The organism is Gilliamella sp. B14448G11, from assembly GCF_016101765.1.
Taxonomy (GTDB): domain Bacteria; phylum Pseudomonadota; class Gammaproteobacteria; order Enterobacterales; family Orbaceae; genus Gilliamella; species Gilliamella apicola_N.
The window spans coordinates 1-57,671 of sequence record NZ_JACFPX010000009.1 but is presented as its reverse complement, the minus strand read 5'-3'; the positions used below and the strand labels follow the sequence as shown (position 1 = coordinate 57,671).

At 33.9% G+C, this 57,671-nt stretch carries 47 protein-coding genes and 1 other RNA gene (1 of these 48 running past the window's edge); 30 read left to right on the top strand and 18 right to left on the bottom strand.

Features of this window, described 5'->3' with window-relative positions; translation table 11 throughout:
• The 7 genes from rpe to H3S88_RS07750 form a co-directional block, all read left to right on the top strand.
• A protein-coding gene (gene rpe / locus H3S88_RS07780) for a ribulose-phosphate 3-epimerase (protein ID WP_039128122.1) crosses the window boundary here: on the top strand, positions 1-174 show its final stretch. It extends 483 nt beyond the left edge of the window; 174 of the gene's 657 nt are visible here — the last part of the coding sequence; the start codon falls outside the window, past its left edge; the stop codon is at positions 172-174.
• Between the two features lie 19 nt (positions 175-193).
• Positions 194-949, top strand: a complete 756-nt coding sequence (locus H3S88_RS07775; RefSeq protein WP_039128127.1) for an SDR family NAD(P)-dependent oxidoreductase — start codon at positions 194-196, stop codon at positions 947-949.
• A 14-nt stretch (positions 950-963) separates the two neighbouring features.
• Positions 964-1,503, top strand: coding sequence for a 6-phospho-3-hexuloisomerase (gene hxlB / locus H3S88_RS07770; protein ID WP_039128130.1), 540 nt, complete (start codon positions 964-966; stop codon positions 1,501-1,503).
• Between the two features lie 221 nt (positions 1,504-1,724).
• Positions 1,725-2,069: a hypothetical protein gene (locus H3S88_RS07765; protein WP_198226775.1), complete on the top strand. Its 345-nt coding sequence runs from the start codon at positions 1,725-1,727 to the stop codon at positions 2,067-2,069.
• Positions 2,070-2,150: 81 nt separating this feature from the next.
• Entirely contained in the window at positions 2,151-4,883 is a 2,733-nt protein-coding gene (gene secA, locus H3S88_RS07760) for a preprotein translocase subunit SecA (protein ID WP_198226773.1), read from the top strand.
• 117 nt (positions 4,884-5,000) lie between these two features.
• Positions 5,001-5,405, top strand: coding sequence for an 8-oxo-dGTP diphosphatase MutT (gene mutT, locus H3S88_RS07755; protein ID WP_065738539.1), 405 nt, complete (start codon positions 5,001-5,003; stop codon positions 5,403-5,405).
• Positions 5,406-5,771: 366 nt separating this feature from the next.
• The gene (locus tag H3S88_RS07750) at positions 5,772-6,008 is read left to right on the top strand and encodes a DUF4177 domain-containing protein (protein ID WP_065738538.1); all 237 of its coding nucleotides are present in this window, start codon (positions 5,772-5,774) and stop codon (positions 6,006-6,008) included.
• 147 nt (positions 6,009-6,155) lie between these two features.
• Here H3S88_RS07750 and H3S88_RS07745 read toward each other — a convergent pair whose 3' ends face one another.
• The 5 genes from H3S88_RS07745 to H3S88_RS07725 are packed head-to-tail and all read right to left on the bottom strand — an operon-like array spanning position 6,156 to position 8,040.
• Positions 6,156-6,539, bottom strand: coding sequence for a multidrug efflux SMR transporter (locus H3S88_RS07745; RefSeq protein ID WP_039128142.1), 384 nt, complete (start codon positions 6,537-6,539; stop codon positions 6,156-6,158).
• Positions 6,539-6,895 carry an EamA family transporter gene (locus tag H3S88_RS07740; RefSeq protein WP_039128145.1) on the bottom strand — a complete coding sequence of 119 codons (357 nt, stop codon included), beginning with the start codon at positions 6,893-6,895 and terminating at the stop codon, positions 6,539-6,541. Before H3S88_RS07740 ends, H3S88_RS07745 begins: the two co-directional genes overlap by 1 nt.
• Positions 6,883-7,317, bottom strand: a complete 435-nt coding sequence (gene zur / locus H3S88_RS07735; protein ID WP_065738535.1) for a zinc uptake transcriptional repressor Zur — start codon at positions 7,315-7,317, stop codon at positions 6,883-6,885. The genes H3S88_RS07740 and zur overlap by 13 nt, the downstream gene beginning before the upstream one ends.
• A 23-nt stretch (positions 7,318-7,340) precedes the next feature.
• Positions 7,341-7,610 carry an RnfH family protein gene (locus H3S88_RS07730; protein WP_198226771.1) on the bottom strand — a complete coding sequence of 90 codons (270 nt, stop codon included), beginning with the start codon at positions 7,608-7,610 and terminating at the stop codon, positions 7,341-7,343.
• 1 nt (position 7,611) lies between these two features.
• A complete protein-coding gene (locus H3S88_RS07725; protein ID WP_198226769.1) occupies positions 7,612-8,040 on the bottom strand; it encodes a type II toxin-antitoxin system RatA family toxin in 429 nt (142 codons plus the stop codon).
• 65 nt (positions 8,041-8,105) lie between these two features.
• On the opposite strand from H3S88_RS07725, the gene smpB reads away from it, so the two are divergent.
• Positions 8,106-8,588 (top strand): SsrA-binding protein SmpB, encoded by a 483-nt coding sequence (smpB, locus tag H3S88_RS07720; RefSeq protein WP_065738534.1) that lies wholly within the window; start codon positions 8,106-8,108, stop codon positions 8,586-8,588.
• Positions 8,589-8,619: 31 nt separating this feature from the next.
• Here smpB and H3S88_RS07715 read toward each other — a convergent pair whose 3' ends face one another.
• From H3S88_RS07715 to H3S88_RS07680, 8 genes are all read right to left on the bottom strand, one after another.
• Positions 8,620-9,618, bottom strand: a complete 999-nt coding sequence (locus H3S88_RS07715; protein ID WP_198226767.1) for a substrate-binding domain-containing protein — start codon at positions 9,616-9,618, stop codon at positions 8,620-8,622.
• Positions 9,619-9,633: 15 nt separating this feature from the next.
• The gene (locus tag H3S88_RS07710; RefSeq protein WP_025316327.1) at positions 9,634-10,752 is read right to left on the bottom strand and encodes a glycoside hydrolase family 172 protein; all 1,119 of its coding nucleotides are present in this window, start codon (positions 10,750-10,752) and stop codon (positions 9,634-9,636) included.
• Positions 10,753-10,811: 59 nt separating this feature from the next.
• Entirely contained in the window at positions 10,812-12,062 is a 1,251-nt protein-coding gene (locus H3S88_RS07705) for an oligosaccharide MFS transporter (RefSeq protein WP_065738532.1), read from the bottom strand.
• Positions 12,063-12,686: 624 nt separating this feature from the next.
• Positions 12,687-14,003: a glycoside hydrolase family 28 protein gene (locus H3S88_RS07700; protein WP_370528569.1), complete on the bottom strand. Its 1,317-nt coding sequence runs from the start codon at positions 14,001-14,003 to the stop codon at positions 12,687-12,689.
• Between the two features lie 114 nt (positions 14,004-14,117).
• The gene (locus H3S88_RS07695) at positions 14,118-15,617 is read right to left on the bottom strand and encodes an altronate dehydratase family protein (protein ID WP_198227124.1); all 1,500 of its coding nucleotides are present in this window, start codon (positions 15,615-15,617) and stop codon (positions 14,118-14,120) included.
• A gap of 13 nt (positions 15,618-15,630) precedes the next feature.
• Positions 15,631-17,094 carry a tagaturonate reductase gene (locus H3S88_RS07690; protein ID WP_198226763.1) on the bottom strand — a complete coding sequence of 488 codons (1,464 nt, stop codon included), beginning with the start codon at positions 17,092-17,094 and terminating at the stop codon, positions 15,631-15,633.
• A gap of 18 nt (positions 17,095-17,112) precedes the next feature.
• Entirely contained in the window at positions 17,113-18,525 is a 1,413-nt protein-coding gene (gene uxaC / locus H3S88_RS07685) for a glucuronate isomerase (RefSeq protein ID WP_086309332.1), read from the bottom strand.
• 68 nt (positions 18,526-18,593) lie between these two features.
• Positions 18,594-19,862 (bottom strand): MFS transporter, encoded by a 1,269-nt coding sequence (locus H3S88_RS07680; RefSeq protein WP_198226761.1) that lies wholly within the window; start codon positions 19,860-19,862, stop codon positions 18,594-18,596.
• 242 nt (positions 19,863-20,104) lie between these two features.
• On the opposite strand from H3S88_RS07680, the gene exuR reads away from it, so the two are divergent.
• Positions 20,105-20,887 carry a transcriptional regulator ExuR gene (gene exuR / locus H3S88_RS07675; protein ID WP_086326216.1) on the top strand — a complete coding sequence of 261 codons (783 nt, stop codon included), beginning with the start codon at positions 20,105-20,107 and terminating at the stop codon, positions 20,885-20,887.
• 560 nt (positions 20,888-21,447) lie between these two features.
• Here the strand turns inward: exuR and lolA are convergent.
• Positions 21,448-22,041, bottom strand: coding sequence for an outer membrane lipoprotein chaperone LolA (gene lolA, locus H3S88_RS07670; RefSeq protein WP_198226759.1), 594 nt, complete (start codon positions 22,039-22,041; stop codon positions 21,448-21,450).
• Positions 22,042-22,216: 175 nt separating this feature from the next.
• Here lolA and H3S88_RS07665 point away from each other — a divergent pair, with 175 nt between their 5' ends.
• The 7 genes from H3S88_RS07665 to H3S88_RS07635 all read left to right on the top strand — a co-directional run bounded on the left by H3S88_RS07665 (position 22,217) and on the right by H3S88_RS07635 (position 35,606).
• Positions 22,217-23,557, top strand: coding sequence for a replication-associated recombination protein A (locus H3S88_RS07665; protein ID WP_198226756.1), 1,341 nt, complete (start codon positions 22,217-22,219; stop codon positions 23,555-23,557).
• A gap of 690 nt (positions 23,558-24,247) precedes the next feature.
• Positions 24,248-25,654: a hypothetical protein gene (locus tag H3S88_RS07660; protein ID WP_198226754.1), complete on the top strand. Its 1,407-nt coding sequence runs from the start codon at positions 24,248-24,250 to the stop codon at positions 25,652-25,654.
• A gap of 734 nt (positions 25,655-26,388) precedes the next feature.
• Positions 26,389-27,777, top strand: a complete 1,389-nt coding sequence (locus tag H3S88_RS07655) for a hypothetical protein (protein ID WP_198226753.1) — start codon at positions 26,389-26,391, stop codon at positions 27,775-27,777.
• A gap of 341 nt (positions 27,778-28,118) precedes the next feature.
• The gene (nrdA, locus tag H3S88_RS07650) at positions 28,119-30,404 is read left to right on the top strand and encodes a class 1a ribonucleoside-diphosphate reductase subunit alpha (protein WP_198226752.1); all 2,286 of its coding nucleotides are present in this window, start codon (positions 28,119-28,121) and stop codon (positions 30,402-30,404) included.
• Positions 30,405-30,544: 140 nt separating this feature from the next.
• The gene (gene nrdB, locus H3S88_RS07645) at positions 30,545-31,675 is read left to right on the top strand and encodes a class Ia ribonucleoside-diphosphate reductase subunit beta (protein ID WP_039128970.1); all 1,131 of its coding nucleotides are present in this window, start codon (positions 30,545-30,547) and stop codon (positions 31,673-31,675) included.
• Positions 31,676-32,003: 328 nt separating this feature from the next.
• Positions 32,004-34,658 (top strand): bifunctional uridylyltransferase/uridylyl-removing protein GlnD, encoded by a 2,655-nt coding sequence (gene glnD / locus H3S88_RS07640; RefSeq protein WP_198226751.1) that lies wholly within the window; start codon positions 32,004-32,006, stop codon positions 34,656-34,658.
• A 24-nt stretch (positions 34,659-34,682) separates the two neighbouring features.
• Positions 34,683-35,606 carry an AEC family transporter gene (locus H3S88_RS07635; RefSeq protein WP_144091292.1) on the top strand — a complete coding sequence of 308 codons (924 nt, stop codon included), beginning with the start codon at positions 34,683-34,685 and terminating at the stop codon, positions 35,604-35,606.
• A gap of 163 nt (positions 35,607-35,769) precedes the next feature.
• Here H3S88_RS07635 and H3S88_RS07630 read toward each other — a convergent pair whose 3' ends face one another.
• Entirely contained in the window at positions 35,770-36,450 is a 681-nt protein-coding gene (locus H3S88_RS07630; RefSeq protein ID WP_198226750.1) for an HD domain-containing protein, read from the bottom strand.
• A gap of 373 nt (positions 36,451-36,823) precedes the next feature.
• Between H3S88_RS07630 and mprF the strand changes: the two genes are divergently transcribed.
• Both mprF and H3S88_RS07620 read left to right on the top strand, forming a co-directional pair.
• Entirely contained in the window at positions 36,824-39,424 is a 2,601-nt protein-coding gene (mprF, locus tag H3S88_RS07625) for a bifunctional lysylphosphatidylglycerol flippase/synthetase MprF (RefSeq protein ID WP_198226749.1), read from the top strand.
• Between the two features lie 4 nt (positions 39,425-39,428).
• Positions 39,429-40,709 (top strand): virulence factor family protein, encoded by a 1,281-nt coding sequence (locus H3S88_RS07620; protein ID WP_198226748.1) that lies wholly within the window; start codon positions 39,429-39,431, stop codon positions 40,707-40,709.
• A gap of 58 nt (positions 40,710-40,767) precedes the next feature.
• Here H3S88_RS07620 and H3S88_RS07615 read toward each other — a convergent pair whose 3' ends face one another.
• Together H3S88_RS07615 and H3S88_RS07610 are read right to left on the bottom strand one after the other, a co-directional pair.
• Positions 40,768-41,664, bottom strand: a complete 897-nt coding sequence (locus H3S88_RS07615) for a DMT family transporter (protein WP_198226747.1) — start codon at positions 41,662-41,664, stop codon at positions 40,768-40,770.
• A gap of 633 nt (positions 41,665-42,297) precedes the next feature.
• Positions 42,298-43,290 carry a LacI family DNA-binding transcriptional regulator gene (locus tag H3S88_RS07610; protein WP_198226746.1) on the bottom strand — a complete coding sequence of 331 codons (993 nt, stop codon included), beginning with the start codon at positions 43,288-43,290 and terminating at the stop codon, positions 42,298-42,300.
• A gap of 284 nt (positions 43,291-43,574) precedes the next feature.
• Between H3S88_RS07610 and H3S88_RS07605 the strand changes: the two genes are divergently transcribed.
• The 9 genes from H3S88_RS07605 to H3S88_RS07565 all read left to right on the top strand — a co-directional run bounded on the left by H3S88_RS07605 (position 43,575) and on the right by H3S88_RS07565 (position 55,024).
• Positions 43,575-44,978 carry a hypothetical protein gene (locus tag H3S88_RS07605; protein ID WP_198226745.1) on the top strand — a complete coding sequence of 468 codons (1,404 nt, stop codon included), beginning with the start codon at positions 43,575-43,577 and terminating at the stop codon, positions 44,976-44,978.
• Positions 44,979-45,121: 143 nt separating this feature from the next.
• Complete coding sequence (locus H3S88_RS07600) at positions 45,122-46,513, top strand: MFS transporter (protein ID WP_198226744.1); 1,392 nt, start codon at positions 45,122-45,124, stop codon at positions 46,511-46,513.
• Positions 46,514-46,805: 292 nt separating this feature from the next.
• Positions 46,806-47,170, top strand: a transfer-messenger RNA (tmRNA) gene (ssrA, locus tag H3S88_RS07595).
• Between the two features lie 187 nt (positions 47,171-47,357).
• Positions 47,358-48,608 (top strand): integrase domain-containing protein, encoded by a 1,251-nt coding sequence (locus H3S88_RS07590; protein WP_198226743.1) that lies wholly within the window; start codon positions 47,358-47,360, stop codon positions 48,606-48,608.
• A gap of 948 nt (positions 48,609-49,556) precedes the next feature.
• Complete coding sequence (locus H3S88_RS07585; RefSeq protein ID WP_198226742.1) at positions 49,557-50,801, top strand: PAAR domain-containing protein; 1,245 nt, start codon at positions 49,557-49,559, stop codon at positions 50,799-50,801.
• Positions 50,802-52,232: 1,431 nt separating this feature from the next.
• A complete protein-coding gene (locus H3S88_RS07580; RefSeq protein WP_198226741.1) occupies positions 52,233-52,532 on the top strand; it encodes a hypothetical protein in 300 nt (99 codons plus the stop codon).
• Positions 52,533-52,544: 12 nt separating this feature from the next.
• Entirely contained in the window at positions 52,545-53,840 is a 1,296-nt protein-coding gene (locus H3S88_RS07575; protein WP_198226740.1) for a hypothetical protein, read from the top strand.
• A gap of 112 nt (positions 53,841-53,952) precedes the next feature.
• A complete protein-coding gene (locus tag H3S88_RS13355; RefSeq protein WP_198226738.1) occupies positions 53,953-54,153 on the top strand; it encodes an AlpA family transcriptional regulator in 201 nt (66 codons plus the stop codon).
• A 217-nt stretch (positions 54,154-54,370) separates the two neighbouring features.
• The gene (locus tag H3S88_RS07565; protein WP_198226736.1) at positions 54,371-55,024 is read left to right on the top strand and encodes a Rha family transcriptional regulator; all 654 of its coding nucleotides are present in this window, start codon (positions 54,371-54,373) and stop codon (positions 55,022-55,024) included.
• Positions 55,025-55,431: 407 nt separating this feature from the next.
• Here H3S88_RS07565 and H3S88_RS13550 read toward each other — a convergent pair whose 3' ends face one another.
• Entirely contained in the window at positions 55,432-55,590 is a 159-nt protein-coding gene (locus tag H3S88_RS13550; protein WP_198226734.1) for a YlcI/YnfO family protein, read from the bottom strand.
• 193 nt (positions 55,591-55,783) lie between these two features.
• Here H3S88_RS13550 and H3S88_RS13545 point away from each other — a divergent pair, with 193 nt between their 5' ends.
• From H3S88_RS13545 to H3S88_RS07545, 3 genes are read left to right on the top strand one after another with little or no spacing between them, the layout of a single operon-like run.
• Complete coding sequence (locus H3S88_RS13545; RefSeq protein ID WP_198226732.1) at positions 55,784-56,134, top strand: hypothetical protein; 351 nt, start codon at positions 55,784-55,786, stop codon at positions 56,132-56,134.
• Positions 56,127-56,501: a hypothetical protein gene (locus H3S88_RS07550; protein WP_198226730.1), complete on the top strand. Its 375-nt coding sequence runs from the start codon at positions 56,127-56,129 to the stop codon at positions 56,499-56,501. Before H3S88_RS13545 ends, H3S88_RS07550 begins: the two co-directional genes overlap by 8 nt.
• A gap of 12 nt (positions 56,502-56,513) precedes the next feature.
• Positions 56,514-57,656 (top strand): primase-helicase zinc-binding domain-containing protein, encoded by a 1,143-nt coding sequence (locus H3S88_RS07545; RefSeq protein ID WP_198226728.1) that lies wholly within the window; start codon positions 56,514-56,516, stop codon positions 57,654-57,656.
• Positions 57,657-57,671 lie beyond the last annotated feature (15 nt).

The following is a 57,671-nucleotide window of genomic DNA, read 5'->3' as shown; positions in this document are numbered from 1 at the left end:
AGATCTTTGGTCAGTAATTACAATATTGATATCGAAGTCGACGGAAGTATTGATGACAAAACCATTAAGTATTGTCGCGATGCTGGAGCAAATATTTTTGTCTCTGGGGGATATTTATTCAATGGCAATATCACAGACAACATTACTAAGTTAAGAGTTTCATTAGCCGCATAATATAGATAAGGAGATAAAAATGAGTAATTTCACTGGAAAAGTTGCACTTGTAACTGGTGCAGCACATGGAATTGGTAAAGCAATTGCTGAAAAATTTGCAAAAGCTGGAGCTAATACAGTTATTGTCGATTTTAATTATGAATTAGGGACTGAAACGGCAGAACAAATAACTCGCGATTATCAGCAACAGTCAATATTTATTCAAGCTGATGTATCAAACGCGAAAGATATGGAAAAAGTACGAGAAGAAACATTCAAACAATTCGGACGTATTGATATTTTAGTATTAAATGCTGGTGTTGCATTTGCTAACAAAGTTAATGATATCTCTTATGAAGAATGGCAAAAAACATTAGATATCAATTTAAGTGGTCTATTTAATACCGTTAAACCTTTCTATAACGATTTTTTAACCAATAAAGGTTCAATTGTTTATATCAGTTCAGGTTCAGCCTTAAGTGGCACTGGTGGTGGTGTGTCTTACCCTGCATCTAAAGCAGGAGGCGAAGGATTAATGCGAGGATTAGCCAAAGAACTAGGTCCAAAGGGTGTAAATGTAAATTCAATTGCTCCAAGATTAATTGACTCAGGAAAAATGATGCGTGTGAATTACCCGACTCAAGAAAGTCTAGATGCCGTGTTGGAAAAAATACCGGTTAGACGTCTTGGTACTGTCGAAGATGTTGCTAACTTAACTTTATTCTTAGCAGATAAAGATAATTCTTATATTCAAGGACAAACTATTTTACTTGATGGCGGTAGAACTATTGCTTAATAGGAGCAAGCAAAATGCAATCACAACTAATTATTAATGAACTAAATCATTCTGTTCAAACATTAACTGACCAAAACATCACAAATTTAATCCAGAAAATAAAACAGCATAACCGTATTTTTGTCCATGGTACAGGACGTTCAGGTCTTATGTTAAAGGCTTTTGCAATGAGACTGATGCAGCTTGGATTAAACTCTTTTGTAGTTGGTGAAACAACTACACCATCAGTACAAAAAGGTGATCTTTTAATAGTCGCATCAGCCTCAGGTGAAACTGAAAGTGTTAATTTAATGGCTAAATCAGCACTCAAACAAGGTATTGATCTTGCTATTATCTGTGCATCGCCTGATTCAACTCTTGCCAAAATCCAATCACCAGACATTATGTTACAATCGGGTACTAAATATTCACAATCACAAGTAAGTCAACAACCACTTGGTAGCCTTTTCGAACAGATGTTACTTATTATCTTTGATACTGTTATTCTTACTATGAGTAATAACCAAAAAGATAGTAATGATGATATGGCTCATCGCCATGCAAGTTTAGAATAACGTAAGTTTCGATCAATTTAAATCCACTTATCGTAAGTTTTTTGATGGGTGGATTTTATACTATTCCTCGTTAAATATTACTTTATTTATATAAATTACCTCTTATTTATAATCGGGCTTATTAACTTTATTTGCTTATCATTTCATTGCCTACAATAATCGCTTAACTTGTTGTAATAATTGTTTTTGATTTTGACAAAAAATGCTAATATACTGCCGAAATGATCATAATTAATTATTGGCAAAAAATCAGCAAACGCTTGATTATTAACACGGCTTTATCGCACTTATTATTAGGTGTGATTGCTGCTGGGTTTGGATTGTATCAAGAAAACGCTTTACCTGCGCAATCTTCAGCGTCCCAAGTTGGTATTATTACCATTACCCGAATTGTACAAGATCATCAAGCTCCGATAACAATAACATCACAAACATTAGTCTTAGCGCAAAAAAGGCAATATTATAGGTTAATTACACCATTAAATTACCGTGATGTTAGTCCAAATCCAATTATTCGATTATCACCTAATAATGGCATAAGGGCTGGACCTAACACTACTGCTTAATGAGCTTACCACTTAATTAAATTAAATTTTTATAAAGGCATAAGCCTTACTATTTCTATTAAAAAGAACAAGAGAAAAATCATGTTATTAAAACTATTAACCAAAGTATTTGGTAGTCGAAATGAACGCGTATTAAAAATGATGCGTAAACGCGTTGAAAGAATTAATGCACTTGAACCGCAAATTGAAGCCTTAAGCGATGAACAGTTAAAAGCTAAAACTACAGAATTTAAACAAAAAATCGCTGAAGGCGCTAAGTTAGATGATATTTTAGAAGAAGCCTTTGCTGTTGTACGTGAGGCAAGTAAACGTGTGTTTGGTATGCGCCATTTTGACGTACAACTTATTGGTGGTATGGTATTAAATGAACGTTGCATTGCTGAAATGCGTACAGGTGAAGGTAAAACTTTAACCGCAACCTTACCTGCTTATTTAAATGCGTTAACAGGTAAAGGCGTACATGTTGTGACAGTAAATGATTACTTAGCACAGCGCGATGCTGAAAATAATCGTCCATTATTCGAATTTTTAGGATTATCTGTTGGTATCAATCTACCTAATATGCCACCGCATATGAAACGTGAAGCTTACAATGCCGATATTACATATGGAACCAATAATGAATATGGCTTTGACTACTTACGCGATAATATGGTATTTACTAAAGATTCTCGTGTACAACGCCCTCTGCATTATGCTTTAGTCGATGAAGTTGACTCAATTCTAATTGATGAGGCAAGAACACCTCTTATCATTTCGGGACAAGCTGAAGATAGTTCTGACCGATATGTTAGTGTTAATAAAATCATTCCATATCTAATTCAACAAGAAAAAGAAGACTCCGATCAATTTCAGGGTGATGGTGACTTTTCTATCGATGAAAAAACACGTCAAGCCAATTTGACTGAACGTGGATTAGTGAAAGTTGAAGAATTACTTATTAAAAATGGAATTATGAAAGGTGATGAATCACTTTATGCGCCAAGTAATATTGTGTTAATGCATCATGTCAATGCAGCATTACGTGCTCATCACCTATTCCATAAAGATGTGGATTACATTGTCAGAGATAACGAAATTGTTATTGTTGATGAGCATACTGGCCGTACAATGGATGGACGACGTTGGTCTGATGGTTTGCATCAAGCCGTTGAAGCTAAAGAGCATGTTAAAATCCAAAATGAAAACCAAACATTAGCATCAATTACTTTCCAAAACTATTTCCGTTTGTACGAAAAATTAGCAGGCATGACAGGGACTGCTGACACTGAAGCATTTGAATTCAATCAGATTTATGGTTTAGATACTATTGTTATCCCAACCAATCGTCCAATGATACGTAAAGATCAACCTGATCTTGTTTATATGACAGAAAAAGAGAAGATCAATGCGATTGTGACTGATGTACAAGCTTGTGTTGAACGTGGACAACCCGTTTTAGTTGGTACAGCCTCAATTGAAAAATCTGAATTAGTGTCATCCGCATTTAAGAAAGCCGGTATCAAGCATAACGTACTTAATGCGAAATTCCATGCTCAAGAAGCGGAAATAATCGCTCAAGCAGGTAGTAAAGGTGCAGTAACCATTGCTACAAACATGGCTGGTCGTGGTACCGATATTATGCTTGGTGGTAACTGGCAAAGCGATATAGCAAAACTTGAAGCTCCTACTGCTGAAGATATCGAAAAAGCCAAACAAGCATGGCAAGCAAAACACGAAGAAGTGATTGCACTTGGAGGACTTTATATTTTAGGTACCGAACGTCATGAATCACGTCGAATAGATAACCAACTTCGTGGACGTGCCGGTCGTCAAGGTGATCCAGGGGCATCACGCTTTTACCTATCGTTGGAAGATCCATTAATGCGAATTTTTGCTTCCGATCGTGTGGGTAACATGATGCGTAAATTAGGTATGAAAGAAGGTGAAGCCATTGAGCATCCTTGGGTAACTAAAGCCATTGCTAATGCTCAAAAGAAAGTTGAAAGTCGAAACTTTGATATTCGTAAGCAGTTACTTGAATACGATGATGTTGCAAACGATCAACGTAAAGCAATTTATCGTCAACGTAATGAATTACTTGATAACTCCGATATCAAAGAAACGATTGATTCAATCCGTAGTGATGTCTTTAATGCATTAATTGATCAATATATTCCACCACAATCTATTGAAGAAATGTGGGATGTTGCAGGCCTTGAAACAGCACTTAAAAGCGATTTTGATTTAGATTTACCTATTGCTAAATGGTTAGATGAAGAACAAAATCTTCATGAAGAAACATTACGTGAACGTATTTTACAAATAGCTCAAGATACCTATATCGCAAAAGAAAATACTGCTGGTTCTGAAGCATTTAGACAGTTTGAAAAAAGCGTTATGTTACAAACACTTGATACTTTATGGAAAGAGCATCTAGCAGCGATGGATTATTTGCGTCAAGGTATTCATTTACGTGGCTATGCACAAAAAGATCCAAAACAGGAATATAAACGTGAATCATTTAATATGTTTGCTAGCATGCTAGAAGCATTAAAATATGATGTAATAGGGATATTAAGTCGCGTTCAGATTCGTTCTCAAGAAGAAGTTGATGAAGCCGAACGTCAACGTCTAGCCGAAATGGAAAAATTAATGGCAAAACAACAAGCCAACCATGAAGAGGTAACAAATATGGGCAGTGAAAGTAAAGAACAATCAGCAGGAACTTCATCACAACCAATAGTAAGAAACCAAGCAAAAGTGGGACGTAATGACCCATGTCCTTGTGGTTCAGGTAAAAAATATAAACATTGCCATGGTGCTGTTCACTAAGGCAAAAATTTAGTATCATCAAGCAATATTGATATTAAATAACCGACTAAACTCGGTACTAAACTTACTAGGGAAAGTACCAACTTTCCCTGATTTTAATAATAAATAGACAGGATTATGAAAAAACATACTGAAATTGCTGTAGGTATTATTCGTTCACAAGATTGTCAAATCTTTATAACTCAACGCGGTGAAGACTCACATCTTGCTGGTTTTTGGGAATTTCCAGGTGGAAAGATTGAAGTAGGTGAAACCCCATTTCAAACCTTGCAACGTGAAATAGCGGAAGAAGTTGATATCCAAATTCATCAGGCCCAATTTTTAAATATTTTTAAACATAGTTATGATGATCGTGACATCACCATTCATGCTTATCTTGTTGAAGAATGGGACGGTGTGCCATTTGCTAAAGAAGGCCAACCTAGCCGTTGGGTTGCGCAAGAAGATCTTAATGCTGACGAATTTCCTGATGCTAATAGACCGATTATCGAAATGCTTAAAAATTTAGATAAACAGATTTAACTCATTTGTCTGGTCGCTTTAGATAGCTTTAAAATATTTTAAAGCTAGAGTACTTTTGTTTTTTTGTCACATTAAAGTGAAACGCTAAATTATTAATTCCCTCTAATTTACTTATCAACTCTTGCCAAATGTTGTCATAAACGTTAACTATTATCTTAATATTCATTTAAATTATAATTTTTATACTGAAACGTATGCATTACCTGAAACTTTTTGACAAAACTTACGCTAAATTAGTTAGTTTTAATTATCATAAGTTTAATTGTTTGTTTGACTGGTTAAAAAAGGTATAATTTCTGCCTATTTTTTAACATTGCATTCAAAAAAAATGAATATTTTTTGTAAAAGGAATTAAGGTTTAACTATATGAAAGAATATAAAGTAATAATTTATCAAGAAAGTGCATTATCCTCATTACTTTTAGGTACCGCTAACGCTGATCCTTTAAAGTTTTCTACTTTTTTAAATAGATATGCGGCTCAAGGTTGGCGAGTGGTTACGATGGAAAAAGATATACGTCGTTTATATCTATTTTGGCGTAGAGAAGCTTACTTAGTTATACTGGAGCGAGAACACGACAATATTAAACCAAACTTTTTCTAACCCAATAATTAAAAAAGGAATCAATATTTCTATTAACTTTATTGATTCCTAATAATAAATAGATCGAGTCAAAATTAACCTAAAAAACTAAATAAGAAAAATTTTTGTCAAAAAGTTTCAGGTAATGCATACGTTTCAGTATAAAACCTATTTTTTGCATTGTAATTTTTGCTCAGCCAAAGCTAAAAATACAATACCAATAATAATACATAATCCACCCAACAAACGAGTTAATGTTATTTGTTCATTAAACACGATCACTGAAACTAGCATAACGGTCACTACTTGTAGATGTGAAGCAGCAAACGCTGGTCCTACAGGCGCTTTTTTTAATAAAACCATCCAAGTCATAAATGCGCCTGTATAGCCTAAAATGACCAAATAAGCCCAACCATGACTAAAAATACGGATTAACCAATCGAAACTAATTTCGAATGGTAAAGCTGATAATGCGGTTAATTTGAAAGTAGTTTGACCAAATGTATCAAAAAATAACAATAAGATAAAACCGATGATATAAAATTTTTTCATTAGGTAAGTCCTACTAATATCACGCCGAAAGTAATAAAAAATATACCAATAAGACGAAATGCTGTTAGATGTTCTTTGAATAAAATTCGTCCAGCAACCATAACTGTGATGATATTAAACGATCCCAATAGAATACCTTGCGATAATGGAACTTCACTTAAAAAAGCCAGCCAAAAAATAAAGCCAACAAAATAGGTACTAAACCCCAACCAAAGCCAAAAATTACCAAACAATTTTTGCCAATAGTGTAAACCTTGTTGATGTTTTGAAGTTATTGCAGCATATTTAAATGCAATTTGTCCGACAGTATCACAAAATAGATTTACTAACCAAAGAGTAATAATTAAGGCTGACATGGCTGACAAATTCCATGTATTTCAAGCACACTGTGTTTTATTAAGAAGTCACTTTGTCGCGCTAATTGCTTAAGTTGTGTTTCGATATCTTGAGAATGTTTTTCAATGATCTGTTGACACTTGTCACAAATAAACAGTATTGAAATATGCTCTGGATCATGAAAATGTGGGCAAATAATAAAACTATTCGACGATTCAACTTTATGGATAAAACCTTGTTCAAGCAAAAATTCTAACGCACGATAAATTGTTGGCGGCTTTGCTTGTGGTTCACTGATTTTAAGCAAATCTAAAAGATCATATGCACTCATTGCTTTATTTGCTTTCAGCATAATATCTAACACTGTTCGACGCTGTGTTGTCAATTTAATACCACGCTTCTTGCATAAAGTTTCAATTTTTTCAATTAGCAGATTATGCATTCTGTTTCCTTTGCCTCAATAAATTATTTTTTTGCTGCTCTTCTTCGTCTTATTTCTTTAGGATCATTAATTAATGGACGATAGATTTCAATACGATCGCCATTTTTCACTAAATCATTAAGATCACAACGTTTACCATAAATACCAATCAAGTGTTCATCTAATTTTATCTGACAGATCGATAAGATATTGGATTTTGTGATTGCTTGCAAGACATCCGTTTGCTCATCAACATCACAATTAATTATTGTTGGATTATTAGGTAGCGCATAAACAATTTGAATACTGTTCATCTTAATAAATCTGCCTTGCTCTTTGTGAAAATGCATTAACCATATTAGCCATCACCTCTTTAAATACTGGAGTGAAAGCAATATCAAGTAACTTATTTTTGAATTCAAAATTCAACTCAAAACTAATTTTACTTTTATTTTCTCCTAATGGAGTAAACTGCCATTTTCCCGATAGGTATTTAAACGGACCGTCTAACAAACTCATTTCTATTGAATGAGGCTGATTAATTTTGTTTAGTGTTGTAAAAGATTTCTTAAAACCTAATTTTTCAACTTCAATAAATGCCGCCATTAAATTATCTTGTTTTCTAATAATACCAGTTGCGATACAATCAGGTACAAATTCTGGATAGAGAGTAATATCATTGACCAAAGCAAACATTTGCTCAATTGAATAAGGCTCGATAACCTCGTGAAAAACATGTGCCATAATAATAAAATAAAAGTTAAAATTAGTGGCATATAGTATCACGTAACTTTATAATATCGCACATTATGACTAAGAAAAAATTACACAAGCCGGGTTCGGCAACTATAGCATTAAATAAACGCGCACGCCATGAGTACTTTATTGAACAGGAAATTGAGGCCGGATTATCCCTGCAAGGCTGGGAAGTAAAATCATTACGTGCAGGTAAAGCCAATATAAGTGATAGTTATGTATTACTCAAAGATGGTGAAGCATGGTTATTTGGTGCAACAATTACACCGTTGAATGTTGCGTCAACACATGTGGTGTGTGAACCTATGCGCAATCGAAAATTATTATTAAATGAACGTGAGCTTAACTCATTATTTGGTCAAATCAATCGTCAAGGTTATACCGTTGTTGCCCTTTCTTTATATTGGAAAAATGCTTGGGCAAAAGTAAAAATTGGTGTTGCTAAAGGTAAAAAAGAGTACGATAAACGCACCGATATCAAAGAGCGTCAATGGCAAGTTGATAAAGCCCGTATTATGAAAAACGCTAATCGTTAATCATTGTGTAATTCATCACTCAATGATCAATTTAATGATGGCGTATTATTTGTGGTTTGATAAAAATTTCATTGTTTTTTAACTCTTTAAAGTTAAGTAAATCATCGATCACATCAACACAAACATGCGCCATACTTTGAAAATCCTGCGCAATGGCATCAATTGGATAATAAGAGTAATCTAGATAGATGTTGTAGTCATAAGAACATATGCAAATTTCTTTCGGATCTAACTTTATTTCCACTAAATAACTAAGCACTTCTTGTAACAGATTCCCTGACGGTGTAAAAATCGCTTTTGGTAAACGCCCTAGTTCGTTATGCAGATTTTTAAGCAAATCGTATCCTTTATTTGGACAGTAGTCATCACTCACTAACCATTCTGGATTAACGGCTAAACCAGCATTCTTAAGTCCTTGTTTAAATCCTTTAAGCCTTGCATCAATCGATGTCAGTTGCGTGTCACAACCAATAAAATAAAATTCATCTAATTGTTTGGCATAAGGTTGTATTAATTCAGCAACCGAATCCAATGATTCACTTGTGATAAAAGGTAAGGAGGTATCTTTAAGATAGCGGTCAAAAAATAGTACCGGGGTATGTTGGTTAATACTTACATAAAAATCATCACAGTCTAAAGATGTCACCACAATCATCGCATCTACTTTACGCTCAACTAAATTTTGAGCGACGTTAACTTCGACGTCTTTATTATAATGACTACAAGTAATTAATAATTGAATGTTTTTTTGCCTAAATGATGCCTCTAAATGATGCAAAAACATTGAAAAAAAAGAATTCGACATATCAGGAACAATAACACCTACCGTATTGGTACTATTGGCTTTTATCAAATATTGGCGAATATGCGATTGATCACTGTATTGTTGAGCAATGGCTAATACCCGTTGCCGTGTCTGTGGTGAAATACGATATTTTTTATCTCGTTTATTAAAGATATGACTGACGGTCGTTGCCGACACGCCAGCCAAACGAGCAATATCATTGATTTTTAATTTATTACTCGCCATTTACTGCTCTCTTAATTATCGTGGTGTACGTTGTTGTTTATTCGGGAATACCGGATTATGGTTTTCCGATGGGCTCTGATACCAATAAGCAACACTGGCAATATCATCGCAACGTTCATATAATCTTATATCATCATTACCAATTTGTTGAAAAGCAAGTTTGATATTTTTATGGAACGCAATTGGATCTGGTAAATGCCAACGATATAAGCCATGCATTGGTAAGCTATCATCACCAAAACCGTGTACTGGGTTAGAATCTCCAGTTTGGAAAAAGTCACGCGTTGCATCACGATTGGTTTGATATGGATATCCCATAAACAATGTTTGGAAACATTTCGCTTTTGGCCGACCTTGACTATCGCGGTTATGAAATGCCCATGCGCCACCAAAATAGTCTTCTGAGCCAGTTGAATGCTGAGTTGGATAATCGCTATCGCCATCTAGATAGAATTTAAACTCACCTTCACCCCACCAATAACGCTCAAGGGCGGTCAATGCTAAGTAAGTACCAACATAATAGCCATGACCTTCAACATTGTCTAATATCACATAGTCTTGTGCATAATTAGTGACGCGCTGTCTACGCCATTGTGCATGGAAATAAAGCGGTGCTTCAAACGGTTTTGGCATGATTGCATAATTAATAGTAAAGAAGAAATGCTGTAAATCAGCTTCATGCTCATTTTGAATTTCAATGCGCGCTTTTTTATTAAATGGCATTCTAAAATAGCTATTAAAGCCACCTGTTGGATTAACAACAATTGGCACTGAATTAATATCACACCTTGCTCCAAAACCATTACAGAAAAAATCACCAATTGGGCTTTCAACAGAAGGAACTTTTTCATCATCCCAATAAATACGAATCACTACATCACGAAGTACAAAACTACCGCGATGCGTTCTGTCGGTTAAGGTAAACCACATATGACGAATTTCAGCTGGACCTGTGATCTCAGCAATTGTTACCGTTTCACCTGCTGGAATCGAAATACAACCTTGTCCTTTACGGCTTGGACCTAATGCACTGCCTTTCATACAAGATTTACCTTTTTCACCAGTCATATTTTCTGGCGAAATGGTTCGAGTTTGTTCAAAGTGAAATTGTGTTACAGAATTATATATGTTCATTGTGAATCCTTACTAACGTTATTAAATTCTATTAATGAAAAATTGAAAACAGTTTTAATTTATTTAACTTCTGGCTTATCTTCGATATTGACACTTTTTCTATCACGACTTAAGAAGAAGATGGCAAAAATCATAAAGCCTAATACAACTAAACCAAGATTATTAAATGTTGTTGCTGCACCTGCTTTATCATAAAAATCACCAACTAAAGTTGAAAATAAAATGACCCCTACTGAACCTGCAACCTGATAGCCAATTAAAAAAACAGTCGCAGATAATCGAGCATTAAAGTTATTATCAATATATTTGAACACTGAAACCAAAATGGTTGAAATTTCTAAGCAGTGCATAAGTTTAATCACTGAGATAATTGCAATGCTGCTTACATGACCCGTTAAGAAGATACGAGAAGCCGAAACAAATGCGGCAAAAATCAATGCATTTTTTGCACCGACACGATTCACCACAAATGGTACACAAAACATAACTGCGGCTTCTAAAAAGACTTGAAATGAATTTAAAACACCATACAAACGATATCCATCATTGACATCTTCAAACTGTTGTGTGAAATAAACAGGAAATAACTGTTGATCATAAATATTATAAAGGCTGTAAGTTCCGAGTACATAGATAACAAATATCCAGAATTTTTTAAGGGTAAAAACAGAGAGGATCTCATTAAAACTGAGTTTATCCTTTTTCTGGAACACTGCTTCGGTTGATTTACTTAAATCAGGCTTGAAGTTGAGGTTAAGAATCATGAAACAAACACCAACACCCGATGCTGCCCAAAAATTTAGGTGAGGATTAATACTAATCAAAATACCCGCAATAAAGGTACCGACAGCATAAGCAATACATCCCCATGTTCGACACTGACCAAACTCAAAACCAAACGCCCGGCTGATTTTTTCGCAGTAGGAATCAATTAGCCCCATGCCAGCAATCCAACCAAATCCTAAAAAGAAACTACCGAAAATCACACCAAGATAAAAATTATGGCGCAATAATGGTTCATACACATAAATTAATGCTGGAGCAGCGCAAGTAATAATAATACTTTGAAACCAAACAAGGTGTTTTTTTAGCACTAATTTATCTTGATAAATACCATACAGAATCATAATGATTAACGAAATAAAGTAGTTAAACGAATAAATAATGCCGGTCTGTTTTGCGCTTAAGCCTATCTCCTTACTTAGCCATATAGCATAAAAGGAAAAAACGAAACTTCCCGCTGCGTAATACATAATGCTATAAAACGAGGCAAACCAATAAGTTGGTTTTTTATAAAATGCACTAGTCATAATTTATCCTATAAAGAGTTAAGTACGCATTTGAGTATGAATAGCTAAAAATTTAGCTTTAACGGCTTTATTAGATAAATGTGATCAACTTCAAAGTTATTTTACTAAAGTAATGTAAATAAGAATTATAAGTGGCCTTGTTATTGAAGCTCTGCTGAGTTTATTGTTGACCAATTAGGCAATATGAAAACACTTACAGACTCTGTAGTTTGGTGATCATTAGCAGCAAAATTAGCCATACTGTTATCTATTGGTTCCCATTTGCCATTTCAATAAAGAAGATTTGTTGCATACCTATGCGCAACAGGATTTATCAACACTTAAGTCAATTTCAATCATTCAAATGACAATGCGGTATAAATTTGTAATGAATATTGGATGGATTTTAATGTGCTTATCATTGGATGGAATAAAACAGCTAAATTGCCATAATAGATTATGGATGTAATTATTACCACTGATAAATGGTAAATAATTATTTTATTGCATTATGCGCTATCTATTTTACAAGGAGTATTATTGATTAACGTTTTTTAATTATAAAAAATAACCGCTACAAAAGCGGTTATTTACCAAGAATCAACTTTCTTTCAAATAGAATTTGAAAGATCATCTATAATGTGCTCAAACTTTCAATTTAATTAATTTGCCATCCTGCTTCACAAATGACTGATTGACGTAAACATCACTACTATTTTTAACACAAAGCGGCTCACTTACAACATTATCGATAATAACGTTATTAAATAAAATACTCTGTGCATTTTCGATAAAAAATCCTTTACCAGCCTCAGGTTTAACATCCTTAAACATATCAACTTCACCTGCTTCAGCATTGATTTGCATTGATACTCGAATATTATCAAACGAAATATTGGCAATTGGCGATTCAGGAATGCCATATAAAAAACCAGCATAGGCACGCACATTTTTGGCGATAATGTTTGAAAAACTAATATTATGGCAAGCTGGGGTTGCTTCATTTATTGGCAGAGGATCTTTATTCCAAACAATTGGATCGTTACCTTTTGGTCCGCAGTAATAGTAATAATTCATTACAAAGGCTGATAGTACTTCATCCATAACAATATTACTAAAAGTAATATCTGAAATGGTACCACCACGACCTCGACGTGTTTTGAATCTCACACCACGATCCGTTTTTTGAAATACACAGTTAGTAATAGTGACATTACGAATACTACCACTCATCTCACTACCCAATACTACCGCACCATGACCATGAATCATGTTACAGTTAGTAATTAAAATATTTTCGCAAGGGCTTTTATCTGCTGTTTCCTCAATACCCGCTTTAATTGCGATGCAATCATCACCCACATCAATATAACAATTTGAAATTCTGACATTACGGCAAGATTCAGGATTAATACCATCGGTATTAGGTGAATCTGCTGGATTTAAAATCGATATATTATCAATCACCACATTATTTGACTCCATTGGATGGACCGTCCAACTTGGAGACTGGGTTAAAAAGACTTTTTCAATAGTTATACGTTGGCAAAAATCAAAACCAATCAAGTAAGGTCTTGGATACTTTAGGGTATCACGATTATGACGGAAAGTATGCCACCATTTAGCACCATTGCCATCAATTTTACCGCCACCGGTGATAATGACATTTTCAAGATCTTGACCGTAAATACAAGGCATATAGACATCTTGTTTTACCCCCTCCCAACGTGAATGCACGATTGGGTAATCTTGTTCATTATCTGAAAATAATAAAGTCGCATTCTGTTCAATAACTAAAATTAAATTACTGCAAAGCTTGATTGCGCCTGTTAAATAAGTTCCCACTGGAACGATAAGCGTTCCACCACCTTGTTGTTCAATATGTTGTATTGCATTGGCAAAAGCAACTGTATTAAGTGTTTTGCCATTACCTATTGCACCAAAATCTTTAACAGATACCATTGTCATTGTTGCTTCCTTTTGCATTTTAACGCGAACTGTCGCCCATTATAGATTACAGTTCGCATTGTTATTTGGATAAGTAGGCTGGTTAATTTTAGCCTTGAGTGGATAGTTTTAAAGAGTTACACCACTTTTTAATATCGCTAGATTTCTGAAATTATTTATCTCATTGCGTGTTTGCTGACCATTAGCAACCAGTACGATATAGTCAATAAATTCAATTAATAACTGTTGCATAGAGGTTCCCTCAATGAGTTTGCCCGCATTAAAGTCAATCCAATTTCCTTTTTTGTCTGCTAATTGTGTATTAGTAGCAATTTTTACCGTTGGTACGATTCCACCATAAGGAGTTCCGCGACCTGTAGTAAATAGCACCATATGACATCCTGCTGCTGATAAAGCCCCTGTAGCCACGGCATCATTACCAGGCGCACTGAGTAAATTGAGTCCATGCTTTGTTAGTCTTTCACCATATTTCAAGACATCAATCACTTCACTTCCGCCTGCTTTTTGCGTACAACCAAGGGATTTTTCTTCTAAGGTTGTTATTCCACCCGCTTTGTTACCTGGAGACGGATTTTCATAAATAGGCTGATTGTTTGAGATGAAATACTGTTTAAAATCGTTGATCATAAGCACGGTTTTATCGAAAGTAGGCTCGTCAACGCAGTGAGACATCAAAATATTTTCTGCACCGAACATTTCAGGTACTTCGGTAAGAACACTGGTTCCTCCATGGGCAATGACATAATCCGAAAACAACCCTAGCATCGGATTAGCAGTGATTCCTGAAAAACCATCTGATCCACCACACTCTAAACCAAATTTTAATTCGCTTAACCGCCCTACTTCGCGTTTGTCTTGCTTCATAATGGCATAAAGTTCTCTTAGCAGCGTCAATGCACAAGCAACTTCATCGGCTTCTTGTTGAGCAACAAGGAATCTAACACGCGACTCATCATAATCACCAAGATCGGCTTTAAATTCTGAGATTTGATTATTTTCACATCCAAGTCCAATAACTAATACAGCCCCCGCATTAGGGTGTTTAACAAGATCTTGTAATATTATTTTGGTGTTTTTATGATCTTGTCCAAGTTGTGAACAACCATAAGGATGTTCAAGTACGGTAATGCCATCAATTTCTAATTGATTATTGAGTTCATCACAAAACTGTTTAACAATTTGCTGCGCAATACCATTAATACACGTTACCGTTGGTATAATCCAAAGTTCATTACGTATACCAACTTCACCGTTTTTTCGTCGATAAATGTTGACTGGTTTATCAGCTATTTCATGTAACGACTGATTTTTGGATAAATTAGGTTGATACTTATAATTATTAATATCATTTAGATTGGTTTTTAAATTGTGTGAATGAATATGCTCACCTGTTTTAATTAAACAAGTGGCATGTCCTATTGGTAAGCCATATTTAATAATATTTTCATTAGGCTCAATATCTTTAAGGGCAAATTTATGCCCTTGTTTGATCGCTTGTGGTAAATCAATGGCGTTTCCATCGATTATAATATTATCTTCATGTGCTTCTATATCAGATAATGCCACCGCAACATTATCTTCATTGTTAATTTTTATAAATTTTACCATTGCACCACTCATTTTATTTGCTGCCAGTAACACATTTTTCAATTGCACTGCGCATACCTTCTTGAGTAATGACAGTTAAATATTGTGTTAATGTTTGTGCTAATTGCGGAATATTTAGCAAATCGCAATCCCAATGAGCACTATCACTAAGTACTGTTTCCACTAACTGTGCAAGTGTTTGATTACCACTACTGACATTGGCCCAGCCAGTACTAAAGCGCTCTAACCAAATTGCATCGTCTTGTAATGGATAATTTTGGTTATTTCTTACACCTCGATAAAAAGCAATTAAAGCAGCAAAAGAGAACACTAAATGCTTAGGTAACACACTTTTTGCTTTTTGATAAGCGAGCAGTTGCGAAAGTATACGTGTTTTAAATTTGGTCATACTATTTAGAGCAATTGACATTAATTGGTGCTCAATAAATGGATTTTTAAAACGATTGATAACTGACTGCGCAAAATCAACTAATTCTTGATGTGGCAAATCTAAAACTGGAATAATTTCATCAAAAATTGTCTCTTTAATATATTCTAAAATTTGCGAATCATTCATTGATTCACCAACCGTATCAATTCCTGCTAGATAAGCCACTGGAACCAGTGCTGTATGCGCACCATTTAAAATTGCAACTTTACGCTCTTTATAGGGTTTAATATCATCGACAATTTTGATATTAATGTTGCATTTATCCAAATTCAATTTTTGCGCTAGCCATTGTGGACCTTGGATAACAAAAAGGTAGAAATATTCTGCAGAATCAATAAAGTTATCTTTATAACCTAATTCCGATTCTAATTCAGAAATTTGAGCTTTAGGATAACCTGGGACAATCCTATCAACCAATGTTGAGCAAAATACATTATCGTTTTCTAACCAAGCAATAAATTTGTCTGACAAATTCCACTGGTTAGCATATTTTAAGACCAATTTTTTTAGTGCATCGCCATTATAATCAATTAACTCACATGGAATAATGATTAAACCACTCTCTTTGCTTCCAGAAAAATGGTTAAATCTTTCATACAAGAAAGCCGTTAATTTAGCTGGATAGCTTGTAGCAGGTTGGTCTGTAAGTTTATCGCTTTCAACATAGCTGATACCGGCTTCAGTGGTGTTAGAAAAAATAAATTGAATATTAGGATCTTTGGCTAATGCAAGGTACTGGTCATACTGTGTATAGACATTTATCTCACTATTAACGGAACGAATCATCCTAAATTCTTTTACTGTTTCATTGCGTTCATTTAATCCACGAATTAATGTAGTATATAAACCATCTTGAGTATTTAATGATGGTGGAAAGTCTGTATTAAGTGGGCGAATAATTGCTACACCCGCATCAAGATCGGTTTTTTCATTTAAAATATCCAATTGCCAATCTAAAAATGCACGTAAAAAATTACCTTCGCCAAATTGTACAACACGGGTAGTATATTTAGCGCCAGGAAAATCAATTCTGTTCAATGTTTTCATTACTATTACTCTAATATATTAATTTAATTCGATACCAAAATAGTTTTTCGCATTATCAAAACTAATATTTTTGACCATTTGACCTAGTAACTCGATATCACGAGGTGCTTCACCATCTTCTACCCAGCGACCAATCATACGACATAAAATGCGTCTAAAATATTCATGACGAGTATAAGAAAGGAAACTGCGGCTATCGGTTAACATTCCAACAAAACGACTTAATAAACCAAGCTGAGCCAGTTGGGTCATTTGGCGAATCATGCCGTCTTTTTGATCGTTAAACCACCAACCTGAACCAAATTGCATTTTGCCTTGTATTCCTTCCCCTTGGAAATTACCTATCATCGTACCCAAAATCTCATTATCAGATGGATTTAAGCAATAGAGAATTGTTTTAGGTAGAGCATTTTGTTTAGCTTGTGCATCTAATAGTCGGGATAATGGTTGAGCAATAGGTGAGTCATTAATAGAATCAAAACCAACATCAGGCCCCATTAGATTAAACATTCTTGAATTGTTATTACGTAAAGCGCCAATATGATATTGCTGTACCCATCCACGTTTGTTGTATTCGCTGCCTAAATAAATGATAACCGCAGTCTTGAATTGAGCGACTTCTTTCGAAGTTAGATTTGCTCCAGTTAGTCGTTTAGTTAAAATTGCATCTAATTCTTTTTCTGTCGCTTCTTCATAAACGACCGTATCTAAGGCGTGATCAGAAACTTTACAACCATGTGCAGCAAAATGATCCATACGTTTTGCTAACGCCTGACAAAGTTGGTGGAAACTTGAGATATTAATATCCGAAACAGTTGATAATTTTTCGATATAGGCTACAAAAAATTCAGAATCTATATTAAACGCTTTATCTGGTCGCCAACTTGGTAAAACTTTAATATCAAATGAACTATCTTGAGCAATGGTTTTATGGTGAACTAAATCATCAATTGGATCATCAGTTGTGCCGACCATTTTTACATTCATTTTTTTCATAATGCTACGTGCAGTAAATTCTTTAGTTTCAAGCATTGCATTACATTTGTTCCAAATGGTTTCAGCGGTGGCTGGTGATAGTAAAATATCATCGATACCAAATGGTCTACGTAATTCTAAATGCGTCCAATGATAAAGTGGATTACCGATTGTATGAGGCACCGTTTCGGCCCAAGCTTTGAATTTTTCAAAATCATTTACCTCGCTGCCAGTACAAAACTTCTCCGGCACACCATTAGTACGCATGGCTCGCCATTTGTAGTGATCGCCTTTTAACCAGATGTCGTACAAATTTTTAAATTGATAATCTTGTGCAATTTGTTCTGGTGGTAAGTGGCAGTGATAATCAAAAATCGGTTGTTGTGCCGCATAATTGTGATAAAGTTGACGAGAAAATTCAGTATCAAGTAAAAAGTCTTCAGTTAAAAAACGCATATTATTCTCCATAAACCGTGTTTATCTATTTAATTGCACATGCCAATAACATGCGCAACTCGATTAATTTATTGTTGCTCAGTTGTTGATGGTGCTTTTAAAATTGTCCATACCGCTAACGCAGCTAAAAGGTCAAGACAACTTAAAATTACAAATAATGGGCTAAAACCAACAGATTCCGCAAGCGCTCCCACAATTAAAGCAAAGATAGTACTAGCAAGCCATGCTGCCATACCTGTAAAACCATTAGCAGTTGCAACTTCATTTCGACCAAATACATCGGATGATAATGTAATTAATGCACCAGATAATGCTTGGTGAGCAAATCCACCAATACAAAATAAGAAGATAGCAACATAAGGATTTGCAAATAGTCCAATTAACCCAGGTGCAATCATTAATACGCCACCAACAGTAACAACTAATTTGCGCGAGTTAATCAAACTGACGTTAAAATATTTTTGGAAAAATGGCGCCATATAGCCACCGAGTATACAACCAAAATCAGCAAACAACATTGGCATCCAAGCAAAAATCGCAATCTGTTTTAAGTCAAAACCATAAGCCGTAGACATAAATAATGGGATCCATGCGTTAAAGGTTCCCCATGCAGGTTCAGCTAAAAACCTTGGGATGGCAATACCCCAAAAGCGACGAGTACTTATGATTTTATACGCAGGTAATTTAGTAGTGTTTGATGTTTGGTGACTAACTTCTTGCCCTGATAAAATGTATTTTCTTTCTTCTTCTGATAATCGTTTTTGGTTAGTTGGATGACGATAAAGAGCAAACCAAAATAACCCCCAAATAAAGCTAAGTAAACCACAAATAACAAACGCTAATTGCCAACTGTGTAACCATATTGCTCCGGCAACTAATGGCGGTGCGATCATTGCTCCAACGGATGATCCTAAATTAAACCAACCAACAGCGATTGATCTTTCTTTTGCTGGAAACCATTCACTTGTTGCTTTTAAACCAGCAGGTATCATAGCCGCTTCGGCAGCTCCAACAGCGCCACGTGTAAACGCAAGCCCCACCCAACTGCCAGAAAATGCGGTACTGATACAGAAAACTGACCATAATAAAGCAAATACCGCATAACCTACGCGTGTGCCAAGTAAGTCAAGAACATACCCCGCTACAGGTTGCATTACGGTATAACAGGCTGAATAAGCTGCAACAACATATGAATATTGTTGAGTTGTCATACCCATGGCTTCATTAAGCACTGGGGCAGCAACTGCAATTGAATTTCGAGTTAAATAACCAAGAATTGTGCCAATAGTCACTAACGCTATCATATACCAGCGAAGATTTTTTATTGTTTTGTACATTTTATGCTCCATACACATTATGAATTTTGGCGCATATTAACATGTCAGTCAACTTAAAAAGTTGACATACATCACAGAACATAGCAAATAACCACAATAAAAATCTGGTTGTTCATTTGTCCGTCTTATTGAAAAATTATCGGACAAGATTACAAAATTTTAATTCAAGCTTGTTTAACTCTAAGCAATTAGATGTTATTTTAAGTACTAAACTTGAATTATGGAACTACTCAAAAATTATTATGACCCAAGAACAGAATGAACATCAGCGTCTTTATCAAGTTATCGCTACAGAATTAAAAAACCGAATTATCAATGGCGTTTATCCTGTAGGCAGCAAATTACCGTCAGAAAGACTCATTTGTGAAGAATTAAAAGTCAGTCGTTCAGTGGTAAGAGAAGCGATTATAATGTTAGAAGTTGAAGGTTTTGTTGATGCTAGAAAAGGGTCTGGTATACATGTTATTGCCAATAAACAGCAAACTATAAATATGATTGCTGACTCACACGGACTCAATTTTGCTACAACTGGACCATTTGAGTTATTACAAGCTCGTCAATTAATCGAAAGTAATATTGCTGAGTTTGCTGCAACTCAGATCACAAAAGATGATATTGTTAACCTATTAGAAATTCAGCACAATGCAAAAAAAGAAGATCACTATCGGGACTCTGATTGGGATCTAAAATTTCACACACAAATTGCCATGATTACGCGTAATACGGCTTTAATAACCATTGTTGAAGAAACATGGCGACAGCGAACCCTAAATCCTTTATGGAAAAAACTCCATGAACATGTACAGCAACAAGATATCGAAAGCTGGTGGGAAGAACATGATAAAATTCTTGAAGCATTAATCAATCGCGATCCTAAAGCAGCCAAATTAGCGATGTGGCAACATTTAGAAAATACGAAAAAAATGTTATTTGATGCGGCAAGTGAAGATTTTGAAACTAAACGCGATCACTATCTGTTTTCAGATAATCCAGTTGTCAGTATTAATGAAAATGAATTTGAATAACTATTGTACTTATTTATGCCTTGTTAACTTATAGGTTTTATCAACTGACCGTATATTTTATATGGCAAGCGAATAATGGGATCAGGTACTCTGGTTAATTTAAGCATTACAAATAAATACCAAAAAACCTTTTTTTATATTTGATAATCGAAATTGGTCAAACCAATACGACATTAAGATACTTCAAAAATGTTCCGATAAAATAATGAAGAAAGTTATTTTATCGGCCGTTTTGGCGACTGCAAATCAATACTATTTTTTAACCCTAAATTATTCAATATTGATGCTAAATAAGCTGATAGTGTTTTGAAAATTAATAATATTTTTCAGAAAGATATATAAAGATTCTATTGAAAAATTGAATAGGCATAACTGAGTTCAGATAAAAGACATTCACTAACATTTTACATAGTAATAATCTTTTATCTGATATCATTATTAAAGATCTATAACATTTATGATATTTATGACTAACTTTATTAATAACGGTTAAACATAATAAAATTAACTAGAAGTATGGATGATAAATATCCATACACTCTAATTATCTCTATATAGAACTAACGTTGATCATCAATCGCTATACCTGCTGGTGGTGTAAATTTAAATTTGCCTAAGTCAACTTTGCCAAGTTTTTGGTTAGATAATTCATAGTAGCTACGTTGTCCATCTTCTTCAATAATGGAAAAGTTAGAAATCATGCCAGTTGGTAATACCGAAATAACAAAATCTTGATTGGATCCATCTGAGGGTTTTAATGTAAATGAATCTTGTTTACGAGTCACATTATAAACATTCCAAATGGCATTGTGACTATCAGTTATCAGTAGCATCAATCGATTATCCACTGCTTTTTTTAAATCCATGACACTTACTTGATCAACCGCCGGCGTATAAACCCACATATCTGTTCCATCAGAGATAATTGAAGTTTCATCAGGTTCATTCATTGTCCAATTAAAATAATAAGGTCTTGTAACCCAAAGTTCTCCTCTCCCCTCTTGTACCAATTGATTATCAGCTGTTTTCACTTCTTGAGAAAAATGTGCATAAAATCCATCAATTTTATTAAGACGTTGTTGTAATAACTCTTTATCGCCGGCCCATACTGATACGCTAATCAACAATCCCATTAATAATAAAAACTTTTTCATAACTCATCCTTATGTACTTTATTTGGCAATATTCAAATCAACTTTGATAATTGAATTTGCTTAAAATATTACCGTTTTTTAGTTAGAGGGAAAAGATATTTTCTTTTCTTTTTCACTAATTTCATCTAACAAGTATATAATACCTATAATTATCTAAAATTGGACTCAATGTGTTATGCCTAGTATGTCTTTTGAATTTACGACAGAAGAATTTAAGCCTTTAGCGGCAAGAATGCGTCCTCGTACGTTATCAGAATATATTGGTCAAACACAGCTTTTAGGTGCAAACAAACCACTACCCAAAGCAATTGCAGCGGGTAATTTACATTCGATGATTTTATGGGGACCGCCTGGTACAGGTAAAACGACTCTCGCTGAAATCATTGCCCATCATGCTAACGCAAAAGTCGAAAGAGTTTCAGCAGTAACGTCAGGGATCAAAGATATTCGCGAAGCTATTGAAAGAGCAAAAATCAATCAGCAAGCGGGGGTTCGTACTATTTTATTTGTTGATGAAGTTCACCGTTTTAACAAAAGTCAACAAGATGCATTTTTACCTTATGTTGAAAATGGTACTGTAACATTTATAGGTGCTACCACTGAAAATCCTTCATTTGAATTAAATTCTGCATTATTATCGCGTGCTCGTGTGTACCTGCTCAAATCATTAACCACAAATGACATTGAGTTAATTTTACAACAAGCAATGGACGATCCACAGCGCGGATATGGTAAGTATAACATTGAGCTACCCAATGAAACCAAAAAACAGATCGCTGAATTTGTGGGTGGAGATGCTAGACGCGCCCTAAATACCCTTGAACTTTTAGTAGATATGTCTGACGGACAACCTCTTACACCTACATTACTTAAAGAAGTGATAGGCGAACGTAGTGCCCGATTTGATAATCAAGGTGATCGTTATTATGATTTAATTTCTGCTGTTCACAAATCTATTCGAGGTTCAGCTCCTGATGCGGCACTTTACTGGTATGCGAGAATCATTTCAGCAGGTGGTGATCCACTTTATGTTGCCCGTCGATTATTAGCCATAGCGTCCGAAGACGTGGGTAATGCCGATCCAAGGGCAATGCAAGTTGCACTCGCTGCATGGGATTGCTTTACACGGGTTGGTCCGGCTGAAGGTGAACGTGCTATCGCCCAAGCAATTGTCTATCTTGCTTGCGCACCAAAAAGTAATGCCGTGTATTTAGCTTTTAAACAAGCTATGCTCGATGCACAATCGAAGCCTGATTATGATGTTCCAGAACATTTACGTAATGCACCAACAAATTTAATGAAAAAGTTAGGGTACGGGGCTCAGTATCGTTATGCTCATGATGAACCTAACGCCTTTGCAGCAGGAGAAAATTATTTTCCACCTGAACTAGCCGATAGCAAATATTATTATCCAACCACGCGGGGAGCCGAAAAAAATTATAGTGACAAACTTGCTTGGTTAGAATCGCAAAATCAATCCAGCCCAATTCAACGTTATAAATCCTCAAAAGATTAAAATATTTGAAAAGTGGTCATCTCATAACAAAGTGATTACTTTCTATTTAATGAAATTAAAAATGTATTTCTTTTAGTGGATGGGTAATTCTCAATAGTTACACAAAGCTTAGTAACGCTTAATTTAATATATTGACAATTTCTTCATAAATATCAATCGCCAAAAACTATTGTTATGTTCCGATATTATCACAATCAATTTAGAAAAAGGTTACAAAGATCATTAATTCATGGCTTAAGATACGTTAATTTTTCTAGTCCATATTTAAAATTGTATGCGACTCAATATATTTAATAATGCGTATCATTTACATTAAGAGATATTATTATTGTATATACAATAAATTATAATATTTTAAATAAACAAAAATTGACAAAAATATTGTTTATTTAAAAATTTTTATGAGATACGATCCCCTTAACTATACATATGATGCTCATTTCTATATGTTAGAATCAGCTATATCGTTAATTTTTACATTTTAAACAAACAAATTTTGATAAAAATTAAAAAAAACGGTAGTTTTAAATATAATTGATCGACTAGCTATATTATTTTTATTATAATCAGCTTATTAATCATTCGATATATCAAATGATTAATTAAAACAAACCAATTATAATATATATAAAACAAATAATTACATAATAAAAGTAACAATTAACAATTTTAAACATGAAAGTGAATACAATGATCAGATCCTTTAAAAAAACTCGGTATGCTTTGCTGCTAATACCTTTTTTTCAGTTAAGTTATGCTAACCTAACTATTGAAACAGCTCAAACAATTCAAGGAACAAAACCAAGATTATCAGATGCATTAGAAACTAGTTTAATAAATACTGGTGAATTAAAACCATTATTTGGTTTGCATATTGATAATAAAAGTTATTATAGTGATGAAGAAATAGCTCAAATGCCAGTTCCAACTAGTTACCCATTCATGAATCGATTTACCCCAGCATTGATTAAGCAACCAAATGAAAATGAGTATTTTGATAGAGATGGTGATAAATTATCTTTTTTATCAGCTATAGATGGTATTAACATGGAATGGTACTATACAGATGCTCAAGGGAGAGAATTATCATTTACACCAAGAGATAGTGATACATTTTGTTCATTGGCCAGTGATGGAAAATTTGCACCCTTTAAAGTGAAATTATCGGCTGATTTAGTCTTGGTTTCTGAATATGGTGATCCTGATTTTACTACTTATCCTAATGATGTCATCAAGAATCAACCGTCGGCGACCTTTACTATTATAGAGGATGTTGGAATTTGTTATGCAAGACCAGAATTATCACCGAATAATGTTCCTTCTAGTAATAAAAGTCAGTGGAATCAAAGAAATGGTTTCTTAGCTCAATCCAATGTTGACCCAACAAAAAACTTTCCAACTACTGGTTTTGTTGGTGCTAAATTTGATTTAATCTTATCTCAAAATAATCTTTATGCCGACTATGACTGGTATGTAAAACAAGGCAGTGATCTTGTAACGGTTACCAAATCGGCTAGGACCAATATACCAACGGTAACGTTCAATGGACCAGATGCAAACGATACAGGAAAAGCTTGGGAACATGTTATGGGTGGCTCTGGCAACGGATACTTAGTTGTTATTGAGGGAAAAAATACTAAAACAGATAGAACAATCCAATATGCTTTTACCATTACTAAATGGTTTGACGTTTGGAAACAAGAGCTTGTCAATAATAGATTAAGGGCTGTAAGAGGTAGCGTTGCGGAAGTGGTTGAAGGATGCGAAAGTAAAAGTGGTCATTATCGTGTAAGTCAAATTAACGATATAAGCGATGCTATTGAGACTGCTACAAGTCAGAATGTTTATATTACACGTGAAATAGGTTCATTAATTAGCGAATGGGGTGACGTTGACCAAGATAATTATCCTGGTTCTTTTGGTCCTCAGAGAGGCAATGCCAACAAACGTTTTTATGTATATAACCCAGGATTTAATGATGATGATGGTGATGCCGATGGTGCGTATTGTGATATACATCTTAACGACGGTAGATTTCATTGCCGTGAAAAAGAAAGGGAACATAAAAATGCTGTCTGTGCTTCATTTAAGCCCTAATATCTAAATGCTAGCCAATTTTCTTAAATATATGACCATCTATAAACAGATGGTCATTGTCATTTAAATGATTGTTCTTTTCTTCAATACCTTTCATATTATTTATTTCTCTCAAAAATTACTAAAATAACCTTTCATATTATTTATTTCTCTCAAAAATTACTAAAATAACCTTTAATAACAGTTTATTTAGTATTAAGAATAAAAAATGTTTATTTCAATGCATTATTTAAGAGTTCTACTGATTTTAATCATCTATTTTTCATTTTAATATTTTTGTTTTTCTAATAAACTTAACAATATATCTAATGATAAACATTTCTGGAATGCTAATTATTATTGCTAATATGAAGTTAGTAAAGATAAAAATAGTGTTTATGAATCGATACATAAACATAAAAATTAGTAATTTTCAGTGCATAACAATGACTATCCATTCATAGATGATCATTATCATTTAAATCGTTGGTTTTTTAGTTTTTTCTTTTACTCATTTCTAACTAATAATTATCAATATAACAATTAATAATAATTAACTTCATTATCAGTTTTAAAAAGCTTTTAATCCTATTGCTAAAACCTTACATCTGTTAATCACATGAATTAACTATTATTTAACTGTTTTTTCTTTCCGACTGAAACTTAATAATTAAGTTATATTCTTTTATAAATATAGAAAAGTCTACGTAAATAAACTTTTTATCCAATAAACATTTAATGAAAGATATAAAATAGTGAAATTAATAACCGTTAGCCGTCATATAAAAATAATTACTTATACTTTACTTTTGTTGCAATTTTCGAACAGCAGTTATGGATATTTTACATCCCAAACAGCACAAGCAATTCAAGGATCACGTCCATCTTTATCACAAGAATTGGAGATAGATATTGAGAATTTGGAGTTATTTGGCTTAAATGTTGATGATCAAGATTATTATGGTAGTGAAATAACTAATATGCCTGTTCCAACCAGCTATCCATTTCAAAATAAAATAAAAGTAGCAAAAATCAAACAACCAGATGATAAACAATTTTTTGATAGGGATGGTGATAAATTAGATTATCTGGGTGTTGACGGTGATATTAGTATGATATGGTACTATACAGATGCTAACAATAATGATATTGAATTTACACCGAAAGATAGTGATACATTTTGTTCATTGGCTGCTGAAGAAAAATATGCACCTTTTAAAGTGAAACTATCTGCTGATTTAGTCCTATTTTCTCAATATGGTGAGCCAGATAATAATACCTATCCCAACAGTGTTATCAATACTCAGCCATCAGTAACATATACAGTTGTTGATGATGTTGGCGTTTGCTTTGCCAGACCTGAATTAAACCCTAATACTGTTGCTGGTAGTGATAAAGATCAGTGGGATCCAAAATATGGTTTTTTAACTCAATCCAATATTGATCCAACAAAAAACTTTCCAACTACCGGTTTTTACGGGGCTAAATTTGATCTAATTTTATCTAGAGATGGTATTGTCAATAATTATAATTGGCATGTAAAGCAAGGTAGCGAACTTGTTAATATTGATGACAGTGATGCGAATGTAGTTACGGTATTGTTTAATGGACCAGATGCTCAAGATACAGGAAAAGCTTGGGAGTATGTTATCGGTTCAGGCAAAGGATATAAAGTTATTATTGAAGGAGTAAATACAACAAACAATAAAAAAATTCAATATACATTCACTTTAACTATGTGGTTCGATGCTTGGAAACAAAAAATTGATGGAGACGTATATAAAGCATTAACAGGTGAAGTCGCAGATGTTGTTGCTGAATGTGAAGCTAAAAAAGGTCATTATGAATTGAGTAATGCTGAGGAAATAAGTAATGCTGTTTTAGGATCAAAAGGTTCAGGACAATTTACACGTGAAATCGGCAGATTAATCAGTGAATGGGGTGATGCAAATCAACAATCTTATCCAGGTTCTTTTGCACCTCATAAAAATGGCAGTTACAAACGCTTTTATGTATGGGAACCAACAGCAGGAGATGACGGTGAAGGGCAAGTTTGTGACTTACATATAGATTCAGGCGTATATCACTGTCGTTCTAACGAAAAAGAAAATAAAAATGCTGTATGTGCCTCAATACCTAAATAAAGCATTAGTAGCTTTTTAAGCTCTATTTGTAAATAGAGCTTATTTTTATTGAATGTTAACTCTTAAATAATAACTTCAAAAAACGATTCATTAGTAAATTCTTAACCACTCATTTTTTTGTGTTTATTTTAACCGTCGCCTCACATTATCATCATTATATAATCTAAAATTATCAATTATTTAAAACTTTGTTAACCAGTTTTAGTTCTTAAAATCAATAATATAAATTAATAAATATACTATATATAGTAATTAATTTATTAATAGGCACTATATATTGTATATTTTGACAAATATCAATTATTATATCTTTCACAAGACAACAGGACATTGGATGAAAAATGAATAAATTAATGCTCGTCACTAAACGAGATGGTAAAAAAGAACCGATTAATCTTGATAAGATCCATAAAGTAATTACTTGGGCAGCAGAGGGATTAGAGAATGTTTCAGTTTCCCAAGTTGAGTTGCGCTCACATATCCAATTTTATGATGGCATTCGTACATCTGATATTCATGAAACAATTATTCGAGCCGCAGCCGATCTAATTTCACAAGAAACACCTGATTATCAATATTTAGCTGCTCGTTTAGCCATTTTTCATTTACGTAAAAAAGCTTTTAATCAATTTACCCCACCGCCTCTTTTTGAACACGTTAAAAAATTAGTAGAGAGTAAACATTATGACAAACATTTACTTGAAGATTATACTCAAGAAGAGTTTGAAAAAATGGATAAGATGATTGATCACTGGCGAGATATGTCTTTTTCCTACGCAGCAGTAAAACAGCTAGAAGGTAAATATTTAGTACAAAACCGTGTATCAGGTGAAATTTATGAAAGTGCACAATTTTTATATATTTTAGTTGCAGCTTGTCTTTTTGCTAATTACCCAAAAGAGACTCGACTTGATTATATCAAACGTTTTTACGATGCTGTGTCAACATTTAAAATTTCATTGCCAACACCCATTATGGCAGGCGTTAGAACCCCAACACGTCAATTTAGCTCATGTGTCCTTATTGAATGTGATGATAGCCTAGATTCAATTAATGCAACGGCGAGTGCAATTGTCAAATATGTATCACAACGTGCAGGTATTGGTGTCAATGCTGGACGTATTCGTGCTTTAGGGAGTTCAATTCGAGGCGGAGAAGCTTTTCATACTGGATGTATTCCATTTTATAAATATTTTCAAACTGCGGTTAAATCATGTTCACAAGGTGGTGTACGTGGTGGTGCAGCTACTGTATTTTATCCAATATGGCATTTAGAAGTTGAAAGTTTACTTGTTTTACGAAATAATCGTGGTGTTGAAGAAAACCGAGTTCGTCATTTGGACTATGGTGTACAAATTAATAAGTTGATGTATCAACGGCTGATTAAAAACGAAAATATAACACTATTTAGTCCATCAGATGTGCCCGGACTTTATGATGCATTTTTTGCTGATCAAAATAAATTTGAAACACTTTATCATCAATATGAACAAGACGTAACTATCCGCAAACGTGTAGTAAAAGCAATTGAACTCTTTTCATTGTTAATGCAAGAACGTGCATCAACGGGTCGAATCTATATACAAAATGTTGATCATTGTAATACTCATAGTCCATTCGATGCACAATTAGCGCCTGTCCATCAATCCAATTTATGTATGGAAATTGCGTTACCAACTAAACCTCTTAATAATGTTAATGATGAAAAAGGGGAAATTGCACTTTGTACCCTATCTGCTTTCAACTTAGGAAAAATTGATTCTCTTGATGATTTTGAAGAATTAGCGGATTTAACCGTACGTGCCCTTGACTCTCTGCTTGACTATCAAGATTACCCCGTACCGGCTGCCCGTAACTCATCGATCAATCGTCGAACACTAGGCGTTGGCGTGATCAATTATGCCTACTATTTAGCTAAACATGGCGTTAAATATTCTGACGGCAGTGCCAATAATTTAACACACCGCACTTTTGAAGCTATGCAATATTATTTGTTAAAAGCTTCTAACAATTTAGCAAAAGAAAAAGGTGCTTGCTCACTATTTAATGAGACAACTTATTCACAAGGTATTTTACCGATTGATACGTATAAAAAAGATTTAGACACCATTAGTAATGAACCATTACATTATGATTGGGAATCATTACGTGAATCAATAAAAACTTATGGTTTACGTAACTCGACTTTATCAGCATTAATGCCGTCAGAAACTTCATCACAAATTTCTAATGCAACTAATGGTATTGAACCTCCTCGCGGTTATATTAGTGTTAAAGCATCAAAAGATGGTATTTTAAGACAAGTCGTACCGGATTATGAAAATCTAAAAAATGCTTATGAATTGTTATGGCAAATTCCAAATAATACGGGTTATTTGCATTTAGTTGGAATTATGCAGAAATTTATAGATCAATCCATTTCAGCCAATACTAATTATGATCCAACTAAATTCCCAAATGATAAAGTACCAATGAAACAACTATTAGCTGATTTACTGACAGCTTATAAATTTGGTGTAAAAACACTTTATTATCATAATACTCGTGATGGCGCTGAAGATATTCAAGGTGATATCACATTAACTGGAAGTGACGATGGCTGTGAAGGTGGAGCTTGTAAAATTTAATTAATTTAGATTATAGAAACATTGATACATAGTATCGTATTTAGGGGAATTGATAACCCCCTAATGATTCCCCCCTCTTTTCTAATGACGAAAGGTGGCGGTAAAAGCAACCAAACTCAATTAGGAGTTATTTTATGAGTATGAATTACAGTACCTTTTCGCATGTACATAATGATCAACTTAAAGAGCCAATGTTTCTTGGCCAACCGGTAAATGTTGCACGTTATGATCAACAAAAATATGAAATGTTCGAAAAATTAATTGAAAAACAACTTTCCTTTTTCTGGCGACCAGAAGAAGTGGATATCTCACAAGACCGTATTGATTATGCTGCCTTACCAGAACATGAAAAACACATATTTATCAGTAATTTAAAATACCAAACCTTGCTTGATTCAATTCAAGGTCGTAGTCCAAATGTAGCACTACTCCCACTCATTTCTATTCCTGAACTAGAAACATGGGTAGAAACTTGGTCATTTTCAGAAACCATTCACTCTCGTTCATATACACATATCATTCGTAACATTGTTAATGATCCTTCCGTTGTTTTTGACGATATTGTCACAAATAAAGAAATTCAAAAACGCGCCGGCGACATCGCCGGTTATTACGATGATCTTATTAGTTATGCAAGTTACTACAATTTATTAGGTGAAGGTAAACACACGGTTAACAACCGCACCATAACCATAGATCTGCGTGAGCTTAAAAGAAAGCTTTATCTTTGCCTAATGAGTGTTAATGCACTTGAAGCTATTCGTTTTTATGTCAGTTTTGCTTGTTCTTTTGCTTTCGCTGAACGTGAACTAATGGAAGGTAATGCTAAAATTATCAAACTTATTGCTCGTGACGAAGCTCTGCACTTAACTGGTACACAATTTATGATCAACACTTTGCGCAGTGGTGAAGATGATCCTGAAATGGCTGAAATTGCCAAAGAATGTGAACAAGATTGCTATGAGCTATTTTTGCAAGCGGCCAATCAAGAAAAAGAGTGGGCTGGATACTTATTTGAAAGCGGCTCAATGATTGGTCTAAACAAAGATATCTTATGCCAATATGTCGAATATATCACAAATATCCGCATGCAAGCAGTTGGACTAAAATTACCATTCCAAGTCAAATCCAACCCAATCCCATGGATTAACAACTGGCTTGTTTCTGACAATGTTCAAGTTGCTCCACAAGAAGCTGAAATGAGTTCTTATTTAGTTGGGCAAATTGACGCTGAGATTAATGAAGACGATTTGAGTGATTTTAAATTGTAGTTTTTACTTAAACGTATAGTTAACCTCAAACTTTTTTACAAGAGAAACCTTTAAAGTTCCTTTTTATTCAAAAATTGTATAAAAATACTAATAATCGTTTTTATAATTTATAACATGATTATTAGTATTTATTATTTAATAATTAATTGATTATCACATACAAATCTAGTATCCATTCACTGACCAATTTACATAACATTGTTTTATCAACTAAATAGGAAGAATTATTTTTAAAACTTATAAACAATTCAAATAACTGTAACTTGACAGTACTTTAAAATCAGGTAACGATATGACAAATGAATCATCCTAATTTGATATGATGACTATGACTCAAATGCATACGTTTTACCCTAATTCGCCGCTTAATTTTAGCAATGAGCAGATAAATATTGACTACCTCAAACAACAACTTAATGACTTTCAACAATGGTCTGTCGCACAATTTAAACAAAATGTCGATATTGATATTTTAGTGCATTTACGCAGCCATTTTATTGATGAGTTATTACAACGTTTATGGTGTTATTTTCAAATTCCTGAACAAGTCTCCTCTGTTTTTAAACAAAACCGTATAGCTTTAATTGCCGTTGGCGGATATGGACGGACTGAACTTCATCCATTATCGGATATTGATATATTAATATTAAGTGATTATCCATGTGCTAAAGAGATTGAACAAAGAATCAGTGATTTAATTCGTTTGCTTTGGGATCTTCATTTAGATATAGGTCATAGTGTTAGAACGTTAAAGACTTGTCTACAAGAAGCAAAAAATGATATTACCATCATGACAAACTTGATTGAATCAAGAATAGTCGCTGGTAATCAATCATTATTAGATGAACTGCGTAAACATATCTTTAGTGATAAAATCTGGCCTTCAGCTACTTTTTTCCGAGCTAAAGTTAAAGAACAACAAGATCGTCATAAGCAATATCATAGTACCAGTTATAATCTCGAACCTGATTTAAAAAATAGCCCCGGTGGACTTCGCGATATGCAAATCGTACAGTGGATTGCGATTCGTCATTTTGGTGAAGAGTTCTTACAAAAAATAGCTCACTTTGATTATTTGACTCCTGAAGATATTGAAGACTTTAAGACATGTCGAAAATTCTTATGGCGTATGCGCTTTGCACTACATAGTGTCATAACGCGTTATGATAATCGCTTACTGTTTGATCGCCAGTTAAGCATTGCTAATATGCTTGGTTATCAAGGTCAAGGCAATACTCCAGTCGAAAAAATGATGCACGATTATTATTGTGTTGCCCGCAATATTACTGAGCTCAATCAGATGTTATTACAGCTTTTTGATGAGACGATACTGGAGCTTAATCCAAAAAATAAAATATATGATATAGATGAACATTTTCAGATTAGGGAAAAGCTCATTGATGTAAAAGATGACAATCTATTTAAAAAAGATCCGGTTATGATTATGCAACTTTTTTATACGATATTGCTTAATCCACAAATTATTGGACTTTATTCAAACACGATTAGACAACTACGTTCAGCGCGAAGACAATTAACCACTCTGCTCAGTGAAGATGCAAAAGCAAGATCACTGTTTATGAAAATTATTAAACACCCAGATGCGATAAAAAAAGCAATCTTACCAATGCATCAATATGGCATCCTTACTGCCTATATACCAGGTTGGAAACATATTGCGGGGATGATGCAGTTTGATCTATTCCATGTTTATACCGTTGATGAACACACTATTCGCTTACTGCTTGAGCTTGATAGCCTTAAAACAGAATCGGGCAAACAAAGACACCCTAATAGTTCTAAAGTTTTTGCTAAATTATCTAAACCTGAACTACTGGTTATTACTGGTTTATTTCATGATATTGGTAAAGGCCATCATGGAGACCACTCTGAAATAGGTGCTAAATTAGTAGAAAAATTCTGCAAATTACATGAATTAGAGTCTAGAGATACAGATTTAATCATTTGGTTAGTACGTTATCACTTACTTATGTCAGTAACAGCTCAAAGTCGCGATCTGCAAGATCCGGCAGTTATCCGCGAATTTATTCAAATTGTAAAAAGTGAGCAACGTTTACAATATTTACTGTGTTTGACTGTTGCCGATGTCTGCGCAACAAATGAAACCCTCTGGAATAGTTGGAAGCAAAGCTTAATGCGCCAACTGTATGAAACAGCAAAACGATCGTTTGATTCTGGTATCCATCAAATACCAGAGCAACGAAGCATTGCTCGTCAACATAAACAGGAAGCATTGACTATCTTACTTAAGCAAAATTATGATGAACAGAAAATAAAAAATCTTTGGTTAGATTATCGCATTGACTACTTTCTGCGGTACACCACAGAACAAATTGTCTGGCATGTACAAAATTTATTAACGCATGATTTAAACCAAATACTGGTATTGATTAATCCAAATCCTTATCATGGTGGTACTGAAATAATTATTTATTCGCCTGATAGACCTTATCTGTTTGCTACAGTATGTAATACTCTTAACAATCATAACTTAAGCATCCATGATGCCCTAATTATTACAAATAAAAAAGGATTTGCACTTGATACTTTTATTGTATTAGAGCCGAATGGTCAAACATTACAAAAGGATAGGCATCCAAGCATTATACAAGCGCTAACTAAAGCCCTTCAACAACCAGTTTACAAAGGTGTGACAGTTAAACCACCCAAACAAAGATTACGATCGTTTTTGGTTCCAACACAAGTTAATTTTTTATCTGCTTTCAATGAAAAGCAAACGTACATGGAACTCATTGCATTAGATAGACCAGGATTACTTGCATGTGTCGGTGAAGTATTTGCCAATTTAGATTTATCATTGAGTAGTGCTAAAATTGCAACTATCGGCGAACACATTGAGGATTTATTTATCTTAACAGATAAAAATAATAATGCACTTGATGATAATACCTGTTATCAATTACGAGAATCAATTGTTAATGCTATTGAATTATTAAATTAATTATTCAAATCCAGGATATGGTTTATGCAATTTTTTATTATTTTGTTTCCTATTTTTTGTATTTTTATCGTCGGGTTTATTTCCCAGAAAATATTAAAATTTGATGTAGCTAATCTATCAAAAATGTCACTGTATGTGCTTTCGCCTTTTTTAGCATTTAAAACTTTTTATATCCATACACTAACCATTGATTACCTATATTACATTTTTTATATTTTAGGACTTTGCTTATCATTAGTATGCATCATCTCAATTTGGTCAATAATCATGAAATATTCGACTAAAGAACGTTGTGCCATGATTTTAAGCTCTTGTTTTATGAATAACGGTAATTACGGAACCCCTGTACTATTAGTATTTTTTGGTAGCATAGGGTTTGATCTTGGTGTAATTATGATGGTATTACAACAATTTGTGATGAGTACGGTTGGTATTTATTATGCGGTAAAAGGGAGTTCTCATAGTGATATTGTCAGTCAAAAAGATGTTATTAAGAAAGTAATCCGTATGCCTGTTGCTTATGGTGCATTTTTAGGTATTATTTTTCAGTTATGCCACGTCCCTTTATCTAAATCAATTATGACATCCATTGGCATGATTGGGGATTCATCTATTGTAGTTATTATGATTATTTTAGGAATGCAACTGGCTAAAATAAAGATCACACAGCTTGATTACCCTAAACTTTCATTTTCATTATTAACCCGCATGATAATTTCACCATTGGTGGCTACTTGTTTGGTCTACTTTATGCCAATTTTACCTGTTTATAAACAAGTATTAATTGTATTAGCTGCAATGCCAAGCGCTGCTAATACTACTCTAATGTCAGTCCAATTTGATACCAATCCTGAACTGGTTTCAAGTGCAACGTTAATGAGTACCTTGTTAAGTTTGATAACATTACCAACTGTGCTATGGTTAGTTGACGCCCCTATTCCTTTTTGATACAAAGTAGCGTTCTCCTTATCGGAGATCGCTAAATCAAACGATAAAAAACCTTATTTTTATTAATAAACAAGGTCATCATCACTCCCAGACATACCATTTAAAAAGGGTAATCAATTATAACGTTAAAGCCATTGCTACCAATCAATTGACCATAGTAAGATTAATCTTTACCTTGCCACTCGTTTTCAAATTGTTTAACAAATTCAACTAACAAATTATGTCTCGATATAGCCAGTTTTTTGGCCTTTTCTGTGTTCATCATATCTTTAAGTAGAAACAGTTTTTCATAGAAATGATTAATTACAGTATTGGGTAGTTTATAATTTTCTTCATTGATAACCGTTCTTGGTAAAATAGTTGGATCGTGCATAATATTATGTTTATTACCTCCATAATAAAACGTTCGTCCAATCCCTATTGCTCCAATAGCATCTAAGCGATCAGCATCTTGTACAATTTGCCCTTCTAGTGATAATGTTTTTTTACCAGTTAGATTTTTTCGATAAGACATATTTTCAATAATATCAAATATCATTTTTATATCATCACTTAAAATGTTAAGTGAATTGAGATAATGATATAGTTCATTTGTCGCTTGATTGACATCATTAATAACTTTTTCATCAATGACATCATGCAAATAAGCACTTAAAATTACGATAAAGGCATTAGCTTTTGGTTCGTAAGGTAAAATTTTTTTTGCTAATCCAACTACGCGCTCAATATGTGCCATGTCATGGCCTGAAAAATCATTAGCAAGCTTTTGCTTAACATAAATTCTTATTTTTTCAATAATCTGATATTGTTCTTGTGTTAATTCAATTGGTTGATCTGTGCTCATTTAATTTATAATTATCCATTTAATTAATGTGAAAATAGCAATTTAAAAATTTTGGTAAAGATTTTGCTAAACCTAAATTAAATAGATTACCACAATTAGATGGCTATTAATTTAATTAAGCTTGAAAATATTAAGTTACTAGATAATTCATTATTCTTTGATTTGTGTTTAACAATAATCATTAATTCGATTTCATTAATCTGAGCCTTTAGCCTATTCAACATTCAATAAATAGACAATTATTGTAAAAAAATTCTAATGATTAATATTTTTTTTAAATTTCCTTTAGTTTCTCACGATTGTTTTCATTAGTTTGCAACGGTAGAATGCGCCAATCTAAAATCCTATTGAAGCACGTATTGGAGTTGCTCACGTGAAAATATTAGCGCGTAAAGTTCTACCTAGGCAATTGATAGAATACTTCACTCGCTATCGTCAATTTATAACGTTATTGTTTGGCTTATCCATCTTCTTTGTTGCACTTATTTTATGCTGGCATCTACTTAAAGATATTAATCTATGCGATTTAAAAAATGCGGCTGACACACTTTCAATTAAAGCTATTTTATTTGCTTGCTTATCTACTATAGGCAGTTATTTGATGCTTATTGGCTGCGAATGGTCTGCAACACGATACGCAGGTGTAAAATTAAAGCCATCGGTTATAACGCTTGGTGGTATTTGTGCTTCAGCCATTGGCAATGCGATCGGTTTATCAGCATTATCTGGTGGTGCAATTCGCTGCCGATTATATTTCAAACAAGGATTAACAACTATTGACGTAGCCAGAATGTCGATATTTGTTACGTTATCATTAGGGTTTACCCTACCCCTGCTGGCCACGCTAGCGGCCTTAATGAATACTAAAAATACTATGCTGGCATTGCATTTATCAAAAAACTGGATATGGTTAATTTCGAGTGGCATAATTTGCCTTTATGTCGCCATGCTAATCTTTTTATATTGCAATCGATTAGATACAAAACCGAATAAAGACACTCAATTATTCCAACTATTTCACTGGTCGATACGTTTACCTAATTTACGCCTTGCATCTTACCAATTTGTAATTACTTTAATTGATACTGTTTTAGCAGGAGCCATTCTCTACTTTTTATTACCAGTACAACCCCATTTTACTACCTTTATTATGATCTATATTTTGGCTTTAGTTGCTGGAGTGCTAAGCCATATTCCTGGCGGTGTAGGGGTATTTGAAGCAGTAATGTTGGCTGCATTTTCATCTGAAATTGGAGTTGCGTCGTTAACTGTTGCGTTAATTATTTATCGTATTATTTATATTTTAATACCACTTTTTATAGCGAGCTTTCTACTTTTAATAAATGAAAGCAAGCACCTTTTTACTATGCCTGAAGTTAAAGAAACAGAAACCGGTATTGCAGCTATTATTATGGCTGCTGCTGTATTTTTTGCGGGTGTAGTAATGATGTTTTCAAGTGTTCTTCCCTGTTTTAATCACTACTTAGTCAATACATTTATTCCCAATAAAATAATTAATACTGCTCATCTAGTCGCGAGTTTAATCGGCGTTTTATGTTTACTCTTGGCAGTGGGTCTACGCCGAAGACTTTATTCGGCTTGGGGTGCTTCGGTCATTTTATTGTTTTTAGGTAGCATCTGCTCACTTTTACGGGGCTTACATTGGATAGAAGCAGGTACTTTATTAACGATTGCGATGTTATTAATCTATTTTAGACACGCTTTTTATCGTAAAAGTCGATTAAATGTATTACCTTTTCCGATAAAATCCTTTGCCGTCTGTTTTTGCTTAATTGCGGTTCTTGTATGGTTAATATTATTTATTTATCAAGATGTACCTTACAACCATTCATTATGGTGGCAATTTGAATTAGATACCCGAGTACCGCGTGCATTAAGAGCAACCTTGGGTAGTTTTATTTTATTAATTTTTATTATGCTCTATTGGCTATTTCATCCTGCTTTGCCAATTTTAAATAGTCCAAAACGCGAAGAGTTAATCAAAGCTCATCAAATTATTTTAGATTCAGATCAGCCAGAAGGCGGACTCGCCATGACTGGCGATAAATCACTGTTATTCAATGAATCACACACTGCTTTCATTATGTATACTAAACGTGGCAGAAGCATGGTAGCACTGTATGATCCAATTGGCGATAATACTAAACGCGCTGATTTAATTTGGGCTTTTCGAGATTTATGTGATGCCCATCATCTTCGCCCAGTTTTTTATCAAATTAAAGCCGCCAATTTACCTTTTTATATGGATATTGGTTTACGAACCATAAAATTAGGCGAAGAGGCTTTAGTTGATTTAGAAGAGTTTAATCTTTCATCTAAAGGGTATAAAGATCTTCGTTATACATGGAACAGATGCCAACGCGACGGACTTAGTCTTGAATTTTATGCGCCAGGTTCTGCGCCACTAGATGAATTAAAAGTCATATCCGATACGTGGCTAAAAAACAAACACTCCAAAGAAAAACAATTTTCATTGGGATCTTTTTCAAAGCCATATTTAGATAATTTCACTATTGCTACTATCAAATTTGAAGGTCGCATTATTGCTTTTGTCAATTTACTTGAAACAAATCAACATTACTCAGCTAGCATCGATCTAATGAGGTTTGCTCAAAATATTCCTAAACTAACCATGGAATTTTTAATGATTGGTTTAATACTGCATTATAAAGAAAAAGGATTTAAATACTTTAGTTTAGGTATGGTACCTCTATCAGGCATGCAAAGAAGACGTGGAGCCCCATTAATTCAAAGGCTAGGTGCGTTAGTATTTAGGCTCGGTGGTCGGTTTTATAATTTTCAAGGATTACGTCGTTTTAAAGACAAATTTGCAACTCATTGGGAACCGCGTTATATGGCTGTTCCTGCAGGACTTGATCCATTTGTTGCTTTAATTGATACCACTATGCTGATCTCGGGTGGATTAACTGGCTTAAAAAAGAAAAAGAACTGATCTTATGAAAAATTTCATACGCTATTTTTTGTTATTAATTTTCATATTACTGATTATCTTGTTTGTGTTTATTGGCGGGTATTATATAAAAAATAGTGGCAGTGCAACTGTAAAAACCGTCACCATAAATAATGATTTTTCAGTAATATTAGCTAACCCCAAAAATTCAGCAGAAGCAGCTGCGATTATTGTTGCTACGCAAAAAGATTTTTTTACTGAACAACAATTATTAGATTTATCTGAAAAGATGGGTGCTAAATTGGTTCAATTTGAATTAAAACCTCAGGCAAATTGTGATGAACAACAAAATCGTTTTAATCAAGCAACGGAAATATTAAATGAGCATAAATTTGTAGTTGCAGGTATGGAAGAAGGCGCAGCTTTTGCTTACCGTTGGCTCTCTAAACAACAAGATGATAACGCTAAAGCATTATCAATTGAGTTCACTTTAGATCATAAAGATTGTGAGGCACCTTTACCAGATCAAGCTACACATGGAACATGGCGAGTTATTTGGAACAATCCCCCTGATGAACAAGTTGCGATTTTTCCTCGCCAACAAAAACAGATTAAAGTAACGACTGAAATTGGTGAATATCAAGCATCACCAACCGAGCTTTCAAGTTCACATTTATCATCCGTTTTATTTGATGAGCATAAACAATTACCAGTCATTGAGTTACCCGCGAAAAACAAACAACAACATCCTAAAAGCGTAACTTTTTATTATTCGGGTGATGGTGGATGGCGAGATTTAGATAAAGTTTCAGCTGAATATATGGCTTCACATGGTTACTCAGTGGTTGGTGTCGATGCATTAAAACTGTTTTGGCAACATCGCTCGGTTGAACGTAGTGCTAAAGATTTAACTTATTTAATGCAACAGTATCGTGAAAAGTGGGGAACAACTAAGTTTATATTAGCTGGCTATTCGTTCGGTGGTGATATTTTACCTGCACTATACAATCGTTTATCTAAAGAAGATCAAAATAGTATCCAAGCTTTAATCATGATAGCTTTTTCCAAAGACGCTAATTTTGAAATAGAAGTTAGCGGGTGGCTTGGGCAATCTGATGATGAAATGAAAACCGCACCTGAGGTTGCGCAGATCCCAGAAAAGAAATTATTTTGTATCTATGGAGAAGAAGAAAAAGAGGATACTGGCTGCCTACAGTCAGAGATGAAAGGTGAGGCTTTTAAATTACCAGGTGGCCATCATTTTGATGAAAATTATGAGCACTTAGGACAAATTATTATGCAAGCAATTGATAAACGTATGCAATAAATGTAGCGCTTTTGGTAATATTTTTTAAATCAAAGCATTAATAAAACATGCTAGCATATTAATGTTTTTTAAGTTTAATTTTACCTTCGGACAATAGCACACCACCAAGTGTAAATAATGTACCAATTGCCGCAATCCACGTAAAAGGTTCATCTAAAATTAAAACCGCATTAATGATTGTCAAAATTGGTACCAAATAAAGATAGATACTAATTTTTACCGCACCGACTAATTTCACCGCATAGTTCCAAGAGGCAAAACAGATAGCTGATGCACCAACACCTAAGAATAAGGTATTGATTAAGTTTATTGGTTGCTCAAATCGATAAAAATTCCATTCAAAATCAAATAAATATAGCGCTGGCAACATAAGCATTAGGCCGTAAAAAAAGAATCTTCGCGTCAGCAAAATAATATTGTAACCATAATTACTACTTCGTTTGGTTAAAATTGAATAGCATGCCCAAAATAGACAAGCAAATACCGCCAGTAAATCGCCTAGTGGATTAACGGATAATACAAATTTTCCATTTAAGGTAATTAACACAATACCAATCATCGAAAATAGACAACCGATATAAAAGCTTTTATCTGGTTTTTCAGTTTTCAGAAAGAAGAACGCCAATATTGCGGTAAATACCGGTGATAATGTGGTAATCACCCCAACATTTGAAGCTGTGGTATACGTTAGAGCAATATTTTCACAGAGAAAATAACATGTTACTCCACAAAATCCAGCACCAAGGAACATTAACTCTTGTTTAATCCCCTGCCAAGCAAAAAAACGAGGAGCTAAGATCCATAATGTTATATAACCAAGGCTAAATCGAAAAAATAGTATTTCGATAGGTTTATAGTCTATTAATAATATTTTGGTAGAAATAAATGTAGTACTCCACAAAAACACGGTCATTAATGCAATTAAATGTCCTTGTGTCCTTTTTGACAATGACATAAAAAATCTCTCTACTCACTTATTAGTATTTAAACAACATGCATTATTTTATTATTTTGTTACCAGACTAAACACGCTAAATAAATTGTGAATAGGCAAAAAGGTTTGATAATAATAAAAATGACACTATTTTATTAGAAAGTTAAAAATCACTGGATATTAACTTACTGCTGATCATTGTTCAATAAGTTTTGATATATCAATTATTTTCATGAATGATATGACGATATAAAACGATGCGAATGTAGAAAGATGAGTTAGAACTGACTAAAGTCTTAGATAAAAAAAATCCACTCGAATATTCGAGTGGAGGGCAAAAAATGAAAAAACGTAATCTGCTAATATAGACAAACTAAATCATAAAAAGTTCAATTTAAATTGAAATATTTTTGATATTTTTATAAAAAAATATTTAATGTATTGATTAATAATAATTTAATATTTTAACTTTTTTTGAATTTAAGCATTTATTATTCTATTTAGCATTTTTAAATTATTTTTAACTCATTACCAAATACTAAGAAACTCATACTATTACACAGTATTCTCAAAATCACTTTTCTGAACTTGATTATGACTAATTTAATTTTGAGTCTTTAATGACAAAATAGCATTTTTCTTTTAATAAAACTTTTATAACAGGTTATTTTCATTCTGGCCTTGATACAAAGTTATTGGTAAGTTAGTTATACTGTGATATGGTTCGCCGTTAATCATGGCGAGCAATACAGAAACCGCATTTTGTGCAATTTGCGCAATCGGTTGACGAATCGTAGTCAAAAATGGCATATGCTGCAAAGTTAATTCAGCACCATCAAATCCAACAACTTTTAATTGATTAGATAAAGACAATTTGCAGTCTCTGGCAGCATTAATAGTGGCAATTGCTGATGAATCGTCGGCTAAAACTCCATCAATATGTTGGGACTGTAAACGGTCCTTAATCAATTGATACTTTTCCCGATAACTAATTGAAAAATCCATATCAAGAGTAATTGGTTTAATTCCTGCGAGTTTAATACTATCTTTATAAGCTTGATACCGTTTATTGGCATCCATATCGACTTGTTTGTCATTTGTAATAGAACCAATATAAAGAATATCTTTACAACCTTGATTGATTAGATGTTGACTGGCCAGATAACCACCAGCATAGTTATCACATGAAATAACCGGTATTGTTTCATTAATTTTGCGATCAATGGAAACGATATTCAGATCAGGTATTAGGTAATCAGCTAAATTTTCATTCATAGAGTTTACAATTACCCCTTCAACCTGATGACGTCTTAACATAGTTAAAAAATTCTTTTCCTCCTCTTGGTTATGATGGCTATTGCAAATTAATATTTTGTAACCTTTTCGAGATAATATTCTTTCTAAGTAGCTGATTAATTCCATTTGAAAGGGGTTAGTTAAACTTGGAAAAATTAAACCAATCAAATTACTTTTATTATTCGATAATGAACGTGCTAATTCATTAGGGTAGTAACCCAACGTTTCCATCGCATCTTGAACTCGCTGTCGAGTTGTTGCACTAATGTACCCACGATTGTTTAATACTCTTGATACAGTGGTTGCGGAAACCCCTGCCAACTTAGCAACATCATCTCTGCTTAATTTCATAATCATCCTTTAATTAAAATTTATATTATATCCACATAATTATAATGCTTTTTGCTATGGCGTAAATCATTGTAATTGAATTGATTTACATCTTGGTCTTCATCTTTTTTAGTGATATTCATCACAAAACTACCCTCTAATAAGTGATGTCTCTCACAAAATTATCATTTTAACTATGGTCTCGGTTGACATATGAACGCGGTTGACATGAAATGAACTAAAAATTATTAAAGTCAATGACAACGTAATGTCATTTATCCATGTTAAAAAAGAAGGAGTAAAAAATGCAAAAATTACATTATCAACCAAAGGGGTACTGGGTTGGCGATATAATGCCATTTGGTAAAGATGGTACTTTTTATCTTTATGATCAACGTGATAATCGAAATCCATGCCCATTTGGAGAACCATTCGGTTGGTCACTTGCGACTACAACTGATTTTGTTAATTACCAAAATCTTGGTGATTCAATAAAAAAAGGTGGTGAACAAGATGTCGATCAGTTTATTTATGCTGGTTGTGTGTTTGAGGCAGAAGGTAAAGGACATGCTTTTTATACTGGTTACAACCGTAATTGGGAAAAAGAAGGAAAAACATCACAAGTCTTATTACATGCTTGGAGTGATGATTTTAAAACATGGCATAAATCCTCCGAACTCATAACATTAACACCTCAAGCAGGTTATGATATCAGTGATTGGCGCGATCCTTGGGTTATTTGGAACGATGAAAAACAAGAGTACATATTAATTTTAGGTGCAAGATTGCAAGGTCCTAAAACTGAACAATCAGGCCGAGTTGTTGCTTTCACTTCGAAAGATTTAAAAAATTGGCAATTCCAAGGTGATTTTTGGGTGGCAGGTAAATATACCATGATTGAAATGCCTGACTTATTTAAAATCGGTAATTGGTGGTATTTGGTTTATACCGAATACAGTGATCAAAGTAAAACACGCTACGTGATGAGCCAATCTTTAGAAGGTCCATGGATTACACCTGCTGACGATGCGTTTGATGGTAGAGCTTACTATGCAGCAAGAACTGCGTTTGATGGTAAACGTCGTATTCTTTTTGGCTGGGTACCAACAAAAGAAGATAACGATGATTTGAAAAATTTCCAATGGGCAGGTACTTTTGTTCCTCATGAAGTTTATCAAAAACCCGATCATACTTTAGGAGTGAAAGTCGTTGATAGTTTATGGAACTGTTTTACTCATCCTAAAAAAATTGATAATTTTTCGATTAATTCACCTTTCGCACGTCAAGAACAATTATTAATTGAAAATACAGGCAAAACATTCCGTTTTTCAACGACAGTGAAATTCAGTAAAGGTACTCGTGATTTTTCAATACGTTTAATGAAAGATAAACAAACTGGGGAATCCTATGACTTTATTTTTTCACTTGTCGATAACCGATTAACTTTTGATAAGACCCCTTGTTACCCTTGGTATCGTGTGATGAATAAAGGTTTAGAGCGCCCTATTCATCTTGAGGCTGATCGAGAATATAACGTACAGATCATTGCTGATGATACGCTATTTACTTTGTACATTGATGGTACTGCACTTAATGTCCGAGGTTATGATCAATTAGGAAGTGGATTAGCAATTGCTGTCAGTGATGGAACATTAAATTGTAAAAATAATACTTTTTCAAATGAAGGATGTTTTCCAGAAAAATGGTAATAGCGCTTATTAGACCGTTTAACTAACAAGTTAGATGATCATCATTATCAAGGCTTTCGTCATTGAATAGGCTAAAAGCCTTGGTTTAGATAGGCGACTATCACCAGTAATCTGAACTTGGAAACTTCTCTGGAGATATCATAATGAACACAACAGTAACGGATAATAATGGTCAAATATCTGACCATGACATCTCATTTAAAGAAAAACTTGCCTATGGATTAGGAGATTTTGCAACAGGATTCTCGGGAGTTACCGTTGGAACTTTCGCACTTTACTACTATACCGATATTGTGGGGGTTTCGGCGACTTTATTAGGTGCAGTGCTACTATTTTCACGCGTTTTTGATGCTGTGATTAATGTGGTTATGGGCTATATTGTTGATAGAACTAAAAGTAAACATGGTAAAGCTCGAGCATGGATTTTATGGTCAACCATTCCATTCGGTCTATCATTGATAATGGTATTTAGTGCACCAGAAAATTGGAGTGAATTTGCATTATTAATTTTTGCAGCCATTACGCTCAACATACATTGGATTATTTATACTTCGAGTAATATACCCTATGGTACGCTTGCTGCATTAATGACTCAAAATTCTTACCAACGTAGTCGCTTGAATACATATCGTATGCTTTGCTATTTCGCTAGCATGCTAATTATTCCTTATATTACCTTACCTTTGGTCAATTTTTTTGGAGGAGGTGAACGCGGTTGGCAGTTTACTATGATAATTTATGCCGCAATTTTAATTATTACTTTCTTCTATACTTTTTTTAATACTAAAGAACGTATTAAACCAATTAACCAATTTAATTACAATGTACCATCAATTGGTGTTTCATTAAAAACTCTTCTTGCGAATAAATATTGGGTAACTATGTTTTTTACCATGCTAGTGAGTTTTAGTATCCTAGGACTTATCAATGGGGTTGGTGTTTACTATGCAAAATATCTATTAGCCGATAGTCAACTTATCGGTTTAATCAATATGGCTTTTGCTTTACCGTTAGTTGTTGTATTGATGTGTTCAGCTTATATTCTAAAAATCATGAGCCGATTAACATTTATCATTGTCGGTATGGCCACAATTATCTTAGGAAGCACCATCATGGCCGTTGCCCCTCAAGATACGAATGTTGCAATAATAGGAACAATATTACGTGGTGCTGGTTTTGCGCCAATTATGGGAAATGCATATTCAATGTTAGCCAACACAATAGATTATGGTGAATGGAAATTTGGTATTAGAAATGATGGATTAGTCTATAGCGGCGGAAGTTTCAGTGCCATATTAGGAAGTGGTATCGCTTCCGGAGGCATTGGTTGGGTATTAGGTATGGCGGGTTACATTGCTACCGATGATGTTGCAAATCAACCAGAAAGCGTACTAACAACCTTACAAATATTATTTATTTATTCACCTTTAATATTAAGTGCTATCACCATTATATTATTACGCTTTTATACTTTAGAAAAAATTTATCCTGACATTATCAAAGAACTAGCGCAAAGAACGCACAACGTCTATTAATCTACCGAAACGAGGGATGGATATCGTCATTATTATTCCCTCGCTACCACTAAATAACAACTTATATGAATAACTGCTTCAGCATAAACTAAAGTTTTAATATCGCTATATGTCGGAGCCGTAGGAGTTAAATACTGATATAAAATCGCAAAAGGGTACAATTAATAATATTACTACTTTGAAAGACGAAAAAACAATAAGAACAGGATTAATCACAAGGCAGGTTAACTTGTATTACATCTTGAATTCACATATAATGCCCTGATATTGTATTAAGTTACATATCACAATTGGGGCTGATTCTGGATTCGACGGGATTTGCGAAACCCAAGGTGCATGCCGAGGTGCGGTAGGCCTCGTAAATAAACCGCAAAAAAATAGTCGCAAACGACGAAAACTACGCACTAGCAGCTTAATAACCTGCATAGAGCCTTCTCTCCCTAGCCTCCGCTCGTAGGACGGGGATCAAGAGGAGTCAAACCCAAACGAGATCGTGTGGAAGCCTTGCTTGGGGCGGAAGCATTAAATTTAATCAAGCTAGTTTATCAGTGGCGTGTTTGTCCGCAGCGGGTAAGCGAAACTCAAAGACAAACTACGCATGTAGTACCAAGGATGTAGAGATTTCGGACGCGGGTTCAACTCCCGCCAGCTCCACCAATTCACTATTCAGTAACATTCTTTTAAATCCTTTAAAACACATCAAAATCAATAAACACAAGGCTTAAAGCCTATTTTATTATTCATTAAGCACCAGTAAGATACATTTACAACCAGAATTTTTAGGACTATATTAAGGACTACATAAACATAATAAAATAATTTCATAGTCCCATAAGAGTAAAGTATGCCTAAAAAAGTAATCCCAATAACTGATACACAAATAAAGAATGCCAAGCCTCAAAGTAAAGATTATCCTATTTATGATGGAAATGGTTTGCTTTTACTTATTAAGTCAACAGGTACAAAAATATGGCAATTTAGATATTACCGACCTATAACTAATAATAGAACTACTGTAAGCTTTGGAAGTTATCCCGAAGTTTCGCTACAACAAGCACGAAAACAACGGGACGAAGCGCGCGAATTAATTAAACAAGGTATAGATCCTCAAGAACATAAAGCCGAACTAGAACAGCGCAAGCAAGACGAAATAACCAGTACATTTAAAAAAGTGGCTACTGACTGGTTTAAAGTTAAGAGTAGTAAAGGATTAACTGAAATTACATTAAAAGGTATTTGGAACTCATTAGAGTTACATATTTTTCCTCACATCGGTAATAGTTCCATCTTCAAATTAAAGGCAAAAGACTTCATCAAAGTTATGGAGCCATTAAGAGCAAATGGCAAATTAGAAACGATTAAAAGGCTTTGCCAACGCATTAATGAAATTATGTTTTATGCTGTGAATATAGGCTTAATTGAGGCTAACCCAGCAGTCAAGATTAAAGATGCATTTGAAAGCCCTACAAAAGGACAAATGCCAACAATCAAAGCACAAGAGCTACCTGAATTTATGCAGGCTCTTGCTATGGCTAGAATTGAATTACAGACGCGTTGCTTAATTGAATGGCAACTATTAACAATGACCCGACCCAATGAAGCTGTAGGGGTAAAATGGCAGGAAATTGACTTTAATAATTGTTTATGGATTATTCCTGCTGAAAAAATGAAGATGAGAAGAGAACATACTATCACTCTTAATAAGCAAGCTATGGCACTTCTATCAATCATGAAACCTATTAGCGGTCACAGGGAACACATTTTCCCAAGTCTAAAACCTCCCTTTTCTACTCCCATGAATAGCCAAACAGCGAATATGGCAATTAAGAGAATGGGATATAAAAATAAGTTAGTGGCGCATGGATTAAGAGCTTTGGCGAGCACAATATTAAACGAGCAAGGCTTTGACCCTAATGTTATTGAGGCAGCCCTTGCTCATGTTGATAGTAATAGCGTTAGACGAGCTTATAACAGAGCTACTTATTTGGAACAAAGGAGAATCATGTTAGATTGGTGGGGTGATTTTGTAGAGCAAGCCAGTAAAGGTAATGTCTCATTGTCAGGTAGCCGTAATTTAAAACTTGTTAATCATTAACTCTATTTAGATACCGTCACTCAAATTTGAGTTACTTAACAAATCAACATGTTAGCTGTAACCCTATTTGAGTTATTCACTTCAATAACTTCATATTAAGCCTCATATCTGAGGGCGCTTTTTCAAATGTTACCCTTTACCTATACATAATCTTAAACTTTTAATTTAAAATATATCATATAACTATACATACTATACATAAACATAAAAAACTTGATATATATTAATATATTATACTATGTATACTTATTTTTTAAGTGTTCATAAGTATTCATAACTATACATACATATATGTCTTTTAGATCACACATATAACAATATGATTTATATTAATATTATGGATAACCTCAATATTCAATTTGTTAATAATCAATATGTTATTATTTTGCTTGATCATTGGGTAGCTGAATGGTGATTTCCACCATACAGGTATTAAATTTGTAATCTGCTGAAAAGCTAGCAGGTTTATTACATTGGCTTGAGTTCCTCAACCATAGATATTTATGGTTACTCATTTAGTAATAACGGTCAAAAAAACTAAAAAAATCGGGTTAGCGCTGGAATGAATGGGTATGGGTGATTTTTAGGATGCTTCGTTATGAACTTTTGACCCACCCTCCCAGCTATAAGGATTGTCACTGTGTGAAAAGAAACCAATATTTATAAGCTGTGAAGATTTTCTTACTATCACTATAAGGTACAAAAAGCACCAAAAAGCCCTGTTGTAAAGATATTTTTAAAATTCTTCTTTTGGCTAGGTTATAGTTTCTTGAGTCCATAAAAACAGAGCGCAATTTTGCGCCATTTGATTTTATTGATAAAAAGGCAATTGATAACTTAGCAGTAATTGCTTACATTCATTTACACAAAAAATCAGACTAACACAGCTATATTGTATAAACTACATACATATTCACAATGGATATAAAGACAATGTGAGGATGTGTCATGAGCAAGCAAGTAGCTATTTTGGGTGATGCAACTAATTATGGTGGTAGGATTATCACCGCGTCAGGTCAGGGGTATAGTGATGGTGCTCAAATTGCTCTATTAGGTGATTTGGTTTCCTGTCCTAAATGCAGTAGTACTGGCAGAATCATAGAGGGGGCAAGCAATTTTATTATTGACGGAAAACCCGTTGCCTATGATGGCTGTATTGTTGCGTGTAAATGCTCGCCTGTTGGTGGTCATAGGATTTTAGCGTTAAAAAGCTCTATGTATGTCGGGGTTAGTGGTGGCTCTGTTCAATCGAATTCGTTTACAGGCAATCAAAAACAATTGAATATCGCAAATGATGACGAAAACAATTTAATTAGAATTGATGCACGCCGTTTATTACAATGCGCTGATGAGGTCTGCGAAAAACATCTATATCATGATGATATTAAACAGGCGTTCAAACAGGACATTGAATCGTTTGCTAATGATATAGTTGAACAAGTAGACAGTGGCGCTATGTCGTATGAGCAAGGCGCGGAAAAAATCAAGAAAGAAGAAAAAAGCCTTTTGGGGCAATCGGTAACATGGGCAAAAAATGGGTTATCTATTTTTGGTGGGGCGGGATTAACAGAGGCAGGGGTTGCTCTTTGTTATACGGGATTAGGATGCATTATCGGCGCACCAATGATAGCTCATGGATTAAACGGCATTTATGAGGGTAGTGCAGGCATTGTTAATAGTGTAATGAATGGTATTGACGGTGGTAATCGTAGTGAAGATGTAGATGGTCCACTAAGAGAATTATATAAATCTGGAGCTGAGGCACTGGGATTTGATGCATCAGTAGGTAGCATAGCCTATGATATAGCTGATTTGAGTGGATCATTGTATAGTAAATTAAAATTAGTGCCAAAAATAACAGAAATTGGAACACCAATAAAAAAATTATGGCATTATGGGCGTCAGGATTTAGTTAGATATTATACAACAATGAAAAAAAAGGCGTTGGGTGCTGAGATAGTCTCTGATGCAATTTCTTTGGGAATGATTCTGACTAATGTCAAAAATATTTTCATTTATGATAAAGACAAAGAACAGCCTGCGTTAGTGGTTCCTGAGCCAGAGAAAGTCACCAATGTGCGGGAATTAGAAGATAGCTGTCAAATAGTTATAGTCATCACGTTTGCAGATGAAGAACCGCCACACTATTATTTGTGTACGCGCCCTAACGGTGAACAATATAAAATTGAATGATATAAAGGATTAAAAATGTTCATTATTTTTATTTATTATTTTTTATCTATAGCTACCCTGTGGGCATGTTATTATTTCCGCCGTTCTCGTTTCACGGAAAAGGATTATAAATATAACAAATCGTTAAGATGGAAGCGAAGACTTCTGATAATCTGGACATATTTGTTTGCAGCAATTCACGGCAGCATTTATTTTAAAGAAAATCTTTTCAGTAATGTAGATAATGATTATATTAGAGCTTCAGGAGCATTTTTTATGTTTGCATATATAGTTGCGGTATGTTGGGTTGAAGATATCACACATCCGTTCAATAACAAGAAAAAATAGTAAATATAGCGAAGCGGAATAATGTTCATTATCTTTATTTATTATTTTTTATCTATAGCCACTTTGTGCGCTTGCTATTATTTCCGCCGTTCTCGTTTCACTGAAAAGGATTATAAATATAATAAACCGTTAAGATGGACTCGACGTATTCTGATAATTTGGATATATTTGCTTGGAACAATACACGGTTGTATTTGTTTTAAAGAGTCAATTTTTAGTGACGTAGACAATAATTTTATTAGGGTATCTGCCGCAGTTTTTTTGATTGTCTATATATTTGCTATAGGTTGGGTTGAAGATTTTATGCATCCTTTCAATAACAAGAAAAAATAGTAAATATAGCGAAGCGGAATAATGTTTATTATTTTTATTTATTATTTTTTATCGATAGCTACCCTGTGGGCATGTTATTATTTTCAACGTTCTCGTTTTACGGAAAAGGATTATAAATATAACAAACCGTTAAGATGGAAGCGACGAATTCTAATTATCTGGACATACTTGCTTGGCAGCGTACACTATAGTATTTGCGCTAAGAAAAATTATTTCCGTGACGTAGACAACGATTTTATTATTGGGTCAGCGTTATTTTTTCTATTTGCATATATAGTTGCGGTATGTTGGGTAGAAGATATCACATATCCGTTCAATAAAAAGAAAAAATAGTATAACGTTCTATACATTTAAAGGTCGAAAACAGAACTATTTAAAAATATTTAATCGGGAACTACAAAAATTATGTAGTTTCGTTAAATTAAAGCAGTTATCTTCATAATAAAGATAACTTACAAATCCCTTTCATAGGGTTGAATTTAAAAAGCCATCAAAGGGCTTACAACTATCTTGCTACTGTGCGAGCTTGATATTTTGATGTAGCGCGACGGCTCAAATATTTACTATTGGCTTTGACTATATCTCTCATTCACCTACCCTTAAAATATTCTTTTGCCCTCTAATTTTATCATGGTTATTTTCATGTATATAGATACAGTGCTATAATGTATCTAACTGTATGTTAAAGTATTATTTGCGTCTAGGCTGATCCCCGAACATTCGCAACCCTAGCGAACTGGCGCAAATATTTATTAGGGGCGTGAGGGGCGTATGAATCCAGTAGAAGAAATTAGAAAGGCTAAGCAAAATATTGTAAGTCTTCATGATGTACTTGAACATTTGACACAAAAATATAATATGACAGATAAAGAAGCCGCAGACTATTTAATAATTAAAATTTTTCCCCAACGGCAAGCTATTCTTGATAAAAATAAATATCCTGCTAATCCCAAGTATTTTGGTAAAAGAAAAGGGTTGACTACCATTCAACAAGTTTCTGGTATTAATAATAATTTGTTTAAGTTATTACAAGATGTAATTGATGAAAACTTTGATGTAATCCCATTTTAATTGAGGTGTTATGTGAATACATTTAGAGATGATTACAGATTTGATGAATTTTTCTTTTTTAAAGATCAACTTGAGAAACAATTACGAATATCTTTAAGTAACGATGATTTAAATAACATTCTTGGAAATGATAATTCAAACTTGCTTCATGCTGAATTAGAACCATACAAATCGAGAATAACAATCAATTCTTGGGAAGCCGCTTGTTTAATAGCTAATAATCACCCCGATGCTGATTGGAATGACCCAATAGTGCAAGGTTTTAAAAATTCAATATTGAACGCGGTAAAAAATAACATTCTTTCAAGTACTGATTGTGATTATGATGTTAATGGTGAGTTATGCTATGCCGAAATTTATACAAAAGAAGTTGGACAATGGGCTGAAAAGCATAATTATAATTGGCCTCTCCCTATTGATGATGATATTAAAGAATCTCTCCAGAATAACGACAAACTTCTACAGCGAATAAATGAGCTTGAACAAGAGTTAGTAGAACAGAAAAAAATTAATGATGATTTTGTGGTAGTTCCTTTCTATGAAAGTAGTGAAGAGTTTTCGAAGGCTCACCAACAACGTAAAAATCCCGCATTTAAGGATGATTACTTTATTTCAATAAAAAAATTAATTAATACTATCACTGAACAGTATCAGCTTAATATTTCGGAAACAGCAAAAATATTGTTAATCACAGTTAGAAAGTATAACATTTTAATGCATGAACATTCTCTATCGTCTGGTATTGCCCCTTATTCGGAAGAATATAATTTAAAAGCCAAAGAACTTTTGGCGTTATTGGCTGAAGGTATTTGTATAGCTACTAAGATAAATAATGAAAATTATCGTACATCCACAGATGAATGGGGTAGTATCACTCATCGTTTTCCACTATATGATAAAATTGTTATAAACACGGTTGTTATTCAAGATAGTATTAATGAAGAAATAATTAAAAAACAAAGTAATATTATTTTACCTAACGCACAATCGATAAATAATGAATTACAACAAGAGTTAGAGCAAGCCAAGAAAGAAATTGAACAGTTAAAAAATGGTGAACCACAAAATTTAAATAACCAACCTAAAAAAGAATCTCGAAAAACCATAAATGCTCAATCAAAGTTTATTAAATCATTACTTTATATTCATTATGGTGCTGATGTTGCTAATAACCCACGCCCTCATATTGAGAATACCTCAGGAGAAATTATAAAAGATTTTGATGCTCATGGATTATCCAAAGAATTACCTAGTTGTTTAACTGTAAAAAAATGGGTCGATAGTGTTGAATTGGATATTGATTCGTAATATTACGAAATCCTATATAGAATATTACGAGCTTAAATGTAATATTACGATATTAGTCTTATCAAATTGCTACAGTTACCTTGTTTTAATAACTTTTATAACGAGGTAACAAATGACAAATACAATCCTATCCAAAAAAGAAGTTAAAAATTTACTACACTTCAAATCTGACACTAGCCTCTATACGTTGGAACAGAGAGACAAAACATTTCCACAAAAGATAAGAATTGGCTTGCGTCGAGTCGGGTATCGTGCTGATGAAATTCACTCTTGGCTTGAATCTCGCAGAGTAGAGCGCCGTGAGGTGGCTTAATGGTGATAAAGCAAAGCCCTTTATATCGCGAAATGATAAAGGACTAACACTGGAATAATGACGCTTCCAATGATAGCCAATCTCGCGTTAAGTGTCTAGCTAAAAAAACTAAATTAACCAATTGATTTTAAAGCAAAGCTCAAAATTGAGCTTCGTTATCCCCTTGCCTAAATTCAGCTAAAAGGCGAATTTTCTGACACGTTAAGAGAGACAAAAAATGACAGATTTAATTATTAAAAATAACGATATTGAATTGACGCAATCCAAAGAGCCGCGAATTGATAGCCGTCTAGTGGCTGAAGAAATGGGAATTACTCATAAAAGTTTAATGAATTTGATTCGTTCGAATAAGAATGATTTAAAAGAATTTGGCTCACTGCCTTTTCAAAAGGCATCGAGAAAAAGAGGCGTTGGAGGTGTAACAATTACTTACGCGCTACTCAATGAGAATCAATTCGATTTAATTAGTCGAATTGCAAGAGGTAAAAATCATAAACAAATTATTGATTTTAAAGTGCGAGTAACTAAAGCCTTTGCTAATAGCCGAGAACGCGAAAAAGTAAAACGCGAATACTTACCTTTCTATCATCAGAGCCGTTACGCTTTATCAATGATGAAAGATGTTAAAAAGTACCATTATATTAATCTAGCCAAAGCTGAAAACAGATTTACAGGGTTATACTCAGGAGAGAGACAAACCGCTAACGAACAACAATTAGGCGCGCTAATTATCTTACAACAAATCGAATCAGCGGTATTTGATGAGATAGACTCACCCACCGAAGCAATAAGAGAAGTTAGACGAAGAATTAATGCATTGTCTGATTTAATCGCCTCTAATAAAAATATAGAGAATTTAAGGACACGTTAGAGGGGCTTAATTATGACTAATTTTATCAATCTAGCACCAGTAAAAGAAACAACGATTAAAGGTGATGATTTTTTAATCTTTGATTCATTAGAATTCAGGAATCAAAGCACAAATAATGAACAAATTACCAAGTGGACGACAACGCGAGGAGGAGACCGTAAAAGCATTGATTATATTCTCACAATAGTAATACATCTGTATACCCAACCCTTAAATAATCGCCCTGTGAAGCGTTACAAAATAATTTTCCGACACGTTAGGGAAGATTTTATTGATATCACTACGCGCGCGCGTATGCGTCGGAAAACTCATTACATGGGGTTGAATTTAAAAAGTTGGTTTTGTCAGTCCATAAAAAGAAAACCAAGAAAACAAATACCACTTTTTGGTGGTATTAAGCTAATGCATTATTTCTTGTTTGGTTTGTTTAATTTTTCGCGACAAGCACCAATAACCCAAGCAGAAAAGTTGGTATTCTCCTTTTTGGATTGCTCGTCTATTTTTTCTATTAGTTCATGTGGAAAGCGGATATCTTTACGTTTTGACTTACTGGTTTCATTTGCCATATTAGATATTCATAAGTTATTAGTACGGACAATATACACTAAAGTAAAGAATAAAAATAGTGTTGACATGTGCGGACAAAATAAAATATATTGTACGGACATATTAAATTTTAACATTTTAATAAAAACAATAGCCCAAAGAGTTCGCACCTCAATGAGCTATCTAACCACAAACATTAAACGGAGTAATGCTATGGCTAATAGTAATGATACCCTATGCCCTAAAAATGGGCAATATGACCTACCTAACCTTTTATCTGTTTTGAATTTATATCAGGCTGATATCGAACCACAAAACTTATTACACGCAAAAGTACACTTAGAGGAACTCAGACAATCAATTCTATGGGGAATCGGTGCTATTGGTAATTTGTTATTTTGGACTTCTGAATGTGAAGAATATGAGGAACAACAATTTAAAGACGATATACGCGATATTGGTTACTTGTTAGCACAATTAAAAAACGTTGCTTGCATTGCTTCCAATCAAATTAATTTACTTGACGATAAACTTAATGATAAGGAAATTAACGATAATGAATAATAACCCAAAAATAACCGCAATCCACCATATCATCGTTGATTCAGTTATGGCAATAGTAGCAAGTTTGTTTTTAATTGAGCAGATTAACAAAAATGATAGTCAAGTATTTATTCATGAGGGTACTAAAATTGATATTAATAAAGATTTAATTGTACTAGGGTTAAAAATCAACCTTAAGCAATACCTGATTGAGAATTTCGGCGAAAGCGAGGGATTAAATCGCACTTATGGCGCGTTAAAAGACATGTACACAGAAAGCGCAGATAAACCTATTTCATTAACCCCATTAGGGCAAGAATTACTTTCAACATTGTTTATTGGTTTAGTCGAAGATATCAAAGCTGAATCTAACGCGACAGTCCATTAAGGGGGGGCAGTAATGAGAATAAACGAAATTACAGCCGAAGCGGTGGGTAAATGGCAATCAATCTTTAGTTCATTAAGCATTGAGGTGGGTAATGGCAAACATTGCCCCTGTCCCGTCTGCGGTGGTAAAGATAGATTTAGATTTGATAATAAAGATGGGCGCGGTACTTATATCTGCAATCAATGTGGTAGCGGTGACGGCTTAAATCTTATCAAAAACTATTATCATTGTGATGCTAAAGAAGCGAGCAATAAAGTAGCAGAATGTTTAAATTTAAATAATCATGTAGCCACAAGCTTGGATTTCAAGTCCGACCTACAGAGTAAACCCATATTTAAAAAGGTTGAATATTTATTATCTAAAACAATATTAGGTCAATCGGATTACCTCACTGAAAAAGGGTTAACGTTCGACTTACCCTTGCTAGATGACGGGCGTATTTTTGCACCTGTTATCAATATCAACAGTGAATATACAGGCGGACAATTTATCGAGCCAGACGGAAGCAAGCACATAATGAAAGGCTCGAATAAAAAAGGTGCTTTTATATGGGTCTGCCCAAATTTGGGCAAGCCTGACGAGGTAAAAAAAGAATTGCTCACAGCTACCGAGATTATTATTTGTGAGGGATTAGCCACAGGTATATCGATAGCGGTATTCCGCCATCGGTCAATGGTGATATCTGCTATTGATGCAGGCAACCTTATTCATGTGGCTAACGCTATTCGTGAGGTTAATACTACCGTAAATATTATTATTGCGGGTGATAATGATATAGGTAGTCATAGAAACACAGGTAAAGAAAAAGCGATAGAAGCGGCTAAAGCGGTAAATGGTTATTACACAATCCCTGACACTGATTATAAATGTGATTGGGATGATTATAGACAACAATTTGGGCTTCAGAAAACTTCAGCTTTATTCGATAAAAACTTATCAAAAATTAACGTTCAAACCTTAACAAATACTAACAACCAAAACTTGAAAAAACTTGAAACCCAAAACATGAATTTATCGCAAATGGCATCCAGTCAGCGCGCCGAATTGTTAAATGAGCATTATAACCATAACCTCGCCATTAATTTAACTGGTATGTCCACACTTTTTAGTACCAAAAAGATAAGGTCATCGATTTCTTTTGTATTCAATCGGTGACTGATAATTTAATGT

What these genes read in the sequence shown, in the direction of transcription:
- H3S88_RS07545 (WP_198226728.1), top strand. Translation starts at nt 56,514, where the DNA reads ATGAGAATAAACGAAATTACAGCCGAAGCGGTGGGTAAATGGCAATCA.
- H3S88_RS07705 (WP_065738532.1), bottom strand. Translation starts at nt 12,062, where the DNA reads ATGACTAGTGCATTTTATAAAAAACCAACTTATTGGTTTGCCTCGTTT.
- H3S88_RS07765 (WP_198226775.1), top strand. Translation starts at nt 1,725, where the DNA reads ATGATCATAATTAATTATTGGCAAAAAATCAGCAAACGCTTGATTATT.
- H3S88_RS07680 (WP_198226761.1), bottom strand. Translation starts at nt 19,862, where the DNA reads ATGTACAAAACAATAAAAAATCTTCGCTGGTATATGATAGCGTTAGTG.
- H3S88_RS07690 (WP_198226763.1), bottom strand. Translation starts at nt 17,094, where the DNA reads ATGAAAACATTGAACAGAATTGATTTTCCTGGCGCTAAATATACTACC.
- hxlB (WP_039128130.1), top strand. Translation starts at nt 964, where the DNA reads ATGCAATCACAACTAATTATTAATGAACTAAATCATTCTGTTCAAACA.
- H3S88_RS07615 (WP_198226747.1), bottom strand. Translation starts at nt 41,664, where the DNA reads ATGTCATTGTCAAAAAGGACACAAGGACATTTAATTGCATTAATGACC.
- uxaC (WP_086309332.1), bottom strand. Translation starts at nt 18,525, where the DNA reads ATGCGTTTTTTAACTGAAGACTTTTTACTTGATACTGAATTTTCTCGT.
- H3S88_RS07665 (WP_198226756.1), top strand. Translation starts at nt 22,217, where the DNA reads ATGCCTAGTATGTCTTTTGAATTTACGACAGAAGAATTTAAGCCTTTA.
- mutT (WP_065738539.1), top strand. Translation starts at nt 5,001, where the DNA reads ATGAAAAAACATACTGAAATTGCTGTAGGTATTATTCGTTCACAAGAT.
- H3S88_RS07725 (WP_198226769.1), bottom strand. Translation starts at nt 8,040, where the DNA reads ATGGCACATGTTTTTCACGAGGTTATCGAGCCTTATTCAATTGAGCAA.
- lolA (WP_198226759.1), bottom strand. Translation starts at nt 22,041, where the DNA reads ATGAAAAAGTTTTTATTATTAATGGGATTGTTGATTAGCGTATCAGTA.
- H3S88_RS07775 (WP_039128127.1), top strand. Translation starts at nt 194, where the DNA reads ATGAGTAATTTCACTGGAAAAGTTGCACTTGTAACTGGTGCAGCACAT.
- H3S88_RS07715 (WP_198226767.1), bottom strand. Translation starts at nt 9,618, where the DNA reads ATGGCGAGTAATAAATTAAAAATCAATGATATTGCTCGTTTGGCTGGC.
- H3S88_RS07590 (WP_198226743.1), top strand. Translation starts at nt 47,358, where the DNA reads ATGCCTAAAAAAGTAATCCCAATAACTGATACACAAATAAAGAATGCC.
- H3S88_RS07750 (WP_065738538.1), top strand. Translation starts at nt 5,772, where the DNA reads ATGAAAGAATATAAAGTAATAATTTATCAAGAAAGTGCATTATCCTCA.
- H3S88_RS07635 (WP_144091292.1), top strand. Translation starts at nt 34,683, where the DNA reads ATGCAATTTTTTATTATTTTGTTTCCTATTTTTTGTATTTTTATCGTC.
- H3S88_RS07700 (WP_370528569.1), bottom strand. Translation starts at nt 14,003, where the DNA reads ATGGTATCTGTTAAAGATTTTGGTGCAATAGGTAATGGCAAAACACTT.
- H3S88_RS07730 (WP_198226771.1), bottom strand. Translation starts at nt 7,610, where the DNA reads ATGAACAGTATTCAAATTGTTTATGCGCTACCTAATAATCCAACAATA.
- H3S88_RS07745 (WP_039128142.1), bottom strand. Translation starts at nt 6,539, where the DNA reads ATGAAAAAATTTTATATCATCGGTTTTATCTTATTGTTATTTTTTGAT.
- H3S88_RS13550 (WP_198226734.1), bottom strand. Translation starts at nt 55,590, where the DNA reads ATGGCAAATGAAACCAGTAAGTCAAAACGTAAAGATATCCGCTTTCCA.
- secA (WP_198226773.1), top strand. Translation starts at nt 2,151, where the DNA reads ATGTTATTAAAACTATTAACCAAAGTATTTGGTAGTCGAAATGAACGC.
- H3S88_RS07695 (WP_198227124.1), bottom strand. Translation starts at nt 15,617, where the DNA reads ATGGTAAAATTTATAAAAATTAACAATGAAGATAATGTTGCGGTGGCA.
- H3S88_RS07630 (WP_198226750.1), bottom strand. Translation starts at nt 36,450, where the DNA reads ATGAGCACAGATCAACCAATTGAATTAACACAAGAACAATATCAGATT.
- zur (WP_065738535.1), bottom strand. Translation starts at nt 7,317, where the DNA reads ATGCATAATCTGCTAATTGAAAAAATTGAAACTTTATGCAAGAAGCGT.
- H3S88_RS07710 (WP_025316327.1), bottom strand. Translation starts at nt 10,752, where the DNA reads ATGAACATATATAATTCTGTAACACAATTTCACTTTGAACAAACTCGA.
- H3S88_RS07580 (WP_198226741.1), top strand. Translation starts at nt 52,233, where the DNA reads ATGAATCCAGTAGAAGAAATTAGAAAGGCTAAGCAAAATATTGTAAGT.
- smpB (WP_065738534.1), top strand. Translation starts at nt 8,106, where the DNA reads ATGACTAAGAAAAAATTACACAAGCCGGGTTCGGCAACTATAGCATTA.
- H3S88_RS07600 (WP_198226744.1), top strand. Translation starts at nt 45,122, where the DNA reads ATGAACACAACAGTAACGGATAATAATGGTCAAATATCTGACCATGAC.
- H3S88_RS07605 (WP_198226745.1), top strand. Translation starts at nt 43,575, where the DNA reads ATGCAAAAATTACATTATCAACCAAAGGGGTACTGGGTTGGCGATATA.
- H3S88_RS07610 (WP_198226746.1), bottom strand. Translation starts at nt 43,290, where the DNA reads ATGAAATTAAGCAGAGATGATGTTGCTAAGTTGGCAGGGGTTTCCGCA.
- H3S88_RS07550 (WP_198226730.1), top strand. Translation starts at nt 56,127, where the DNA reads ATGAATAATAACCCAAAAATAACCGCAATCCACCATATCATCGTTGAT.
- H3S88_RS07565 (WP_198226736.1), top strand. Translation starts at nt 54,371, where the DNA reads ATGACAGATTTAATTATTAAAAATAACGATATTGAATTGACGCAATCC.
- H3S88_RS13545 (WP_198226732.1), top strand. Translation starts at nt 55,784, where the DNA reads ATGGCTAATAGTAATGATACCCTATGCCCTAAAAATGGGCAATATGAC.
- H3S88_RS13355 (WP_198226738.1), top strand. Translation starts at nt 53,953, where the DNA reads ATGACAAATACAATCCTATCCAAAAAAGAAGTTAAAAATTTACTACAC.
- glnD (WP_198226751.1), top strand. Translation starts at nt 32,004, where the DNA reads ATGACTCAAATGCATACGTTTTACCCTAATTCGCCGCTTAATTTTAGC.
- exuR (WP_086326216.1), top strand. Translation starts at nt 20,105, where the DNA reads ATGACCCAAGAACAGAATGAACATCAGCGTCTTTATCAAGTTATCGCT.
- H3S88_RS07660 (WP_198226754.1), top strand. Translation starts at nt 24,248, where the DNA reads ATGATCAGATCCTTTAAAAAAACTCGGTATGCTTTGCTGCTAATACCT.
- H3S88_RS07740 (WP_039128145.1), bottom strand. Translation starts at nt 6,895, where the DNA reads ATGTCAGCCTTAATTATTACTCTTTGGTTAGTAAATCTATTTTGTGAT.
- H3S88_RS07620 (WP_198226748.1), top strand. Translation starts at nt 39,429, where the DNA reads ATGAAAAATTTCATACGCTATTTTTTGTTATTAATTTTCATATTACTG.
- nrdB (WP_039128970.1), top strand. Translation starts at nt 30,545, where the DNA reads ATGAATTACAGTACCTTTTCGCATGTACATAATGATCAACTTAAAGAG.
- nrdA (WP_198226752.1), top strand. Translation starts at nt 28,119, where the DNA reads ATGAATAAATTAATGCTCGTCACTAAACGAGATGGTAAAAAAGAACCG.
- H3S88_RS07585 (WP_198226742.1), top strand. Translation starts at nt 49,557, where the DNA reads ATGAGCAAGCAAGTAGCTATTTTGGGTGATGCAACTAATTATGGTGGT.